The organism is Nocardia sp. NPDC060249, from assembly GCF_042728755.1.
In the GTDB taxonomy this organism is placed as follows: Bacteria; Actinomycetota; Actinomycetes; order Mycobacteriales; family Mycobacteriaceae; genus Nocardia.
On the sequence record NZ_JBHXAQ010000004.1, the window covers coordinates 154122 to 211322 of the forward strand.

Here is a 57201-nt window from a genome sequence, read left to right on the forward strand (position 1 = left end):
TCCGGCGCGTGCTGCGGTTGAAGCTGGACTCCGATACGGACCGGACGACTCATCTCGCTGGCTCCTCGATAGCTCGGGTTGGCTCCGCGACCGAGGCTACCCGGCGCCGTTGTGGGCCGCTACGATCCCAGCGACCCACTACTCGGATCGTCCGGCACGTTCCTGCCGGGATGGGATGTTGATCTACGCATGGCTACCGTGACTTTCGACCGCGCTACCCGGCTCTACGCCGGTGCCACCAAACCCGCGGTCGACGCACTCGACCTGGAGATCGCCGACGGCGAATTCCTGGTACTCGTCGGCCCCTCCGGGTGTGGCAAATCGACCTCGCTGCGCATGCTGGCCGGCCTCGAAGAGGTCAACGGCGGATGCATCCGGATCGGCGACAAGGACGTGACCAACGCCGAACCCAAGGATCGCGACATCGCGATGGTGTTCCAGAACTACGCGCTCTACCCGCACATGTCGGTCGCGGAGAACATGGGTTTCGCGCTGAAGCTGGCCAAGGTGTCCAAGGCCGAGCGCGACGAGCGGGTGCTGGAGGCAGCCAAACTCCTCGACCTCGAGCAGTACCTGGACCGCAAGCCGAAGGCGCTGTCGGGCGGGCAGCGGCAGCGCGTGGCGATGGGGCGCGCGATCGTGCGGCAGCCACGGGTGTTCCTGATGGACGAGCCGCTGTCGAACCTCGACGCGAAGCTGCGCGTGCAGACCCGCACCCAGATCGCCCAGTTGCAGCGGCGGCTCGGCACCACCACGGTCTACGTCACCCACGACCAGGTCGAGGCGATGACGATGGGCGACCGTGTCGCGGTCCTCAAGGACGGCCTGCTCCAGCAGTGCGCCTCGCCGCGCGACCTCTACCGCGACCCGGCGAACATGTTCGTCGCCGGGTTCATGGGTTCGCCCGCGATGAACCTGTTCACCCTGCCCGTCGACGACGGAGCCGTCACCATCGGTGGCTACCCGGTGCGCGTGCCGCGCGCGGTGGCCGACGCGGGTGCGGGCTCGGTGGTCCTCGGCATCCGCCCCGAACATCTCGAGGTCGGCGACGGCGGCCTCGAACTGGAAGTCGACGTCGTGGAGGAGCTGGGCTCCGACGCCTACGTCTACGGTCGCGCCCTCTCGGCGGGCACCGGCGGCCAGACCGGGGAAACGATTGTGGCGCGGGTGGATTGGCGCAACCCGCCACGCAAGGGCGATCGCCTCTGCCTGACCGTAGACCCCGAACACGTGTACTTCTTCAGCGTCGACGGCCAGCGCCTGCGCTGAGTTGACGTACTGAGCAGCTGATCACCAGGCGAGCCCGGTGATCAGCTGTTCTTGTTCTTTCGGCGCTCGGCGCGGTCGCGGAGGTAATCCTCGTTCACTCGGACAGCCATGCGTTCGAGGGGGATCTCGGTGCCATCGGAGGTTCGGAGGTCGACGCGGACCGGTTCGCCGGTTTCGGTGTCCACCCGCAGGAGCGGCGCGGGGCCGGGCTGGAGGTAGGTGTCGCCCCATTGCCAGAGGGCGACTACGGCGGGGAGTAGGTCTCGGCCCATCTGGGTGAGGGCGTATTCGTGCCGGGTGCGTTTGCCTTCTTCCTGGTAGGGGCGTTTTTCCAGGAGGCCGGCGGCGGTGAGTTTGCGGAGCTGCGCCGCGGCGGCGGCGTCGGTGATACCGACGCGGCGGGCGAAGCCGTCGAAGCGGCGGGTGCCGTAGTAGGCCTCGCGCAGGATGAGCATCGCCGAGCGGGTGCCGATGAGGTCCATGGCTCTGGCGATGGAACAGCCCGCCGTGTCCCATTTGCTGAGATCGGCCAGGGGTCCTTCCATCACGGCTGCCATGAGACACATCATAGCCAATCTGACTTGAGTCGATGATAGTTAGGATCTAGGCTGGCTATTGTCAGATAGAGCCAGCGTTGGCGAAAGAGGACTTCCATGCGAGACGCGGTCATCGTCGAAGCGGTACGCACCCCGATCGGGCGGGGCAAGCCGAACGGCGCACTTCACGACGTTCATCCTGTTGATCTCCTGGCGCACAGCCTGCGGGCGGTCGTCGAGCGCAGCGGGATCGATCCGGCACTGATCGACGATGTGATCGGCGGCATCGTCACCCAGGCCGGGGAGCAAGGGGCGAATATGACCCGGCGGGCCGCGCTGGCCGCCGGATATCCGGAATCCGTGCCCGCCACCACGGTGGATCGGCAGTGCGGCAGCAGTCAGCAGGCGATTCACTTCGCCGCACAGGGAGTTATCGCGGGGGCCTACGACATCGTGGTCGCCGCGGGCGTGGAATCGATGGGGCGAATTCCCATGGGCGCCAACCTGGTCGGCACCACCGACCTGTCGGGCGTCGCCTTCTCGCAGCGCTATCCCGAGGACCTCGTCCCACAGGGAATCAGCGCTGAACTCATCGCCGCGAAGTGGGGGCTGACGCGGACCCAGCTCGACGAATTCGCATTGAGCAGTCATGAAAAGGCCGCTCGGGCAACCAAAGACGGACTCTTCGCCGAGGAACTCGCACCGATCAACGGACTGAACACGGATGAGGGAATCCGGGTCGGCAGCACCATCGAGACCCTCGCGACACTGAAGCCCGCCTACTACGACCCCGCGATGGCGGCGCGGTTCCCGCAGATCGGGTGGGAGATCACCGCCGCCTCCGCCAGCCAGGTCAGCGACGGGAGTTCCGCGGTACTGATCATGTCCGGCGAACGCGCCGAACAGCTCGGCCTGCGGCCGCTGGCCCGCCTGCACAGCTTCTCGGTCGCGGGCGACGACCCGTTGCTGATGCTCACCGCGGTCATTCCGGCCACCGAGAAGGTGCTGCGACGAGCTGGTCTGGACATCGGCGACATCGACCTGTTCGAGATCAACGAGGCGTTCTCGCCGGTCGTACTGGCGTGGGCGAAGGAAACCGGCGTGGACATGAGCCGCGTCAACGTCAACGGCGGGGCGATCGCGCTCGGGCATCCGCTCGGCGCTTCCGGGGCGCGGTTGATGACCACGCTGGTCCACGCGATGCGGCAGCGTGGGGCGCGCTACGGGCTGCAGACCATGTGCGAAGCGGGCGGCCTGGCCAACGCCACCATCATCGAACGCCTGTGACTCCACCGGCGGCGCTCTCCTCGAGCGCCGCCGCGGATCACCGCGCGAAGTAAGATGACGGTGCCTCCGAGCCGAAGGGTCGCCCGTGTCCGAAGCGTTCGACTGGTCTGTTCCGAAGACCTACAGCCAGCCCGTCGACATGGACAATTACCTGACCATGCCGGAGGACGTCGCGCGTTCGGTCGAGATCAAAGACGGCATGATCGTCTTCTGCGAATCACCCTCGCCCAACCACAATGCGATATCGCGCGCCATCGAGCGGGCGCTCGCCGACGGCGAGGCGAAGCGGGCGAACCGTGACCCGTGTCTTCGCGTCAATCGCGATATCGACATGCTGGTATCGGAAGTCCCGTTCCATTACAAGCGGCCCGACGGCATCGTCTATCGATGCATTCGGACTCCGCGCCGCCGCTGGAAGACCAAGCCGACTGTCGGTGACACGCTCCTGGTCGTCGAGGTGGTGTCGCCGACAACGGTCACCGCCGACACGATCGACAAGTGCTCCGAGTACGCGCGATACGGAATTCAAGACTATTGGATCGTCCGCATGGCCAACGGCGACGGGCCCGCGGTGTCGATCGAAATGCTCACCCTCAATTCCGAAGGTCGCTACGTATCCAACGGATTCCGCAATCGGACCGACGATTACGCAGCCGCGATCGACACATTGGCGCCGTTCCCGGTCCTTCTCACCTGGCAGCAGCTGGACGAAGGGATCGACTGAGCGGTGGGCGCTGAGGTTTTCGTTTACGCGATTCCGTTGCGGACGCGGTTTCGGGGGATCACTGTGCGCGAGGGGATGTTGATCCGGGGGGAGTTGGGGTGGGGTGAGTTCTGTGCTTTTCCCGAATACGACGATCGGGAAGCGGCCGGGTGGCTGGCTACCGCTGTCGAACAGGTGACAGTGGGCTGGCCTGCGCCGGTGCGTGATCGGATTCCGGTGAATTGCACTGTGCCCGCGGTGGATGCCGCGCGCGCGGGCCGGATCGTTCGGGAATCCGGTTGTGCGACCGCGAAAGTGAAGGTGGCCGATCACCCGGACTCGCTGGTCGAGGATCTGGCGCGGGTGGCGGCGGTGCGCGCGGCGATCGGGGAATCGGGGGCGGTTCGGGTGGACGCGAACGCGGTGTGGGACGTGGAGACCGCCGTCCGGCAGATCGGGAAGATCGACAAGGCCGCTGGAGGGTTGGAATACGTGGAACAGCCGTGCCGGACCGTGGCGGAACTGGCCGAGGTGCGCCGGCGGGTGTCGGTGCCGATCGCGGCGGACGAGTCGATTCGCCGGGCCGAGGACCCGATGCGGGTGGCGGTGGCCGGTGCCGCCGACGTGGCGGTCCTCAAGTGCACGCCGCTGGGTGGGGTACGGCGGGCGCTGGCGGTCGCCGGGGCGGCCGGGCTGCCGACCGTCGTCTCGTCGGCGCTCGAGACCAGCGTCGGCTTGGCGGCGCAGCTGGCGTTGGCGGGCGCGCTGCCCGATCTCGAATTCGCCTGTGGGTTGGGCACTCTCGCACTGTTCGAAGGTGACCTGGTCGCACAGTCTCTGCTGCCGGTCGACGGATGGTTACCGGTCCCGGCGTCGCCGCCGGAGCCCGACCCCGCATTGCTGGACAAATACCGGCACCCCGACCCCGACCGTGTCGACTGGTGGTTGCGACGCTACGAGCGGGTCAGCGCACTGCTCGAGGAACGCTGAGCGACGAACTAACCGAACCGAACTCCGCACCCGGCGAAGGTGGTCCGGATCAGCAAAGCGGCCTCCGGACCGATCACCCCGTCGGCCAATTCGACGTAGCGGGTACAGAATTCGGGGCCATGGGGGGCGTGTTCCGGTTCGGGCGCCAGGTGGTGGGCGATTTCATGCAGGACCACCAGTTCGCGCAGGGCCCAAGCGGTGGAGCCGGTGTGTAGCGGAACGGCCAGCACAGCGGTCGTGGGCTCGTAGTGGGCTGCCGCGGCGCCACCACGGGCGCGGACACGGATCGATACAGCGGCCCGTTCCCATTGCGCACGAACCCAATTCAGCGCGAGCACCTTGTCCACATAGGTCTGCACCGATTCGACGGAGGCGAAGCGACGCTCCACCGGCAGGGTCAGCTGGGAACCGTAGACCTCCACCGTTCGATGCCCGAACTCGTCGGCACGATCGAATGCCCGGCGCACCAGCTGCTCACCGTCATAGACCTTGGCGCGCTGATTGTCGCGCCGCCGGCCCGACTCAGACTCGGACACGAACTGTTCCGGCCCGGCCGACCGCTGCGCGCGACCGCGTGATCGCTGTCCGGTGACACCGCGCGGTCATCATCCGCCGGTGAGCTTTCCGCGAGCGGCGGGAAGCTCGGGCGAGGTACCCAAGCGGGCGGTGCGGCCCGCGCGGTCGCCCGCGCGACGGGCGGCGGCGGAATGACCCGTGGAGGTTTGGGGGCCTCGCCAGGTGCCGCGCGCCTCGGAGGTGGCGGTATAGAAGTCGGTGAGCGCGACCTCCTTGTCGCGGAGAGCCAGGGCGGTGCCGGTCGATTCTGCGACGGATTCCTCGGCGACGACTTCGGCTTTCACCTCGGCAAGGCGGGCGCCGATTCGGGCGGCGAAGGCCATCTGGAAGTTCAGCCGCGCGGTCACCCCCGCCACCGGCACCTCGACGCGACGGCGAACGGTGCGGCCGAGCCGCTTCTCGGCGACGACTTTGACGACCGTGGCCTCGCGGTAGGCGCCGGATTTGATGTAGTGATCGGAGGCTCGAACCATTTGAATGAGCAGGCTCGCATAGAGCGCTTCGCAGGTGTCGATGTCGGCGGCGAAGCCGTAGGCATAGACCTGGGCGGAGGTACGGGCGACATCGCAGCGAACATCGTTGGCGCCCGCGATCGCGACGAACAGCTGAACGTAGGTGCGCAGGCCCTTTCGACCCGGTTCGCCGATCGGGATGATCCGTTGCACCGGCGCCGACCTGCGCTCGCGCGATGCCACATGCGACCGCGCCACTGCGAGATCGATCGAGGATTTCGTCGCCAGCCGTTGCGCCGCGGCGAGGAAGGCTTCGGCCTCGTGCGCATTGTCGGTGGACTCGGCTTTGCGCAGCAAACCACCGATGCGGGTGAGCATCCGATCGGGTGCTGACGGCGGTGGACTGGTCACGCACTCGAGGGTAGGGCACGGCGCCGACAGGAAACCGTAGTGGAACTGACCGGAAAGTAAGCCGATGATCAGGACGATCGGACGGGAAGACCGCGCACCATGTATGTTGCCTTGTGCACCGCACGGGTGTGCTGCTGCTCACGTCTTGACCCTGGAGTGTCTGCGATGGCTTTGAAGTTTGTCCCCAGAGCGACGATGGCTGCCGCCTCGATCGCGTTGCTCACCGCAACGTTCGCCAGCGGTTGCTCCAGTGACGACGGGGGCAACGCGCTCGACCAGAACCTGACGGGCCGCGGCCCGATCACCTACGTCGAAGGCAAGGACACCACCGAAACCGGTGTGGTCAAGCAGCTCATCGACCGCTGGAACGCCGCGCACCCGAACGAGCAGGTGACGTTCAAGGAGCAGTCGGCCGACGGCACCCAGCAGCACGACGACCTCGCCGAGCACTTCCGCGCCAAGCAGGACGGCTACGACGTCGTCGCCCTCGACGTGAAGGACACCGCCGAGTTCGCCGCGAAGGGCTGGGTCCAGCCGCTCGAGGGCAATTTCGCGATCGACACCGCGCCGCTGCTCGCGCCGACCGTGGCCAGCGCCACCTACAACGGCAAGCTGTACGCGGCCCCGAAGAACACCAACGGCGGCCTGCTGTACTACCGCAAGGACCTGGTCCCCAACCCGCCGAAGACCTGGACCGAGATGCTCGGTCAGTGCCAGGTGGCCCGGGACAACAACATCGGTTGCTACGCCGGTCAGCTCGCGCCCTACGAGGGCCTGACCGTGAACACCTCCGAGGTCATCAACGCCTTCGGCGGCAGCTTCGTCGGCGCCGACGGCAAGACCCCCACCGTGAACAGCCCGGAGTCGAAGGCGGGCCTGAAGGTCCTCGTCGACGCCTACAAGAACGGCGACATCCCCAAGGAAGCCATCACCTTCAAGGAAGGCGAGAGCGCCAGCGCGTTCGAGTCGGGCAAGCTGCTGTTCCTGCGCAACTGGCCCTACCTCTACGCCCAGGCCTCCGCCGACGGCTCCGCGGTGAAGGACAAGTTCGGCGTCGCCCCCCTGCCGGGCAACACCGGCGTCGGCGCCTCCACCCTCGGCGGCTACAACGCCGCGATCAGCGCGTTCTCCAAGAACAAGGCCACCGCCGCCGACTTCGTTCGGTACCTGATCAGCGAAGAAGCGCAGCAGATCATCGCCTCGGGCTCGCTGCCCTCGGTGCGCTCCTCGCTCTACGACGACCCGGCCCTGATCGCGAAGATGCCGTACCTGCCCACGCTGAAGGAATCCATCGCCAGCGCGGTGCCGCGTCCGGTGACCCCGTTCTATCCCGCGGTGTCGAAGGCCATCCAGGACAACGCCTATGCTGCCCTCAACGGCACGAAGTCCGTCGACGACGCGGTCGCCGGCATGCAAAAGGGCATCGAGACCGCCGGTTCGTAGCGGTACGCGCAGCGGACCCGACCAGACCGTAGGAGAGTAGTAACGGTGTCGGATCCTTCGGGAGCCAAGCAGCGCGGGCTAGCGCTGGAACTGCGACAATCCGGCAAGGCGTGGCTGTTCGTCGCGCCCGTGCTCGTCGCGCTGGCCGTGGTCATCGGATATCCGGTGGTCGAGGCGGTGTGGATGTCCTTCTCGAAGGACTCCGGCATCGACCCGGCCACCGGGATGTTCGTCGAGGGCGGCAGCGCCGGATTCAGCAACTACACGCACTGGCTGCTGCAGCAGTGCGGGTCGTTGATGGGTACGGTGTCCTGCCCCACCGGCACGCTCGGCTCGCAGTTCTGGTCGGCCGTCGGGATCACCCTGTTCTTCACCGTGATCACGGTGTCGCTGGAGGCCCTGCTCGGGCTCGGCATGGCCATGGTGATGGGCAAGACCTTCCGCGGCCGGGCCATGCTGCGCGCCGCCGTGCTGATCCCGTGGGCGATCCCCACCGCCGTCACCGCGCGGTTGTGGGAGTTCATGTTCCAGTACGACGGTGTCGTGAACCGGGTGCTCGGCACGCACATCCTGTGGACCTCCGACATGTGGGCGTCGCGGTTCGCGGTGATCGCGGCCGACGTGTGGAAGACCACGCCGTTCATGGCGCTGCTGATTCTGGCTGGGCTGCAAGTGATTCCGGCCGATGTGTACGAGGCCGCCAAGGTCGACGGCGCGTCGGCCTGGCAGCGGTTCCTGCACATCACCCTGCCGCTGCTCAAGCCCGCACTGCTGGTGGCGGTGCTGTTCCGCACCATGGACGCGCTGCGCATGTACGACCTGCCCGCGATCATGACGCTGGGCAACCCGTCGACCAACACGCTGTCGATCCTGGTGGTCGAGCAGGTGCGCCAAGGTCCCAACAGCGCCGCGGCACTGTCGGTGATCACCTTCCTGCTCGTCTTCGCGATCGCGTTCGTCCTGGTGAAGGTGCTGGGCGCCAACGCTGTTCGCACGCAGGAAGACCAGCGGAAGGCGAACTGATGAGCATGTCGATCACGAAAGAACCTGTCGCGGAGTCGAAGACGCTGCCGGTGCAGCCGGTGTCGTGGCGCAAGCGGATGGGGACGGCGCGGCTCTACCTCGGCGTCGCCATCGTGCTGGTGTGGGGCCTCGGCCCGTTCTACTGGATGGCCGTGGTGGCGTTCCGCGACCCGGCCCACACCTTCGACAGCACCCCGTGGCCCACCCACGTGACGCTGGAGAACTTCCGCAACGCCTTCGACACCAGCCGCGGCAACGACTTCGGCAAGGCGCTGCTCAACAGTGTGATCATCGGATCGGCGACCACCGCGGTCGCGCTGATCCTCGGCGTGCTCGCGGCCTACGCGCTGGCCCGGATGACCTTCGCGGGCAAGTACCTGATCTCGGGGCTGATCCTGTCGGCGTCGATGTTCCCGGCCGTGGTGCTGGTGACGCCGCTGTTCCAGCTGTTCACCGATATCGGCTGGATCGGCCAGTACCAGGCGATGATCATCCCGAACATCTCGTTCGTGCTGCCGATGACGGTCTACATCCTGGCCTCGTTCTTCGCCGAACTGCCGTGGGAGCTCGAAGAGGCCGCGCGCATCGACGGCGCGAGCAAGTTCCAGGCCTTCCGGTTGATCATGCTGCCGCTGGCCGCGCCCGCGGTGTTCACCACCGCGATCCTGGCGTTCATCGCCTCGATCAACGAGTACCTGCTGGCCCGGTTGCTCTCGGGCGACGACACCAAGCCGGTGACGGTCGCCATCGCGAGCTTCTCGGGCAACGACCCGCTGGTGCAGCCGTACGCGGCCATCATGGCAGCGGGCGTGATCGTCACCGTGCCGCTGGTGATCATGGTGCTGATTTTCCAGCGTCGCATCATCTCCGGCCTCACCGCGGGCGGCGTCAAGAGCTGACCTGCCGGGTTCTGCCGCCACCGCCGGGTAGAGTCACCTGCACCGATATCGACGTCGGTGCAGGTGAGTTCTTCTCACTCGCTCCGAAAGGAGATGGTGTGGCCTCCCAGCGCGGGCGCGGGCGTTCCGATGGGGACGTTCCGTATACCTCGATTGCCGGGTTCCGGGATCCGCTGGCGAAAGAGCAGAAGCCGGCCAAGGGCGCGGCACGACGGGCACAGGCCGCACGACTGGCCGCCACCGACGAGCCCGGCGACACCAAGGGATCCGCGCGCCGCGAACAGGCCGCCCGCCTCGGCACCGACGACCCGCCCTCGCAACGCAAGCCACGCACCAGGGGGCAGCGCATCCGGCGGTTGCTGCTCGCGCTCTTCGTGATCTTCGTGTGTGTGCCCGCGCTGCTGTTCGTCGCGGTGTACTGGAGTTCGGAGATTCCCGAACCGGCCGAGGTCGCGGTCGAACAGCCCGCGACGGTCCTCGCCGCCGACGGCACCACCGTGCTGACCAAATTCATTCCGCCACAGGGCAATCGGATTCCCATTCCGCTCACGGATGTGCCGTATCCGGTCCGCGACGCCGTGCTGGCGGCCGAAGACCGCACCTTCTATACGAACGCCGGCTATTCCACCAGCGGCTTCCTGCGTGCCGCTCGCGACAATGTGACGGGCCAGAACAACGCGGGCGGCGGCTCGACGATCACCCAGCAGTACGTGAAGAATGCCTTCCTCAGCTCCGAGCGCACCGTCACCCGCAAGATGCGGGAGCTGATCATCGCGGCCAAGATGGCGCGGCAGTGGAGCAAGGACGAGATCCTGTCCGCCTACCTCAACACCATCTACTTCGGGCGCGGGGCATACGGGATCGCGTCCGCGGCGAAGGCATATTTCGACAAGCCGGTGCCGGAGCTGACTCTCGCGGAGGGAGCCGTGCTGGCGGCGGTGATCCGCTCGCCTTCGGTGCTCGATCCGGAGAACCATTTCGATCAGTTGCGGGCGCGCTGGCAGTACGTGCTCGACGGGATGGTCGAGATGAACGTGCTCGCGCCGGGCGACCGGGACGCGACGGTGTTCCCGCCGATCATCCCGCTCGACGACATGCCCGCGGAGTCGGTCGCGCTCGGACCGGAAGGGCATATCCGCACCCAGGTGCTGCGCGAACTGCGGGCCGCGGGCCTCGACGACGCCGACATCAACACGGGCGCACTGCAGATCACCACCACTATCGACGCCGCGGCGCAGGCAGGCGCGGTCGATGCGGTGCGTGAGCGATTGTCGTGGCAGCCATCGGAGCTGCGCTCGGCGGTGGTGTCGATCGATCCGCGCAGCGGGGCCGTGCGGGCCTATTACGGCGGCGAGGACGGGACGGGGTTCGACTTCGCGCAGGCGCCGCTGCAAACCGGTTCCGCGTTCAAGGTTTTCGCGCTCGTCGCGGCGCTTCGGCAAGGCATTCCGGTGACGCGGGCGATGGACAGCTCGCCCATCACCGACCGCGGCACCGAGATCACCAACGTGGAGGGTGACTCGTGCGGACGCTGTTCGCTCGCCGAGGCGCTCAAACGCTCACTGAACACCAGCTTCTACCGGCTCACCATGACGATGGCCGACGGCCCGCGCTCGATCGCCGAGGCCGCGCACCTGGCCGGCATCCCCGAGTACATTCCCGGCGTCGAGGGCACGAGCCTGTCGGAGCCGGACGGTTACCCGCTCAACGGGATCGTGCTCGGGCAGTATCTGGTGCGCCCCCTCGACATGGCGTCGGCGTACGCGACGCTGGCCGCGTCTGGGGTCTATCACCAGCCGTACTTCGTGCAGAAGGTGAGCACCGGGGACGGGCGGGTGTTGCTCGACCGCAGCTGGGAAACCGCGACGGGTAAGCGACATTCAGAGCCGGAGCAGCGGTTCTCCGCCGAGATCGCCGACACGACCACGTCGGCGATGCTGCCGATCGCCAACTACTCCAACGGCCACGGCCTCGCCGACGGCAGGCAGTCGGCGAGCAAGACGGGAACCACCCAGCTCGGCGAGACCAAGGACAACAAGGACGCGTGGATGGTGGGGTACACGCCCTCCCTGTCCACCGCGGTGTGGGTGGGCACCGAGCAACCGCAGCCGCTGCGCAACGGTCGCGGTGGGGCGATCTGGGGTTCGGGGCTGCCCGCCGACATCTGGAAGCAGTCGATGGACGCCGCGCTGGCGGGAACGCCGGTCGAACAGTTCGACGTGCAGCCGGTACCGAACCCGCCGCTGGTGCCCTCGCCGGGCACCGGCACCGCCCCGACGCCGGGGGGCGGCTTCGACATCTTCGGTCCGCCGGCGAACTCACCGCGGCCCGCGCCGCCGCCGCTGATCATCATTCCGCCCGCACCGACGCCCGCCGTTCCCGGTGAGCTGTTCCCCGGGCTCGGCGGTGAAGGGCCGCGATAGATCACGAGTTGGCGCAGCCGGACCCGGCTACCGTGGGGACATGGCAACATCGTTGCCCAGAGCGCGAACCGCCCGACCAGGGGTCGAATGATCCCGGCGCGGAACCTGTCGGACCGATACGGGAGGATGTGCGGTCGGTACCGACATGCGACGACACTAGACATAGGGGCTACGCAGGTGGATTTCAATGTCGTTGACCGTCCCGAGACGCTGATCGCGGGCACGGTGCTTCGCAGTCCGGCGCTCGCCGTCGAGGGGCCGCGCCGCGCCAAAGTGGTCGAGGCGTGGGCGAACCTGCGGGCGAGAACGTTACCGGGGCCGGTCGCGACGGGCTATGTCGATTTCGCGCCGGAGATCAATTCCTACCTCACCCACATCGTCGGCTACGAGTGCAAAACTCTCGCCGACCTCCAGGTAGGCGATGTGCTCGGCCGGATTCCGGCGGGCCGCTACGCGCGATTCGTGGCCAGCGGCGACAACCTCGGCGACACCATCGTCGGGCTGTGGCGCCAGGTGTGGGACGCGGAGGCCGCGGGTGAATTCGTGCGTGCCTATACCGGCGATTGCGAGCAGTATCCCGACGAACGCACGGTCGAGATCTTCGTGTCGCTGATCGAGCAGAAGGACAGCTGATGGCCGTGGATTTCGAAATCGTCACCCTCGCCGACGGCTTGATCGCGGGTCTCACCGTGCCGTTGGCCGGGCGTGAGGTGACCGCGCGCGATCTCGACCTGGTGAACTTCACCTGGGATCGGTATCTGTCGCGGGAGAAGGCGGTGCCCCGCGCGGCCGCCTACATCGGTCAGAACGATCATGCGGTGGCCGTGCTCGGCTACGAGGTCGCCGAACTGGACGACATCGACGAAGGCGACGTGCTCACCCGCATCCCCGCGGGCCGCTACGCCAAGTTCGTGGTCTCGGACAAGCCCTACGATCTGCTGCGCACCGCGTGGGCGCAGGTGATCAAGGCCGAGAACGCCGGCACCATCACCCGCTCGCACACGGCCGAGCTGGAGCGCTACACCGGTCCGACCTCGGTCGAGGTGTACGTCTCCCTGGACTGAAGACGACAAGAGCCGGTGTGCACGAGGGTTCGTGCGCACCGGCTCTTGTCGTTCAGTGATTAATCGGCACCGATGATGAACGCCTCGAGCTGAGTGCGCGCCACATCGTCGGCGATCTGCTCCGGCGGGGACTTCATCAGGTAGGCCGAGGCCGGGATGACGGGTCCGCCGATGCCGCGGTCCTTGGCGATCTTCGCCGCGCGGACGGCGTCGATGATGATGCCCGCCGAGTTCGGCGAGTCCCACACCTCGAGCTTGTACTCCAGGTTCAGCGGAGCGTCACCGAAGGCGCGACCCTCGAGGCGGACGTAGGCCCACTTGCGGTCGTCGAGCCACTCCACGTAGTCCGAAGGACCGATGTGGACGTTGCGATCGTGGACCTTGCCCGCGAGCGCCCCGGTGAGGTTCGAGGTGACGGCCTGGGTCTTGGAGACCTTCTTCGACTCCAGCCGCTCACGCTCGAGCATGTTCTTGAAGTCCATGTTGCCGCCGACATTGAGCTGGTAGGTGCGATCGAGCACCACGCCGCGGTCTTCGAACAGCTTGGCCATCACGCGGTGGGTGATGGTCGCGCCGACCTGCGACTTGATGTCGTCACCGACGATCGGCACGCCGGCGTCGACGAACTTCTGCGCCCAGACCGGGTCGGAGGCGATGAAGACCGGCAGCGCGTTGACGAAGGCCACGTTCGCGTCGATCGCGCACTGCGCGTAGAACTTGTCGGCCTCTTCGGAACCGACGGGCAGGTACGAGACCAGCACGTCGACCTCGGCGTCTTTGAGCGCCTTGACCACGTCGACCGCGGGCGCCTCGGACTGCTCGATGGTCTGCGCGTAGTACTTGCCGATGCCGTCGAGGGTCGGGCCACGCAGGACCGTCACATCGGTCGGCGGCACGTCGGAGATCTTGATGGTGTTGTTCTCGCTGGCGAAGATGGCCTCGGCCAGGTCGAAACCGACCTTCTTGGCGTCGACATCGAACGCGGCCACGAACTTCACGTCACGGACGTGGTAGCTACCGAACTTGACGTGCATGAGGCCCGGAACGACCTGGTTCTCGTCGGCGTCCTTGTAGTACTGCACGCCCTGCACCAGCGACGATGCGCAGTTGCCCACACCGACGATCGCGACGCGGACTTCGCCGGATCCAACCTTGTTGACATCACTCATGGCCGCTCTTTCCCTCTTTCTGTGGTGCCGCCTTCGTCGATTGCTCCGCCGCAATCAACTCGTTGAGCCAGCGCACTTCGCGCTCGCTTGATTCCAATCCGAGCTGGTGGAGCTGCTTGGTGTAGCGATCCAGTGACCCGCTGGCCTTCTTGATCGCTTCGCGCAGCCCCTCTCGGCGCTCCTCGACCTGACGACGTCTGCCCTCCAGAATCCGCATTCTCGCCTCGGCGGGGGTGCGACTGAAGAAGGCAAGGTGAACGCCGAAGCCGTCATCGGTGTAGTTCTGCGGACCGGTGTCGGCAAGGAGTTCGGAGAACCGTTCCCGGCCGACCGGCGTGAGCCGGTAGACGCGGCGCGCACGGCGCGCTAGCGCGCCGTCCGGAAGCTCCTCGGCGATCAACCCGTCGGCCTGCATCCTGCGCAGCGTCGGGTAGAGCGAACCGTAGGAGAAGGCCCGGAACGCTCCGAGCAGGCCCGTCAACCGCTTGCGCAGCTCGTAACCGTGCATGGGCGCGTCGAGGAGCAGGCCGAGAATCGCCAATTCGAGCACTGCCGACCTCACTCCCTGACTATGACGACCTGAAAGGCCGAACAGACCTAACCGTGGATGCGACTTCCAACTATATCGGAGCGATACATCTACGCACAGTCGAATGTGACGCATGCGTCATTGCCGCAGGTCAGTGCGGCGGCGAGGGAAGGAGGTCTGCGGCGGCCCCGCACGTCAAGCACGCTCGACGCCGCCCGCGCGATCGATGTCACGTCCGGCCGTGACCGAATCGGCCGCCGCCGTCGCGCGCCCGCCGAGTAACCCCGTGCGGTGCGTCACCTCACCTGCGAAAACACCTGATTCGCTACGGGAATCGCCGGAAAGCTCAGGGGGATCGGATCAAACGATGCCGTGGGCACGCGTATCCGAACCCCGCTACTCTGGTGATCGTGCGAATTCAGCGGCAGGTGGTGGACTATGCGCTCCGGCGCAGGTCTCTGCTGGCCGATGTCTACGCGGGGCGGGTCGGCGTCGCCGAGGTGTGCGACGCGAATCCGTATCTGCTCCGGGCCGCGAAGTTCCACGGCCGGGGCAGCGAGGTGACCTGCCCGATCTGTCGGAAAGAGCAGCTGACGTTGGTTTCGTGGGTGTTCGGCGACGGGCTCGGCCAAGCGGCCGGGTCGGCGCGGACGCCCGAAGAACTGATTCGGATGGCCGAGTCGAACGAAGAATTCTCGGTGCATGTCGTCGAGGTATGTCGCTCGTGCAGCTGGAATCATCTGGTGCAGTCGTACGTGCTCGGCACGGCGCCCGCCCCCGCCCGGCGACGGACGAGTTCGCGAGCCCGGCGCTCTGCTGCCGAATGATGGCGGGTGGAGCGACGGGGCTGCCGAGTGACGGGCCGCCCGGACAAGTGATGGTGGCCACCGCGTGATGCGCCACTGTTCGGGGTGCACCCTCTCCGCGCCGGTACTCCGGCGCGGATGTCGTGTGCCCGAACCTTACAAGTTATGGAGATCTGGTCAGTGAGTTCGCCCTACGAGTCCTCCCCCCACGGCGATGATCCGCGCGGCGGCCGTCCGGCTCGGGGTGCGCAATCGGGTCTCCCCCCACAGTCGGGTGATCGGCCCGGCGGTCCCCCGCCGCGTCGGCCGATGCCGCCCGCCGGTCCGCGCCCGCAGGGCGCGCCCGGTGGTCCCGCGCAGGGCGGGCGCCCGCAGGGTGGTCCCGTGCCTGGTGGACGTGGTCCGCAGGGACCGCCGCCGAATCGTCAGCAGGGGCCGCCGCCCGGTGGGATGCCGCCGCGTCGGCCTGGTCAGCCACCACAGCGTCCCGGCGGTCCGCAGGGTGGACCGCCTCCGCAGGGTGGGCCCGGTCAGGGCAGGCCGCCGCAGGGCAGGCCCCCGCAGCCGGGTCGGGCCGCGCCGCCCGCGGCAGGCGCCACACAGAAGTTGCCGCGTCCCGGCAGCCCCGACGAGTCGACCGTGCGGGCGAATCAGCCGGGGCGGACCGTGCGCGGCGCGAACGACGACGTCGCCAGGACGGCTCGCGCGGGCGGTGCCGCCGCGGCCGCACGGGCAGGCGCCGGTCGGCGCCCCGGCGGTCCCACCTCCGGTGAACGTCGCGCCACCGCCACCGGCGGTCCCACCACCGGTGAACGTCGCGCCGCCGGTGTGGGCGGCACACCGCCGCCGACCGATCCGCGCAACCGCCGCGACGGTGGCGGGGGCGACGACGGCTCGGGTAGCGCTGGTGCGGTGAAGAAATCGCCGTGGCGGATCGTGCGCCGGACACTCTATGTCCTGATGGCCCTGGCGATCGTCGTGCCGAGCGCGGTGTTCCTGGTGGCCTACACGGCGGTGTCGGTGCCCAAGCCGGGCGACCTCGAGACCAACCAGGTGGCGACGATCTTCGCCAGCGACGGCAGCACCGAGATCAGCAAGGTGGTCCCGCCGCAGGGCAACCGCACCGAGGTCTCGATCGATCAGATCCCGCCGCACGTGCGCAACGCCGTGATCGCCGCCGAGGACCGCGACTTCTACACCAACCCCGGCTTCTCGGTCTCGGGCTTCGCCCGCGCCGCCCGCGACAACATCCTCGGCAAGGAGAGCGCCGGTGGTGGTTCCACGATCACCCAGCAGTACGTGAAGAACGCGCTGGTCGGTGACGAGCGGTCGATGACGCGCAAGATGCACGAGCTGGTGATCTCGGCCAAGATGGCGCGGCAGTGGAGCAAGGAAGACATCCTCGCCGCCTACCTGAACACCATCTACTTCGGTCGTGGCGCGTACGGCATCGACGCCGCGTCCAAGGCCTACTTCGGCAAGCCGGTGCAGGAGCTGACCGTGGCCGAGGGCGCCGTGCTGGCCGCGACCATCCAGCTGCCCTCGATGCTGGACCCGGAGAAGAACCCCGAGGGCGCCAAGACTCGCTGGAGCTACGTACTCGACGGCATGGTCGCCGAGAACAACCTGCCCGCGACGGAACGTCAGGGGATGCAGTACCCACAGGTGGTGTCGCTGGCCTCGCTCGGCGACAAGAACAACGACGAGGGCCCGTCCGGTCTGGTGAAGAACCAGGTGCTCCAGGAGCTCTCGACCGCGGGCATCAGCGAGCAGCAGCTGAACACCGAAGGCCTGCAGATCACCACCACGATCGATCAGAAGGCGCAGGACGCCGCGATCAAGGCCGCGCAGGGCAAGCTGGAGGGTGAGCCGGAGAACCTGCGCACCGCGGTGGTCTCCATCGACCCGCGCACCGGTGCGGTACGCGCCTACTACGGCGGCAGCGACGGGCAGGGCTACGACTTCGCCAATGCCGGTCTGCCGACGGGCTCCTCGTTCAAGGCGATCGGTCTGGCCGCGAATCTCGAACAGGGCGTTCCGCTCTCGCAGCTCTACGACAGCTCGCCGATCACCGTCAACGGCATCAAGATCGGCAATGTCGAGGGTGAGGGCTGCGGTATGTGCACCATCGCCGAGGCGCTCAAGCGTTCGCTGAACACCAGTTTCTACCGCATGCAGCTGGACATGCAGAACGGCCCGCAGAAGATCGCCGATATGGGCCACAAGCTCGGTATCGCCACGGAACTGCCCGGCGTCGGCCCCACGCTGACCGAGCCCGGCGGCGTCGGCCCCAACAACGGCATCGTGCTCGGCCAGTACCAGTCGCGTCCGCTCGACATGGCCTCGGCGTACGCCACCTTCGCGGCCTCGGGCGTCTACCACGCACCGCACTTCGTGCAGAAGGTCGTCACCGCCAAGGGTGAGGTGCTGCTCGATCGTGGCGAGCCCGCCGGTGAGCAGCGGATCAGCGCGGCCGTGGCCGACAACGTCACCGCGGCGATGAAGCCGATCGCGGCCTACTCGCGCAACCACAACCTGGCCGGTGGCCGCGAATCCGCCGCCAAGACCGGTACCCATCAGCTCGGCGACACCGGCAACAACCGTGACGCCTGGATGGTCGGCTACACCCCGTCGCTGTCGACCGCGGTATGGGTCGGCACCGAGCAGGGCGACCCGCTCAAGAACTACGGCGGCGGCAGCATCTACGGTTCCGGTCTGCCTTCCGACATCTGGAAGGCGACGATGGACGGCGCGCTCTCGGGGACGTCGAACGAGTCGTTCCCCAAGCCCGCCCCGATCAAGGGCCAGGCCGGTGTGCCGGAGTGGTCGGCGCCCTACACCGCGCCGTCGACCACCGTGCCCGCGATCGTGCCGCCGGTGATCGTGCCCTCGCAGGTCGAGATCCTGCCCGGCATCCGGATTCCGGTGCCCGGGGTGCAGCAGCAGCCCGCGGTACCGCAGTCGCAGACGACGCCCGAGACCGGTGCGGGCCCGCTGCCCGGCCAGCCGACGGCGAACCCGGACGGCACGCCCGCGACCCCCGGAAACGGCAACGGCGCGTCGAACAGACCGGGTAATGGCGCCAACGGCAACGACAACGAGAGCAGCGGCGCGGGAACCACACCGACCCGATCCCGGTAGCCACCGGTAGCCTCGGATGTCGTGACCGATCAGCATCTCGCGGACCAGCCGGCGTCGAGTGGTACCCGGCCGGGCCGCGAGACGGCGTACGTGGCGCCGGCCCGGCTGGCGCCCGACCTCCGCTCGATCGATGCCCGCGACCGGCCGAGCCGCAACGACTCGCTGACCGCGCAGCTGTCCACCGTGGTCGGCGGCCCGGTCGGCGACCACGCGCTGATCGGGCGGGTGCGGTTCTGGACGCCGCTGCGGGTGCTGTTCGCCTTCACCGTGATCTTCCTGGCGCTGGGCTGGTCGGCCAAGGCCGGCTGCATCCAGCAGACCGGCGACGGCGACGGCGGCCTGATGCTGGACTGGAACAACGGTCGCCAGTACGTGGCCATGTGCTACTCCGACACCGTGCCGCTCTACGGCGCCGAACGGCTCAACGAGGGCGCGTTCCCGTACAAGAAGTCCTGGACCGAATCGACGCCCGACGGCGGCACCGAGACCAGATACATGGAGTATCCGGTGCTTTCGGGCCTGTACCAGTACGCGGCGATGCAGATCGGCAATGTCTGGGATCATCTGCCGTTGCCCGATGCGATGTCGGTGGTGGTGTATTTCAACGTTGTCGCGCTCGGCCTTTCGGTCGGGTGGCTGATCACCGTGTGGGCCTCGTCGCGATTAGCGGGACGACGGGTGTGGGACGCCGCTTTGGTCGCGGTGTCGCCGTTGGTGATCGTGCACATGTTCACGAATTTCGATGCTCTCGCCACCGCTTTCGCGGCTACCGGACTGCTGGCGTGGGCGCGGCGTAAGCCGGTGCTCGCGGGCGTCCTGCTCGGATTGGGCGGGGCGGCGAAGCTGTATCCGCTGTTGTTGCTCGGGCCGATCGTGGTGCTGTGCATGCGGATCGATCCGATGCAGCGTCAGCCCGCCGCGCGGGCCGGGCTGCGGTTGCGCGACGTCGACAGTCTCGATTCCGCCCGCACCTGGTTGCGTGAAACACCGGCGAGGACGCATCTTTTCGCGTTGCGGCCACTCGGCGCGGCCACCCTGACGGTACTCGCCGCGGCGGGTACCTGGGCTGCGGTGAATCTGCCGATCGCGGCGCTGTATCCGGAAGGCTGGCGAGAGTTCTTCCGCCTCAACACCACTCGCCATGCCGACCCCGATTCGATCTACAACGTGATCACCTCGTTCACCGGCTGGGCGGGCTTCGACGGTCAGATCGGACACGGTGAACCGCCGACGATCCTGAACACGGTCTCGCTGCTGGCCTTCGTGGCCGCCTGTGCGGGCATCGCCTATCTGGCGCTCACCGCGCCACGGCGTCCCCGCCTGACCCAGCTGTGCTTCCTCGTCGTCGCGGCCTTCCTGCTGACGAACAAGGTGTGGAGCCCCCAGTACTCGCTGTGGCTGGTGCCGCTGGCGGTCCTCGCGCTGCCGCATCGACGAATCCTGCTGGCCTGGATGACCATCGACGCACTCGTCTGGGTACCGCGCATGTACTACTACCTCGGCGAGGACAACAAGGGCCTGCCCGAACAGTGGTTCACCGGCACTGTCGTCCTGCGCGACCTGGCCGTGCTCGGACTGTGCGCGCTGATCGTCTACGAGATCCTGCGCCCCCAGAACGACGTGGTCCGCCGCGACTTTGTCGACGACCCGGCGGGCGGCGTCCTCGACCGAGCCCTCGACCCACTGCTGCCCTGGCTCCCGGAATTCCTGCGGCCCCGGCAGGCCACGGTCAGCTCACGACCCGTCTCGGTGCTGAACTGACCGAGGCACGTGCGATGACGAGAACCCGAGTGGGAGTTCATCATCGGCCCCTGGTTCTACATTCGTAGGTAGCGGGCCTGGAGTTCGGGTTCGGCGGGGAGCATGTCCAAGTCGAGTTCCCAGGCGTTGCCTGTCCACGGGTCGAACAAGGGGGTGCCGGGCATCGTCGGGAGGTGCCTGCACGACTGGGCGAGGAGATCTACCGGGCCGTCGCCGAATTCGCCGCTGCCGCTGCCGACGATGACCAGAGACAGGCCGATTAGGTCGCCGCGGACCATCAGTTGGCCGAGGCGCACCACGTCGCTGCCCTGGTAACCGTGCGGGAAGTCGGCCGCGACGAGGATGCGGTGTTCGGTCGGGGGTACGGCTTGCCCGCTGTTGTAAGCGATGTCGGCGAGCTCGGCCGCGTGGGCGAGCTCGGCGAGGCGGGCGGAGATATCGCCGTGATCGGCGATCACCGGGCCCGCCAGGAGCGGAGCGAGCGGGGCAGCCAGGGTGCGCAGGCCGCCGGTGAGGTCGATCAGATCGACCTTGGTCGGCTTGTCGGGGATCGCGGCGACGAGGCGGGCCACCAGGGCGCCGATCACGCGCGAGGCCGCACCGGTGGATTCGGTATCGACCCACAGCGGCCGATTCAGTGGCACCGGAACGCAATACGGCACGCGCAGGCCGCCGCGGTCGAGCGCGTACAGCTCGCCCAGCCGGATGCCGTCGCTGCGGGCGGCGCGGGTGGTCCACGCGGGCGCGAGCCAGGACGCCAGTGCGGCGGGCATGGCGGCATCGGCTTCGGCGATCTCGAGGCCGAGCTGGTCGCTGTCGCGACGGTGGTCGGCGTCGGCGAGAGCCACCAGGTCGTCGTGGCGGCGTTGCGCTTGCGCGCGTGCCGCGTCGGCCGCGGGAGTGTTGCGGGTCGCCGGATTCGACACCGCTTCGGAGAGTTCCTGATCCAGGCGTTTGGTCGCGTAGTCGCGAGCCGAGACCAGGGCGGCGGCCGAGCGGGCGGCGTCTTCGAAGATCATCCACATGCGTTGCAGCCCGTGGTCGACCTCGAGCGGAATGCCCGATGCGGGAACGGGTCTGGCGACCGTCTCGGTGGGAGCGCTCGGCGGTGCGAGCGGTGCCGCCTGCCAGGCCTGCGCGGGGGCGGGCTCGGGCGCGGTCACACCGTGCGCGGTGAGCAGCTGAGCCGAGCCGCCGGCGTACCCCTGACCGAGCGCCCGCAACTTCCAGCCACCACCGCGCCGATACACCTCGAGGCAGATCAGCGCGCTTTCGCCCGCGCTCGGCGAGATGACGAATTCCGCGGCAGGACTACCGTTTTCGTACAGCGCGGCAGTCACCGCCGTGAGCGCGTGCCCGCCCGTGACGAACAGCAGCACAGCATGCGCGTCGGACCTGATCTGCGACAGCGTCAGATCCACCGCCGCCCCCGCGAAGCTCACGCCGGCGGCCGCGGGCCGCGACGCGCACACATGATCGTGCACGTCACGAACCCGCAGATCCTCGCCGACCACCAGTGCCCCGAGTTCGACGGTGCCGGTGGTCTGCGCGGTGAAGCGCACGGAATCAGCAGTCAGAGCAGTGTTCTGCCCCGCCTTCAGGTGAATCACGGTGTCTGCCCTGTCTTGGTTCAATTACCGCCGAGGAATCGGCCCAGCTGCGGCACCGCTTCACCGGGGTGCTTGGCATTGAAGCCCTCGCCCAGCGCCTGCATCTTCCAGTCGCCGCCGACGCGGTACACCTTCGCCATCGCCATCGCGGTGAACGGCATGCCGCCCGCGAGGGTGTAGCGGGCCAACTCGCCGTTGGTGGTGCCGTCGATCAGGCGGCTGAACGCGTTCTGCACCTGTTCGAAGGAGTGACCCTTGTACGAGGTGACGATGAACAGCAGCGTGGTGATGTGCGCCGGGATCCTGGTCAGGTCGACGAGGATCATCTCGTCGTCGCCCTCGCCCTCGCCGGTGAGGTTGTCGCCCTGGTGGCGCACCGAACCGTCCTTCGACGACAGCTGCCCGTAGTAGGCCACGTCGACGAGGTTCTGGTCGGCGAACAGGCAGACCGAGGCGTCGAGGTCGATGTCGACGGTGCGGTTGCCGAACATCCCGCGCGTGCGCACGGGATCCCAGCCGAGGCCCATCTTCACGAAGGTCAGCGCGGCGCCGCCCTCCTTGCGCAGCGTGACCCGCTGCCCCTTCTGCAGGCTGACCGGGCGATCCTTGCTCAGACTGATCTCGCCCGCGGGCTGCGGCGCACCCTGCGCGGGCGGCGGGTAACCCTGTCCGGGCGGCGGCGGGTAGCCACCACCGGGCGGCTGCTGGGCCGGGCCGGGCGGCGGCGGATAGCCACCGCCGGGCGGGGCGTAAGCGGGCGCGGCCTGCTGCGGGTAGTTGGGCGCGGACTGCGCCGGGTACGCGGGCGGGGCCTGCTGCGGCGGAGGCGGCGGGGGCGCGGCCTGCTGCGGGGCGGCCTGGGCAGGTGAATCATCCACCTGCACACCGTGGTCGGTGACCAGCGCGGCGAAACCACCGGCGTAACCCTGGCCGACCGCACGCACCTTCCAGCTGCCCTGACGGCGGTAGAGCTCGAGCGCGATCACGATCGACTCGGCGTTCAGGCCGTCGATCTGGTAGCTGAACAGCTGGTTTCCCGAAGCGTCGGAGACCAGGGCCGTGGGCGGCGCGAAGCGGCCGAAGTTGCTGGTCGCGTCGTCGAGGGTGATCACCGCGCGGATCTGATCGATGTCGGCGGGCACCGCGGACAGCGAAACAGCAAGTGAGGCGGGCTGACCCGCCGGCCCGGGGCGTAGATCGACACCCGGCCCACTTGGCTGGTTGTAGAAGACGAAATCAGCGTCGGTGCGGACCTTGCCCTGCTCGGTCACGAGCAGCGCGGACAGGTCGGCCGGTGCGGTGACCTGGAGCGAGATCACCACGTCACTGACGGCCAACGGACCGTTCTGGCCCTTGGCGAGTGTTGCAGACAAGTTAGACCCTTCGCTTGTCGTTTGGTGGGTGTTCCACGGCAGTGCTTGCCACTCTACGAGAAACCGGCCGCACGCGTCCGTGCTCTGTGGCCCGGGCGTACTTTCCCCTGATCGGTTAGGGTGACGTCGCAGTCGGAACGGGCGGTCGAACCGCCTTCGCAGAGGGGACGGGCACACACCTGTCATGGCGCAATTGTTCGAACAGTCGAAGAAGGTGATCGAGGCGCAGCTCGCGGGGACGAGTATCCGCGCGATCTCCGGCTCGATGGTGGCCTACGAGGGCAATATCCAATTCAAATCGGCCGGGTTCGGCGGCGGCGAGGGCGTGCTCAACGGCCTCAAGCGCCGCGCCACCGGCGAGAAGCTGTCACTGATGGAGTGCAACGGCAACGGGCGCGTGTTCCTGGCGGTGAACGGCCAGAACGTCACCGTGGTGAACCTGAACAACGACACGCTCCAGGTCGAGTCGCAGCAGCTGCTGGCCTTCGCGGGCAATCTGCGCACCGATGTGCGCTTCGCCGGGGTCGGCGGGATGTCGGCGGGCAGCGGGCTGTTCACCACCACGGTCAGCGGGCAGGGCCAGGTGGCGCTGCTGTCGGCCGGTGGGCCGCTGATCCACCTGGAGGTGTCGCCGCAGTATCCGCTGATCGTGGATCCCGACGCGTTCGTCGCCTCGCGCGGCAATCTCAACCAGTCGTTCATCACCGATGTCTCCTGGCGATCGATGGTCGGACAGGATGCGGGCGAGGCGTTCTCGCTGCGGTTCGACGGCCAGGGTGTCGTGCTGATCCAGCCGGCGGAACGGTAGGGACGGGCGATGTTCGAGAAGGTCAACAGCAAGGTCGTCAAGGTCAACGTCGGACAGGCGGGCGGCGTCGTCGCCCGTTCCGGCGCGATGCTGTTCTACACCGGACAGGTCGCGTTCGCGCCGCACCAGATTCCCGGCGCCGGTCAGGGCATGGGCGGCGGCGGTCTGATGCGGATGGCCGGGCAGATGATGGCCGGTGAGCACGAACGGACCATGCTGGCGCAGGGCAACGGTGAGGTCCACTACGGATTCGCCGGGCTCGAGGTGCACGTGGTGCAGATGCAGCCGGGCGCGGTGCTGCGGGCCGAGGCTTCGCGACTGCTCGCGCAGTCGGCCGGTTTGCAGGCTTCGGTGGTGTCGGTGGCCAGTTCGGGCGGTAGCGGTGGCAGCGGCGGTCTGATGGGCGCGCTGCGCGGTGCCGCGGCGGGCGTCGCGACCGGGCAGGGCATGTTCACCACCCAGCTCAGCGGACAGGGTTCGGCGGTGCTGCTCGCACACGGCGGGTTCCTGGAACTGCCGGTGGGCGGGCCCAATCCGATCGTTGTCGACCCGCAGGCGTTCGTCGCCGCGTACGGCAACGTGCAGACCGAGCTGAAGTCCGCGATGAGCTGGCGCGACGCGGTGGGACGCGGTGCGGGCGAGGCGATGCAATTGCATTGCCACGGACAGGGTGTGGTGTACGTGCAGGCCTCCGAAGAGAAGTTGTGAACCGATGAGCGAAATCCTCTCGCCGATGAATCTCGGTGCCAGCGACAACATTCCGGGCAACAGCTACGCCTACAGCATCGACCTGACCGGCCCCTGGTTCATGCGCAAGGGCGCGATGATCGCCTACTACGGGCAGATCGAGTTCCAGATGCTCACGCACGGGCTGCAGGGCGGCCTGATGCACATGGTGAGCAGCCAGTTCTCCGCGCCGCTGTTCGCGGGCGACTACGTGGTGGCGCAGGGTCACGGCAAGCTGATCATCGGCGACCGCGGTTACGACATCAATTCCTACGATCTCGAAGACGGCAACCTCACCATCCGTGGGGCGAACCTGCTGGCCTTCGAGCCGGGGCTGGCTCTGAAGCAGTCGATCGTGCCCGGGTTCCTCACGCTGATCGGGACCGGCAAGTTCCTCGCGTCCTCGAACGGTCCGGTGATGTTCGCCGAACCGCCGCTGCGCGTCGATCCCGAATCGCTGGTCGGCTGGGCCGATTGCCCGTCGCCCAGCCACCACTACGACCAGGGCTGGATCGGCAGCTTCCTCGCGGCGGGCGCGGCCAGGATGGGTGCCAACTCCGGCGAGGAACGCCAGTTCGACTTCACCGGCGCCGGCACGGTGCTGATCCAGTCGACCGAGAAGATCATGAGCGACAACGCCCTGGTGCGCACCATCGAGGGGCAGCTCCAGAGCGGCGTCACGGTGGGCGGCCTCCAGCGCATTCAGGGCGTGATCGCCCAGCAGCTGGCCGGTCAGCAGCAGCACTACTGAGCACGTCGAACCCGGGTGCCGTTGCGGCGCCCGGGTTTTCGATTGCTTACGCCGGTACCGTGGTGCGCTCTGCCGCCGCGTGGAACCACCCGAGGATCTCCTCGCCTGCGAGGATTCCCGAGGACCTGGTGATCGTGAGGTTGGGGGCGGTGAAGTTCAGCTCTTCCAGTTCGCCGTGGCGGGGGCGGATCGCGGCGTCGGCCGCCTTCAGCATCTCGGCGTCCAGTGCGCCGTCGCCTGCGGTGAACAGCGTTGCCCCGTCGGACAACTCGCCGGCTTCGGTCAGCCTGCGACGGACTTCGGCGACAGCGAGACTCTTGCAGACGGCATCGGGCATCGTGTAGATCTTGCGACCCTGCTGGGACGCCGACCAGCCGTTGGCGCGGCACCAGATGTCCCATTCGGCGAGGAAACCCGCGGGGACCAGGTCGGGGCGGACCACCAGGTAGCAGAACAGCTCGTCGGCCTCGCGGAACTTGGTGACCCAGGAATCGTCGATGCGGGAGCGTAATTCGGCGCCCACGTCGGCGAGGGTAGCGCCCGACGCGTTGACCTGGTCGTCGATGGCCACGCGCCACGCGGGGTCGGGGATCCCGTCGACCAGGATGTTGCCGCCGTTGCTGGTGATGGCGTACCGCCACGGGGCACCGGGAAGAGCGATGCGCTGGAACTGTTCGATGGTGCGAGTGGTCGTCGGGATCACCGGGGCGATGCCCGCGAGCTCGCGCAGGGCCGCGATGGCGCTGACGGTCATGTAGGAGAGCGGCTCACCCTCGTAGTACTCGACGCATTCCTTCGCGACGGCCTCGGCACCACCGAAGCCGTTGCGGGAGAAGATCATCGTGCGATCCAGATCGGTCGCGAAGAGAGACTCGGCGGTCACCGGGGTAGCTCCTTGATCAGGCCCATGCAGGAGTAGGCCAGGTCGGGGACCACTTCCACCGGGACATTGCGCGCCGCGGCGAGCAGGCGGATGTGGGCGTGCTCCGGTGCGTCTGCCTCGCGGACCAGCACCCGCCACGGTACCCGGCGCAACAGCACGCGGGTGGTCTCGCCGACGCCGGGTTTCACGTAATTGACTGTGCTGATGCCATATTCGGCGCGGACCTTCTCCACCGAGGTCCACCCGGACCAGTCCGGGGTGCGGTCGGAATCGCGGATCGCGGCGACGGCGGCGGGCACCTGCTCGCGAATCGCGCCGAAAGCCGCGGTGACGGTGTCGATCAGCTTGTTCGAGACATCGTCGGCGATCAGGTCGCGGTAGAACTTGGCGCCGTGGAACTCGCCGGGGCCGATCAGGGTGTCGTTGAGGACGGTGCGCGACACCAGACCGGACACTGTCGAGTTGAGGCAGGCCGAGGCGATGAGGAAGTCGTCACGGGTGCCGTAGGTGCGCACACAGTTGGCGGGATCGGCCAGGACGACGAGCTCGTCGTTGAAGCGGGCACCGCCGGCGGCGTGATAGTCGTCCAGGGCCGCGGTCAGCTCGTGGGTGATCGCACCCTTGCCGGTCCAGCCGTCGACGAAGACGATCGAGGACGGATCATGGTGGCGGGCGAGATAGTCCAGCGCCACCGCATCGATACCGCGATCACGCACGATCGAGACGGCGTAGTGCGGCACGGTCAGGGGTTCGCGGCCGATCCCGCTGACGAGCCAGCGGCGCATGAGCACGCCCACGGGCGTACCCGCCCTGGCCAGCGAGACCAGGACCACGTTCTCACCGCGTTCGGCGACGACGAGTTCCGCCACGGTCGCGACGGCCAGCGCCAGGCGTTCGGCGCTGTCGGCCAGCACCCGATCGAAGAGCTCGCGGTATCGGGCATCGGGCTGGAACTCCACCGGCAACGACTCGGCGTAGTGAGCCACACCGGCCTGGATGCGCCGTTCACGTTCCGTCACATCGGCTTCCAGATCCGCGTCCGAGAGATCCTTCAGCAGCCACGAAACATCCTCGGGCGCATACGAACCGAAATCGGGGCCGTGCAGGGCATCGGGGAGCGGGTCCGCCGAGCCGGTTCCCGTAGGAGATTGCCCGCGGCGAGGTGAATCCGCCCGGGTTGCGCAATCGTCGTGCGACACAGACAGTGACGCCGTCGCGGCTACCAGCTCCGCGGTCCGGCCGGTGTGCAGCGCCCGTGGATCAGCGCCGGGCAGCACCGCGACCAGGACGTCGGCACCTGATGCGGTGAGAACGTCCACCAGTCCGCCGGGGGCGACGAGCTCCGGAGTGTCGGCGGGCGGATCGATGACGACCAGCAGGACGGCGTCGGCAGCGGGCCACTGCGCGTTGTACAGATAGCGCTTGGCGCTGGGGTCCGGTTCCGGAGCGGTGAAGCGGAAGCCGCGGCGCAGTGGGTAGCCGGGTTCGTCGAGGACGTATGCGGGTGAGCGGGTAGTGGTCTGGAATCGGGTGGGGGTGCCCGCGTCGGCCAGGTCGGCGGCCAGGCGCAGGGGTAGGTACATGAGTTCCTCGTGGCCGATCACGATGACGGGGCGGCCGGCGAACTCGGATTCCAGGCGGGTGTTCACCTCCCCGGCAATGGATTTCAACGCCACGTCGAACGCGGAGCCGTCCGAGCGCAGCGTCCCGTGCCTGCCACCCTCGGGAACATCCGCGGGCCAGGACAATTCGATGCGGCCGTACGAACCGGGTCGATCCGCTACCGGATTCAGCTGCGGATCGGGCAGCGCGGTCACGGTCTCGATCAGCCCGGCGGGCAGCTCGGTACGACCGGAGGCCAGACAGACCGTGTCGATCCGCGCACCGAGTTGGGCCGCGGCGGCTTCGAATCTGGTCCGATCGGCAGGGGTGCGCATGTCGACCAGCGAGGCGAGGACGTAATGCGAACGCGGGGCGAACGCGTGCAGTGCGCGGACCGCGTCGATGGCGGTGTCGCCGGTGGAGATCTCGTCGTCGACCAGCACCAGCGGCAGATCGTTGGCGAAGATCGCGGCGGGCGCGGGCTGGAGCAGGTGGGAGGTGGCGTGCGAATGGCCCTCTTCGAAACCGGTGAGCGTGGTGGCTCGGGGCTCGTGCCTGCGGGTGGAATGCAGGTAGCACCCCGCGTCGATCCGCGCGGCCACACAGTGGCCCAAACCGGTGGCGGTCTCGGCGAATCCGAGCACGACGGCTTCCCGATCACCGAGTACCTCGCGCACGAGATCGGCCAGGCGGTTGCCCGCACCGATCACCATGCGCGGATCGGTCGGCAGGTGCTTGCCCAGCACCGTGGACACCAGCAGGTGCGCCCGACGTGGGTTGCGACGCAGCCCCGGCTGCACCAGCGCGCCGATCGAAAGCTCGCCCGTCAGCACGCTTTCGGCGGACAACGCGACCAATCCGCCGTCAGCAGGCACATTCTCGGCGGACGAAGCCGCGAGACCCTCACCCGGCGAGGAATCCTCGGCCGAGCGCGCGGCGAAGGACTCACCGTGATGCAGCTCGATCCCGAGATTCACCGTCGCCCACGGCGTTTCGACCGCACTCATTCGGCGATCATCGCTGTCAGCAAGTCCACGAAAGACACTCCCTTGTTCGCGACCCCGAACGCACGAGCCCGAACCAGCGTCTGGCGGGCCCAACTGCGGTGCGGGCGCATCTCGTTCATCTTGTTGCGGTATTCCGAGGCCGCCACGCCGCCGACATCGGCTGCCATGATGTCGAGCGCGTCGGCGTACTCCTCGTGGGTCACCACCGACAGCGCGTGGACCACGGCCACGTGCGAGGGGTGGATCACCGTTTTGCCCTGGATGCCGTTGGCGCGGTCGAGGGTGATCTCGCGCAGCAGACCGTCGAGGTCGCGGCTCACCAGGTACTGGCGGAACTTCACCGCGTCGGATTCCTCGAACGGCGCGCTGCGCAGCTGCGGCCGGAACATCCGCTCGTGATCGGCGAAGTACTCCCACACCGGCCCGGTGATGATGAAACCGGTGCCGTCGACGCGGCCGAGGTAGTTGACGATGTCAGCGATCACGTCGGCGACCACCCGCACGTCGTAGATCGTGAGGTCGCGGTCGCGGCGGATGCCGAAGGTCGAGCACATGTCGGTGGCGCCGATCCGCACCGCCAGCAGCTGCTCACGGTGGCCGGCGAGCAGTTCGACGATGCGCGAGAGCTGCTCGTCGCGGGTCTGGCGGTGCACCAGGCTCGCCGATTCGAGCACCGGCATCGCGTAGACCGGCCGACCGAGGCTGCGGTTGGCGTCGTCGAGCGCGGCCAGGTAGGCGGGCCCGCTGACGGCGTCGAACTTGGGGAAGACGAATCCGGTGAGCACGTCGGCGCCCGGTCCGAGCGCGGCGACCAGCTCGCCGACCGACGCCGCGTCGCGGACCCGGATGAACAGCATCGGGTTCGCGTCTTCGCTGCGGGCGAGCAGATCCAGGGTGTCCACCGCGTGCTGTTTGGCGGCCTCCACCTGGTGATCGGCGACGGCGTCCTCGAGGTCGATCACCATCGAGCACACCCCGCGCGCGGCCCGTCGGCGAATCGTCGCGACGAGATCGTGGCGGGTCGCGGGCACATACAGGGTCGCGCCCAGGGCGGTCGCCAGCAGCTCCCGATCGTCGTGGCCTCGGATCGGCTCCGGTTCCACCAGGAACAACTCCCGGCGGCGGGGACCCTGTAACTGCTGGAAATGGCGCAGCGGTGCCTGCTTACGCAAGCAAACTTCCGGTGCGATGGCGTAGCCCGCGGTCATTCCCCCCACCTCATCTGTCGACGCATGTCATTTCTACTTTTCGGAAGCGTGTTTTCTGATGCGCTCGACCACACCGGCGATGAACTCTGCGACGGTACCCAGCTCGGTCACATAGGCCCAATAGTCCGGATGGCGACCCGTCAGTCCAGCGGTGATGCGGTCGAGGCGCTCTGCTTGTGCATCGAGAACGGAGCCCCACTCGGCGACCAGTCCTCGGTCGACCGCGAGCATCTGCGCGTCCCGCAGCCGGAATCGTACGGTGCGCGCCTGAGCTTCGGGGTCGGTACGTACCTCACGTAACAATTCGAGGCGCCGGGTGACGGCGTCGACCAGCTGCTCGGCCTCGGCGAGGTGCGCGCGTGCGGTGGCGGTCAAATCAAGGGCGGTCTCCGGATCACGATCAGCTGCCGCGACGCGCGCGCCGACCAGCGCTTCGTCGGCGGCGTCCATGCCACGACGGCTTTCCCGCTCATTGTTGGTCAAGTCCGCCGAACTCGCAGCACTGAACTCACGCAGCAGCGCGGAGTAGGCCGGTCCGAGCGCGCCGGCGCGGTTGCCGACGGCGGAAAGGCGGGTGGTCACCGACGCGATCGCGTTCGCGGCGGCCGAGGCACGAGAAGGGGCCTGCGCCAACGCATTCGACAGTTCCGCCGTCGCCTGTTGCACAGTGCTCGCAGCCTCGCGCGCGGCCGCGACCGACGTGCCAGGATCGCTGGAAGAAGCTGTGATCAGAGCCTCATTCAGCCTCCTTACACCCGCGGAGATCGAGGGGTAATTCGTGAACCCGGACGACGCCGCGGCGGCCAGCACCTGCTCGGCCTCGGCCCGCACGTGTGTCAGCAACTGCGGCACCGACGCCCGCACGGTCGCGGCTTCGGCGAGGTCGGCGCGGTGCGCGTTGTAGAAGTCGTCGACCCCGCGCGCGGCCTCGTTCAGCTGCCCGACCAACGCGTCCGCCCTCGCCTGACCGTCCGCGACCGGGGTGCCCGCGGCCTCGGCGGCGTCGAGCTCCTCGGTGAAACTCAGATACGCGCCCGCCGCGGCATAGCACCGCGCACGCACCGGCTCCCAGACCGCGCCGATCCGGCGGTCGGGGAACACCTGCTCACTGGCCACCACGCCCGCCTCCGCCGCCGTCTGCCTGCGATCCATATCCAGAAAGGCGGCCGATGCCGCGGCCCGCGCCCCGCTGATCCACTCATGATCGGCCCCCGACCTGAACCATCCGCGTCTGCGAGGTGTCACCGGTACATCCCCTTTCCGAACCACGGCCGCGGTTCGCCCACTCACTGCCGTCGATGGTAGGAGATTCACCCCGTTAACCTGGGCTGCAGATGGTTCCTACGCAAGATCCGCGAAACCTATTACTGTCGTAGCGGTACCCGGCGATTCGGACATGCTGGGAAACGACACACCGGACTAATCGAAGGGATCCCCGCATGGGTGTCAGTCTGTCCAAGGGCGGCAACGTTTCGCTGAGCAAAGAGGCTCCGGGCTTGACCGCGGTCTCGGTCGGCCTCGGCTGGGACGTGCGCACTACCACCGGCACTGACTTCGACCTCGACGCGAGCGCCATCGCGACCGGCGCCGACAAGAAGGTCGTCTCCGACAAGCACTTCGTCTTCTTCAACAACCTGAAGTCCCCCGAGGGCGCCATCGAGCACAAGGGCGACAACACCACGGGTGAGGGCGAAGGCGACGACGAGGTCATCGACGTCGACCTCGCCAACACCCCGCCGACCATCGAGAGCATCTTCTTCCCGGTATCGATCTACGATGCCGAGACCCGCTCGCAGTCGTTCGGTCAGGTACGCAACGCCTACATCCGCGTGGTCAACAAGGCCAACGGCACCGAGCTCGCCCGCTACGACCTGTCCGAGGACGCCTCGACCGAGACCGCCATGGTCTTCGGCGAGCTGTACCGCAACGGTGCAGAATGGAAGTTCCGCGCTGTCGGTCAGGGCTACGCCTCCGGCCTGTCCGGTATCGCTCGCGACTACGGCGTCAACGTCTAGTCACCCTCGCGAACAGGGGGCTCGACATATCGGGCCCCCTGTTCGTGCGAAACAGAAAGGTCCCTCCGCGTGATAACGCGCATCTTCGGCCTGTCCATCGCCATCACGGTGGTCTCGCTGGTCGTGGCCTACCTCTACGGTGGCTTGACCGCACTCGCACTGTGCGCCATCCTCGGCATTCTCGAGGTGTCGCTGTCGTTCGACAACGCCGTCATCAACGCCACCGTCCTGGAACGGATGAGCGAGTTCTGGCAGCGGATCTTCCTGACTGTCGGCGTGCTGATCGCCGTGTTCGGTATGCGTCTGATCTTCCCGCTGGCCATCGTGTGGGTCACCGCCGGACTGAACCCGGTCCAGGCCTTCGACCTGGCGCTGAACCCGCCGGCGAACGACGCCCCGACCTTCCCCGACGGCAGCCCGAGCTACGAGACCCTGCTCACCGACGCGCACCCGCAGATCGCGGCGTTCGGTGGCATGTTCCTGGCGCTGCTGTTCCTCAACTTCATCTTCGAAGAGCGTGACATCACCTGGCTCAGCTGGTTGGAGAAGCCGCTGGCCAAGGCAGGCAAGCTCGACATGCTGTCGGTGGTCGTCGCCGGTACCGGTCTGGTCCTGGTCGCGGAGTTCCTCGCCGATTCCGAGGACCGCTCGACCGTGCTGCTCGCCGGTCTGCTCGGCATGATCGTCTACATCCTGGTCGACGGACTCGGTTCGATGTTCCACACCGAGGAGTTCGAAGAAGGACCGCAGGGTGGTCCGTCCACGCTGGTCAAGGCGACCGGTAAGGCCGCGTTCTTCCTGTTCCTCTACCTGGAAGTGCTCGACGCGTCGTTCTCCTTCGACGGTGTCATCGGCGCGTTCGCCATCACCTCCGACCCGATCATCATCGCGCTGGGCCTCGGCCTGATCGGTGCGATGTTCGTCCGGTCGATCACGGTGTACCTGGTTCGCCAGGGCACGCTGTCGGACTACGTGTACCTCGAGCACGGCGCCCACTGGGCGATCGGTGCGCTGGCGACGATCCTGCTCGTCTCGATCGGCGTGCACGTCAACGAGCTCATCACGGGCTTGATCGGCGTGGCGTTCATCGGCGCGGCGCTCGTCTCCAGCGTCCTGCGCAACCGCAAGGCCGAGCCGGACGCTGTGGAGGACGCCAAGGAGTCCGCCCCGGTCAGCTGATCTACGGCCGAAGATCCACAGCGGCGGCGAGTCCCTTCGGGGATTCGCCGCCGTTGTCGTTCACGCGGGTTGCAGCCGGCGGCCGAGCGCGGTGCTCGGTTCGACGCGTGGACCGCGCACCTTCGCCCGCAGGAACAGGAAGAACAGGGCGATCAACAGGGCGGTGCGCAACCACACACCGAACTGGACAATCCCTTCCATCACCTCGACGCCCTCGCCCTCGCCCAGCGCGGCGAAGTACCGGAACACCCCCACGCCCACCGCCGCGTCGGCCACCAGGTAGGCCGCGACCAGCGACCACGGCACCTCCAGCAACACCAGGAACGGGATTATCCACAGGGTGTACTGGGGTGAATGCACCTTGTGGAACAGCATGAAGGCGGCCAGCATCGCCGCGCTCACACCGACCCACGGATACGCCGAAGTGGGGGTCCAGCGCCGCCAGCCCAGCCACAGAGCCAACGCGAATCCGCCGAAGATCAACAGCGGCGAGGCGATCGAGACCGCGTCGTGCCAGGTCTGCGTCGTTTCCGCCGCGCGGCCGAACAGCAGCTGGTGACCCCAGTACCAGATCGAATTGGTGGTGATGTCGGCCTGACGCAGCTGCTGGAACGTGATCGAGGCACGCCAGCCCTCCACCCCGGCCAGCACGAAGGGCAGATTCACCGCCGCCACCGTGCCCATCGCGGCCAGCAGCGTCTGCGCGGCACCCGCCACGTCGAGCTCGCCGACCGGGCGACGACCGCGCGGGGCGCCCTCGGTGAGCACGAACACCGCGAGTGGCAGGACGAAGATCCCCGGATAGAGCTTGAGACAGAAACCCAGCGCGAGCAGCACCGCGGCGATTATTCCGCGGGTACGCACGGTCAGACCGGTCAGCATCGTCATCACATAGACCGCCGCCACCGCCGTGCACACCACCGGCAGTTCCCAGTTGTGGAAGGCGTAGAACACCAGCGGCGGCCCGATCGCCCACAACAGCGCCGCCGGACCCGCGAGCCTGGCCAGCATCCATGCCGTGAGCAGGGCGAACGGCGCGAGCAACAGCGCCGAGTGCCACAGGAAGTCGGCGTCGTTGTCCACCCCGATGGCGCCCGCCCACATCAGCACGCCGCTGAGCACCGGATATTCCACCGCACCACCGGTCAGCGCACCGTCTTCGGTGATCGCGCCGTCCACGTACGGGAACACGTGATTGTCGATATCGCGGCCGAGCCACAGGAATTGGATGTCGGAATAGCAGACATCCGAATCCTTGCGCTCCTCGAATACCAGACTGCGACCGGATTCATCGATCGCGCCGCCCGCGCACCGGGCCTTGTTGGCATAGGCCAGCGCGAGAGTGAGACCACACAGCAGCATCACCAGGATGCTCAACGCCGCGGCCCACGTCGTGCCGCGGCGTGCTGCGCGCTGTCGCGGGCCGACTGTGGTCATGGCGACCACAGTATGCGGCGGTGTCCCGATCGCCCGGATTCACCCGCGGCAGGCATCGATTTCGCTGGTCACCACCCGCTCATGTAGCCTTGGCGGGTTGCTGACGCAACGAACCCTCCTGCCATGGAGAGTCCATGGCCGTTTCCTAGTCCACAGGAGGTGATTGGTCCGTGCGTCAATATGAAGTAATGGTCATCCTCGACCCGAGCCTGGACGAGCGCATCGTCGGGCAGTCCCTGGATACCCTGCTCACGGTCGTCAAGACCGAGGGCGGCAACGTCGACAAGGTCGACATCTGGGGCCGCCGCCGGCTCGCCTACGAAATCGCCAAGCAGGCCGAAGGCATTTACGCGATCGTCAACCTGACCGCGACCCCGGCCACCGTGAGCGAACTCGACCGCCAGCTGGGCCTGAACGAGACGGTGCTGCGCACCAAGGTTCTGCGCAACGACAAGTAGTCCGCACCCTTCTCTATTTTTGTGTCGGAGCCTGGCCTTAGGCTCGAGCGCAAATCCCGAGATGTGGACTGCACCCCGAGCAGGAGGAACCCCATGGCAGGCGACACGGTCATTACCGTCATCGGAAACTTGACGGCAGACCCGGAGCTTCGTTTCACGCCCGCAGGTGCGGCGGTGGCAAATTTCACCGTCGCCTCGACTCCCCGTGTGTTCGATCGCAATTCGAACGAATGGAAAGACGGCGAGGCTCTGTTCCTGCGCTGCAACATCTGGCGTGAAGCAGCCGAGAACGTCGCCGAAAGTCTGACCCGAGGCGCTCGCGTCATCGTGAGTGGCCGGCTCAAGCAGCGCTCCTACGAAACCCGCGAGGGTGAGAAGCGCACTGTGGTCGAGCTCGAGGTCGACGAAGTCGGTCCCTCGTTGCGTTACGCGACGGCGAAGGTCTCCAAGGCCGGTCGCGGTGGCGGAGGCGGCGGTGGCGGCTTCAGTGGTGGTTCCGGCAATGCCGGTGGTGGATCTAGCGCAGGCGGCTACAACGCCAACAACGGCGGCGGACGTCCGGCCGGCGGCAGCAATGCCGGTGGCGACGACGATCCGTGGGGTAGCGCGCCCGCGGCCGGCTCCTTCGGGGGCGGCGGCCGCATGGATGACGAACCGCCGTTCTGATCGAACGGCACTCATAGTACGGAGAGAAAACCATGCCTAAAGCGCCCGCGCGCGAAAAGGTACTGAAGAAGAAGGCCTGTGCTTTCTGCAAGGAAGCAAAGTCCGGAATCGTCAATATCGATTACAAGGACACCACGCTGCTGCGTAAGTACGTCAGCGATCGCGGCAAGATCCGCGCTCGCCGCGTCACCGGCAACTGCGTGCAGCACCAGCGTGACATCGCTGTCGCCGTCAAGAACTCGCGTGAGGTGGCTCTGCTTCCTTACGTGTCGACCGCTCGCTGAGAAAGGGAGTCACACAGATGAAGCTCATCCTCACCGCTGATGTCGACAACCTCGGCGCCCCCGGCGACCTCGTCGAGGTCAAGGACGGCTACGGCCGTAACTTCCTGCTGCCCCGCGGTCTGGCCATCCCGGCCACCCGTGGCGCCCAGAAGCAGGTCGACGGTATCCGTCGCGCCCAGGACGCCCGCAAGGTGCGCGACCTGGATCACGCCAACGAGCTGAAGCAGGCCATCGAGGGCCTCGCCGCGGTGTCGCTGGCCGTGAAGACCGCCGACAGCGGCAAGCTGTTCGGTTCGGTCACCACCTCCGACGTGGCTTCGGCCATCAAGGCGGCCGGTGGCCCCGTGGTCGACAAGCGCAGCATCGAGCTGCCGAAGTCGCACATCAAGGCGACCGGCAAGCACGGCATCGTGGTGCACCTGCACCCCGATGTGGCCGCGAAGTTCAACCTCGAGGTTGCTGCGAACTGAGTTCGCCGGAAACCACCCCTGTGCATGCACAGGGGTGGTTTCTGCTTGCCTTTTTCAGGCTGATTTTGCGATAACTGATCGGTAGCCGATGTCGTGGCCGGTACGAGTGGTGTTGCGTGGCTCACGGTCGGTAATCGCTTGACCTCCGGTTATTCACCCTGTGGATGACCGCGGAAACCGACCGGCAGATTTGTGACTCCGGTCATAGCCTGCACCATCGCTGTTAACCCAACACGCCCGGCTGTTCACCTCGACCGACACGCCGGAACTTCTTTCATCCACAGGGACGAAGTTGGACAAACCGGGTTCTAGCAGGGCGTTTTTCCGTACTGACCTGGGTTTTCCCCATGTTTTCCACAGGCGCTGCACAACAACGGGTGAACTACCCCCAAGTTATCCACAGTTGTGTGCACATGTCGGGTTGGCGAGTCCCGAAAACGTCGCCTAGGTTCGTCGCATCGCCCTGCGCGCGGCCCCGGAAATCACGCAGGCAACCGATTGCTGACATCCGTGTCGGTGTCCGGGAGTACAACGAGAACATCGATGTGAAACCCCGGTTCTGCGGGCAGAGAGGACTCCCCTGGTGACAACCACCGGTGACCGCGCGCAAACCGAGTTCACGCCTGAACCTCCCGGCGAGGACTTCGGTCGTCAGCCTCCGCACGATATGGCCGCTGAACAGTCCGTTCTCGGTGGCATGCTGCTGAGCAAGGACGCCATCGCCGATGTGGTGGAGGTGCTGCGCCCCGGCGACTTCTACCGCCCCGCGCACCAGGCGATCTACGACACCATCCTCGACCTCTACGGCCGCGGCGAACCCGCCGACCCCGTCACCGTCTCGGCGGGCCTCGACCGCCGCGGCGAACTCAAGCGCATCGGCGGCCCGCCCTACCTGGTCACCCTCACCCAGACCGTCCCCACCGCGGCCAACGCCGGCTTCTACGCCGAGATCGTCGCCGAAAAGGCCATCCTGCGCCGCCTCGTCGAAGCGGGCACCCGCATCGTCCAGTTCGGCTACGCCGGCGCCGACGGCCAGGACGTCGCCGAGGTGGTCGACCGCGCCCAGGCCGAAATCTACGAAGTCACCGAACGCCGCACCACCGAGGACTTCACCCCGCTGGAGGAACTCCTCCAGCCCACCATGGACGAAATCGACTCCATCGCCTCCCGAGGCGGCATCTCCCTCGGCGTCCCCACCGGCTTCACCGAACTCGACGAACTCACCAACGGTCTTCACCCAGGTCAGATGATTATCGTCGCCGCCAGACCTGGCGTCGGCAAATCGACTCTTGGTATGGATTTCATGCGGAGTTGCTCGATCAAGCACGGTATGGCCAGCGTCATTTTCTCGCTGGAAATGAGCCGGACCGAGATCGTGATGCGGCTGCTTTCCGCCGAGGCGAAGATCAAGCTCGGTGATATGCGGTCCGGGCGGATGAGCGATGACGACTGGACCAAGCTGGCTCGGCGGATGAGCGAGATCAGTGAGGCGCCGCTGTTCGTCGATGATTCGCCGAACTTGACCATGATGGAGATTCGCGCCAAGGCGCGCCGGCTCAAACAGCGCCATGATCTGAAACTCGTTGTGGTGGACTACCTGCAGCTGATGAGCTCGGGCAAGAAGGTCGAATCACGTCAGCAGGAAGTCTCGGAATTCTCGCGACACCTCAAGCTGCTCGCCAAGGAACTCGAAGTTCCCGTGATCGCGATCTCCCAGCTGAACCGTGGTCCGGAACAGCGAACCGACAAGCGACCCATGGTCTCCGACCTTCGCGAATCGGGCTCGCTCGAACAGGACGCCGACATGGTCATCCTGTTGCACCGCCCCGACGCGATCGAACGCGACGACCCCCGCGGCGGCGAGGCCGACCTCATCGTCGGCAAACACCGTAACGGTCCCACCGCCACGATCACCGTCGCCCACCAGCTGCACCTCAGCCGTTTCGTCGATATGGCCCGCGGCTGACCGAGAGTGGGATCACTGCGCCGACGGCACCAGGGTGTTCTGCCGGGCGGCGGTCCACCACTGCTCGTCCTGCTTGATCAGTACATACAGCGCGACCATCGCCGGTTCGGTGTCGATCAGGGTGCCGTCGGCGGTGGTGGCGCGGGCTGTCTTGTGGGCGATGGCCACATCCGGGCGCAAGAAGGTCACGTCGACGACGTCGTATCGGACGAATTCGTCCTTCAGGAATCCGGCCAGCCCGCGCCGGTTCGAGTCGAGCAGCGCGTCGCGTCCGCTGATCAGCATGCCCACGGCGTTGCCGACCACCGCGTTCGCGGTGAACTGTGCGGTCATGAGTTCCGCGTCGTTGGTGTTGTACGCGGTCTGCGTATCGGCGATGATCCGGCGAATCGCGGCGATGTCGGCGGTGTGGTCCACGGTGTCGTCCGCGACGACCGGGGGCTGAATCATGTTCGTGCTCATGAGAGTCACTCTTGACCCTCAACAGTGGTTCAGGTCAAGGAAGCCATGAACGAGTTCACCGCGGCTGAGACACAACGCACTTCGGGCGTCCGGCCGATACGCTCGGGGTCGGCGGAGCGGACAGAGATCGGAATCAGGGTGGGGATGAAGGCGGGGATGCTGATCAATCCGATGGTGTTCGTGTACTGGGCGGCGTCGGTGGTGGCAGCCGCGCTGTACTGCTCCGCGGCGATGCGCGCGGCGGACTTCGTCGCTTCCTGGTGGAACGAATCCGTCGCGACGGTCTTCGGGTTGTTCGGTGGGCTGATGTTCACGCTCCTCACGTGGCCGTTCGTGCTCATGGTGGGGTGGTGGGGGCGGCGGGCGTATCTGCGGAAGGTCGCTACGCCGGTCAATGCGACGGTGATCGAGTCAGGGCATCGGGTGACGCGCACGAGCAACAGTCCGTTCGCGACTCATCGGGTGCGTCTGAAGGTGACGTTCACGCATCCGAGCACCGGGGTCGAGTGCTGGGTGAAGAAGGAATTCGCGATGGCCGAGTTCCGGCGATCCACCGCGAAAGCACTGCTGCACCGATTCCCGGAAGGCGCCACGCTGCCGATGCTGGTCCGTGGACGCGCGGCGGGATTCGATCTGGCACTGCGCCCGCAATGGGTCGACCTCTGGTGAACGCGGAAGTCGACCTCCCCGCGAATCGGTGAGGTGCGGCGGATGATGGGTCGATGGCTGACCAGATTCTGCAGGTGGAGTGGAAGTCCGCTCCGGAAGATCATGACTATCCCGCTGCCGCCGACTATCTCGAGCTGCTGGGCGACACAGCGACGGTCGACGCGATCGTCGCCGAGCTCAGGGCCGCGCCGGTGGTCGTCAAGAAGGCGAAGGACATTCTGCGAGCGTCCCAGCTCCAAGCCCTCACCCCGGACAACCCGCATGTGCGCAAAGACCTGCTCAAGGTGAACGAGGGAAAGAAACTCTCGCCGATCCTGCTGGTGCGGGGCGACTGCCGCGCGAATGTGCCGATGCTGATCGCCGACGGTTATCACCGCGTGTGCGCGCTGTACTGGGCCGACGAGAACGTCGAGATCCCCGCCAAGATCGCCGCGATGCCATGACGTTCGCAACCCTGGCGCTGGTGGTGGCGCTCGGGTTGATCGGGCCACTGCTCGCCCTGCCGAGACAGCTGTACCTGCCGGTGCTGCTCGGCGAACTCGTCGCGGGAATCATCTTCGGCACCACCGGTCTTCGCATCCTCGACCCCACCGATCCGATCTTCGTCTTCCTCGCCGACATGGGCTTCGCGCTGGTGATGTTCGCCGCCGGAACCCATGTACCGGTGCGCGATCCACGGGTCCGTACCGCGCTCGGTACCGGTGTGGCGCGTGCCGTGCTGGTGGGCGTGGTCGCGGCGGTGGCGGGCTGGGCGGTGGCGCAGGCGTTCGGCGTGGGGCACGCGGCGGTCTACGCGGTGCTGATGGCGTCGTCGTCCGCGGCGATGGCGTTGCCGATCATCGACTCGATGCGGTTGAGTGGGCCGCCGGTGCTCGCGCTCACCGCCCAGGTGGCCATCGCCGACACCGCCTGCATCGTCGCGCTGCCGCTGGTGATCGATCCGGCGAACGCTGTACGAGCCGCGATCGGCGCGGTGGTGGTGGCGCTGTGCGCGACCGTGATGTTCTTCGTCCTGCGCTATCTCCAGAAGACGGGTGCGCAGCGTCAGGTGCACGAGGTGTCCGAGGACCGGAAGTTCACGCTGGAACTGCGGGTGAGTCTGGTCCTGGTGTTCGCGCTGTGCGGGGTGGCCAGCGCGATGCACGTGTCGATCATGCTCGGTGGGTTCGCCGCGGGGCTGGCGGTGGCCGGGGTCGGCGAACCTCGTCGGGTGGCCAAGCAGGTGTTCGCGATCAGCGATGGGCTGCTCGCTCCGCTGTTCTTCGTCTGGCTCGGCGCCCGGCTCGATCTCCGCGAGTTCGGGGAGCATCCGCGGTTCATCCTGCTCGGGTTGGTACTCGGCCTCGGGGCGGTCGGCGTGCACTGTGCGGCGCGGCTGCTCGGCCAGCCGGTCGCCTACGGCACACTCGCCGCGGCACAGATCGGGGTGCCGGTCGCGGCGGTGACCGTCGGCAGCCAGCTGGGGGTGCTCGTGCCCGGTGAGGGCTCGGCGATCATGCTGGCGGCGCTGTGCACCATCGCGGCGGCGACGGTGGCGGCCGGACGGCTCGCGGCGAAGGCACCCACAACGCCGATCAGTCCATGAGCCGGTCATGGACAACGAAGCGTGCGCGGCATCGGCGCCCCGGCTGCTGGGACCGGCCGCGCAGGAGGCGCGGGGGGTCTCGTTCCGGCTGCCGGCCGAAGAGTGGGAGGCCGGATCCGCGCTCACCGACGCCATTCGCCGGACCTTCTCGGTGAGAGCAATCGCGCATGACCCAGGAAATGGGGGCAGGGGTTCCCGTTTGCGTCAGTAACGATCTTGCTGGTGGGCGCGACATTGTTCGTGACATGCGGCCCGTCGGGGGGCCTGCCCACCTGTAGGTCATTCGAACGGGATCACATATGAATCTGCGTGAGTTTCTTGCGAAACATCGCCTTGCTTCGGCTGTCGCCGCGCCTGCGGCGTTGGGAGTCGCGGCGATCGTCGCCGCGTCGTTCGCGGTGACGTCGCAGCCGGCCTCACCGAGCTACGAGCTGACGACGTCGGTGACCGAGTGCCGCGAGATGGTGACCATCTCGGTGGCCGGACGCAACGACACCCCGGTCGAGGGCACGACGGCGATGCTGCTCGACGCCAACGGGAATCCGCTGCCCGCCGCGCTGTCGGGCGACCACAGCAGTGTGTGGGTGGATCCGGTGGTGAACGCCCCGCGCGATGATGTGGCCGAGGGTGACTACGCGGCGGTGTACATCGCCTATCCCGCCGATCTGGCGAGCTATGAGGACGCGGTCAACCGCGGGGTGGAGAACACTCAGCAGGTGATGCGCGAGATCTCGGCGGCCTGCCCGGACACCAAGTTCTCGATCGTCGGCTACAGCGAGGGCGCCGATGTGGTGCGCCGCGTGGCCGAGGGCATCGGCAACGACGACCCCGCCGACGGGTACGCGACGGTGAACCCGGACGACGTGCTCGGCGTGGTGATGTTCGCCGATCCGGGCCGCAAGGCCGGCGACGGCACCTTCCTCGGCGCGGACGACCCGTTCGCGCGCCCCGACAACTTCGACCAGAAGTACCAGGACGGCAAGAAGCCGATCTCGGGCCAGGGCGTCACCACGGGCGCTGATTTCGGCGCGCTCAACGGCAAGATCGCCTCCTTCTGCTCCGAGGGCGACCTCACCTGCGCGGCACCGGACAACATCTCGCTGCTGCAGCTGGCCGCCAATGTGGGCCGTCAGATCAATATCGACGAACTGCAGCGCGCCGACCTGGAGCGCAACGGCATCACCGCGATCACCCCGGCGATTGGCCAGGACATGGCGTTCACGCTGGGCCGGATCGCGATGGCCGCGTTCTCCGATATCGGGTCGAACCCGAACTGGATGGCCAGCGACGAGACCTTCCTCGATGTGCTGCTGAAGGTGTCGGACCCGGATTACAAGCCGGGGCAGAGCACCGCGCCCGCCAAGGCCGACGTGATCGCCGGTGAGCAGCTCTCGCCGCTGGCGTACCTGCCGCAGAAGATCTTCAACGAGATCGTCGGACTGATCGTGACGAACCAGAACACGATCCCGGTGGTGATGAACGATCCGTACCAGCTGACTCTCGGCCCGAACGGCACCGGTCACCACTTCGACTACTGGCGGGACTCCGACGCCGCGAACGGCAAGCCGCTGACCTCGGCGGAGTACGCGGCAGCCTGGCTGACGCACCTGGCCAAGCAGGCGCAGGCGGGCGAGACCATCGACACCAAGGCCGCACCGGACGACGCCTCGGTGACCGCCGCGCTGGCGGCCCCGACGAAGCCCGCGACGACCACCACCGCACCGACCAGCACGTCCAAGACTTCCGCGAAGTCGACGACGAGCAGCCCCAAGCCGACCACCACGGCCAAGACGGGCACCAGCACCACGGCCCCGTCCACGACCGTGGCCCCGTCGACGACCACACCGCCGGCGACCACTCCGGAACCGGCGACCAACCAGGCGGCCGCCCCCGCCCCGACGACCACCGTGGCCCCCACCACGACGGTCGCCCCGACCACGACGGTGGCGCCCACCACAACGGTCGAGCCGACCACCACCGTTGCCCCGACAACCACCCCGTCGGCCAACTAGTCACGAACCACGAAATCCCCGGTGCGCGGCGTTATCCGCTGCGCACCGGGGATTTTCGTTTGTCCAGCACTCGAGAAGGCACTCGTCGACACGGCGCAGATCCCGAAACTCGCTCCCCTGGCCGGTTTTCCGCCCCGGGTTCCGGCGCCGAGCTGACACGCGACATCGATACCAACGCGCCGATCATGGTGACTGTTGCGGGCACCGGTGCAATGATCGCTGGGTGACTCAGTGGCTCCCCCTCCTCGGCTCGCTCCCCGTCGCCGGCGCAGTTCTGGTCGGCGTCATCGCCAACAACCGAACCCACCGTGAAGGAATCGCGGCCGCCGACGAGCGCGGCAGGCAGGCACTCGACGCCGCGCAGCGCAATGTCGAACTGTCGAACATGGTGGGCGACCAGCGCGATCACGAGGCGTGGCGCCGCGAGGCGGTGCTCGCCGCGGTCGCCTCGATCCTGGAGATGTCGGCCTCGGTGCGCGCCGATCTGACCACCTGCGGTGAATGGGATCTGGTCACCACCGACGAGATCGACAACGTCAGCGCGCAGATCCACAAGGTGATCTGGGATCGCCCCGGCGGCACGCTGACTCGTCTTCGGGTGGTGGCGCATCGCCGGATTCCCAACAAGTGCGAAGACCTGCTGCGCACCCTCACCGCTGCCCAGCACATCACGATGCAGCGGCTGAAGCTGCACATCGACGTGGAGGCGACCGTCGAAGAGCTGGAGCAGATGGCGTCGCTATGGCAGAAGGCGATGCGTCATGCCGCCGAACAGGAACGAGCGCTGGTCGAGACGACGCGCATCGAGCTCGGTATCGAGATCGCCTCGAAAGGTGGCGGGGCGGACCCGGTTCCGGCGCCGCAGCCGGTGGTCGCCGAAACCCCTTCGGACGAAGTCGGAGTCGAGGAAGTCACCGCCGAACAGCCCACCGAGCCCCGGCCGCCGGCCGAGCCCCAGCCGCCGACCGAGCCCGAGCAGTCGACCGAGCCGCAACAGCCCACCGAGGCACCGCAGCTCATCGAGGCACGGCCCACGAATGAGGCACCGCAGGAAGACGATCCGCGCGACGCCGTCGACCCGCTCGAAGCTCAGACCGTCAAAGTCTGATTCGAACAAGAAACGGGCCGCGCCAGGTGGTGTCGCGGCCCGCTTTCGCGGAGCTCTACTCATCCGCGGGCCGCCGCGTTCACTCAGCTCGAGCATCCAGTACGCTTCCGCGAACTGAACATCCGGTGAACACCATGGAGTTCGCGATGGTCCGCGCGTTCAGCTGACGCGACCCCGGACGGACGGGTAACTTGGATATACGGCACGCAGGGGTGCCGAACCCGACAGCGTGGTCGATCGTCTGAAGACTTTGTACCGATCCACTCTCGTCAGGGGGCGATCTTTCATGGATCTCATCGCGCCGTTGGATGCGCTGTTTCTACTCGCGGAATCTCGTGAGCACCCGATGCACGTCGGCTCACTGCAATTGTTCGAACCGCCCGAGGACGCCGGGCCCGACTATCTGCGCGAGTTCCGCGCAGCCTTGCTGGCCGACAAGACCGTCCGGCCCACGTTCAGCAAGCGGCCCGCCACCTGGCTGGGCGCACCGCAGATGGCGTGGACCCAGGACGACGAGGTCGACCTGGACTATCACGTGCAGCGCAGCGCGCTGCCCGGGCCGGGCCATCTCGACCAGCTGCTCGCCCACGCGTCGACCTTGCACAGCGCCCTGCTCGACCGGCACCGCCCGATGTGGGAGCTGCACTTCGTCGAGGGCCTGGCCGACGGGCGCTTCGCGCTCTACTCCAAGATGCATCACGCACTGGTGGACGGCGTCTCGGCCCAGCGCCTCATGCGCCGCACGCTGACCACCGACCCGTTCGCGACCGAGCTGATGCGGCCGTGGAACCTGCCGCGCAAGCTCGGCCCGCCTCGTCCCGGCAAATCCCGGCTCGGCGGCCTGATCGATACCGTCACCTCGGCGCGCTCGTCGACCACCGCGTTGATGAAGGCGACCCGCACCGGTCTGGTGCAGCAGCAGCTCACCCTGCCGTTCGAGGCGCCGCGCACGCTGTTCAACGTGCCGATCGGCGGTGCCCGCAAATGCGCGGTGCGCAGCTGGTCGATGGATCGGGTCAAGCAGGTGAAGAAGGCGACCGGGGCCACCGTGAACGATGTGGTGCTGGCGATGTCGGCGGGTGCGTTGCGGGCCTACCTGCTGGAGCGCGACGCCTTGCCGGACAAGCCGATGATCGCGATGGTGCCGATGTCGTTGCGCGACGAAGACGACGTCGACACCCAGGGCGTGAAAATCGCGGCGCTGCTGTGCAATCTGGGCACCGATATCGCGGACCCGCTGGAACGGCTGCGGGTGGTGAGCGAGTCCACGCGTCGCAACAAGGAGGTGTACCACTCGCTCACCCCAGCGCAGACGCTGGCGATGGCGGGGGTGATGTTGAGTCCGATGGCGGCGATGCTGCTGCCCGGGTTCGCCTCGGTGGCGACGCCGCCGTTCAACATCGTCATCTCGAATGTGCCCGGTGCGCGCGAGTCGCTGTACTGGAACGGTTCGCGCCTGGACGCCACCTACCCGCTGTCGATCCCGCTCGATGGGCAGGCGGTGAACATCACGCTCACCTCCAGCGGTGACAACCTCGATTTCGGTCTGGTCGGCTGCCGCCGCACGCTGCCCGACCTGCATCGACTGCTCGATCACCTCGAGGATTCACTGGCCGCGCTGGAGGATGCCGCGCTGTAGAAATTAACCGTTCTCGACCAAATTAGAACGTGTTACAGTTCGGTATGCGTACCGAATTCTGCGAACAGCTCGGCATCGAGTTCCCCATCTTCGCCTTCACCCACTGCCGCGACGTCGTGGCGGCCGTGAGCAACGCGGGCGGATTGGGGGTACTCGGCGCGGTCGGCTTCACCGCCGAACAGCTCGAGGTGGAGCTGGCCTGGCTCGACGAGCACGTCACCGGGATCTACGGCGTCGACCTGGTGATTCCGTCGAAATACGAGGGCAAGGGCGTCGACGGCCTCTCCCCCGAACAGCTGGAAAAACAGCTGGCGCAGATGGTTCCGCAGGGCCATCGCGACTTCGCCCAGCAGATCCTCACCGATCACAACGTGCCCGCGCTGCCCGACGGTGAGCACCACAACGAGCTGCTCGGCTGGACCGCGACCACCGCGGGACCGCAGGTCGACGTCATCCTGAACCACCCCAAGGCCAAGCTCGTGGCCAACGCCCTCGGCACCCCGCCCGACGACGTGGTCAAGCGCATCCAGGACTCCGGCCGGGTGATCGGCGCGCTGTGCGGTTCGGTCAAGCACGCGATGAACCACAAGGCCGCCGGCCTCGACTTCGTGGTGTGCCAGGGCACCGAGGGCGGCGGGCACTGCGGCGAGGTGTCCTCGCTGGTGCTGTGGCCGCAGGTGATCGACGCGATCGGCGATGTGCCGGTGCTGGCCGCCGGTGGCATCGGCAACGGCGCGCAGGTCGCGGCGGCGCTGGCCATGGGCGCGGCGGGCGCGTGGACCGGGTCGCTGTGGCTCACCGTCGAGGAGGCCAATGTGCCGCCCGCCCAGATGGACACCTACCTCGAGGCGACCAGCCACGACACCATCCGTTCGCGTTCCTGGACCGGCAAGCCGTGCCGCATGCTGCGCAACGACTGGACCGACGCCTGGGAGTCCACCGAGACCCCCGACCCGCTGCCGATGCCGCTGCAGATGATGGTGGCCCTCGACGGCGTCAAGCGCGGGCACCGCTACCCCGAGGCCGCCAAGGACGTGAACTTCAACCCGGTCGGCCAGGTGGTCGGCATGATGAACAAGGTCGAACGCAGCGCCGACGTGGTCAACCGCCTCGTCGAGGAGTACGTCACCGCCTATGACCGCCTCACCCGGCTCAACGGCTGAGCTGGGTCGTCCCCGAAGATCGGTGCCCGGCCGATAACTGTCGGCCGCGCCCGATCCCCGCACTCCAGAACCTCCGACGCACCTCCACCGCACCGCGCCTGCCCTACACTCGGCATATCTCACCAGCGATGCGGGGCGGTGCGCCTCCCCGCAGCATTGCCCAACGGTTGCGGACGGCGGTGACATGGCTTCGGAGGAGTACGCGAGCAAGACCTGGAAGGTGGCCAGGACCCGAGTCACCCAGGCCATCGCCAGGATCCGCGAGGAATACGCGAAGGCCGCGCCGCGACCCACCGAGCACGAACCCGTCGACCCGCCCGTACCCGCCGATCTGCTGAATCTGCTGTGCCGCATCGGGGTGGCGCTGGTCGGCGCCGGCGAGACCTCCGCACGGGTGCAGGTCATCCTCGACAAGCTGTCGCGGCGCTACGGCACCGGCAATATCCATTTCATGGTGTTGCCCACCGCGGTCTTCGTCCGGGTACGCACCGACGAAAGCTCCGCGATCGACATGCTCGACGCCCGCGTCGGCACCCTGCCGCTCGACCAGATCGACGGCCTCTATCGGCTGATCGACCAGATCGAGCAGGACGCGCCGCCGCCGAGCCGGGCATCGAGGGATCTCGACGAGATCCTGACGCAGAAACCCGGCAGCCCACCGTGGCTGATCCTGCTCGGGCAGGTCGTGCTGACCGTCGGCATCGGCATGATGCTCAACCCGGGCGCGCGGGCACTGGTCGGCTATGTGGTGCTCGGCCTGGTCGTCGGCGTGCTGACCCAGCTCGCCGATCGGGTGCGGCTGCTGTCGATGGCGTTGCCGGTGGTCGCGTCGGCGGTGGTCGCGGTGCTCGCGTACGGGTTTCCCGGCGCGCTCGCCGGTGGGCAGCCCCAACAATTGCTGATTCCCGCCGTCGCGACGCTGCTACCCGGTGCGATGCTCACCAACGGCACGATCGAGTTGGCGACCGGATCGATGGTGGCCGGTGCCAGCCGGGTCGTCTACGGCATCAACATGCTGTTCCTGCTCGCGCTGGGTTCCTACGTGGGGATCAGCGTGCTCGGCCCGCTGTCGGATCCGCCGGTGAGCAGTGCCCAATTGGGGTGGTGGGCACCGATCCTCGGGGTGCTGCTGATCGGGTACGGGCATTCGTGGCGGTCGAGCGCGCCGCAGAACACGGTGGGCTGGCTGCTGCTCGTCCTCTACGTCACCTACGCGGCGCAGGTCCTCGGCAAGCACGTGTCCGGACCGCTGACCGGCACGTTTCTCGGCGGGCTCGTCGCCGTGAACGCCGCGTATCTGATCCAGAGCCGCAAGCACGCGCCACCGACCCAGGTGGCGTTCCTGCCCGCGTTCTGGATGCTGGTGCCCGGCGGGATCAGCCTCACCGGGATCTCCGACCTCGTCACGCATTCGCTGTCGGGGGTGTCGACCGGTGGGCTGGAGGTGCTGGTCTCGGCGCTGCTCTCGGTGATGTCGATCGCGCTGGGCGTGATGGTCGGCTCGGGTCTGGCCACCGCGCACACTCCGCGCGTCAGCACGATCATCGACACGGTGGTGCCACACCATCTGCCGTGGGCGCACACCCCTCGGACGACGAAGAAACCCGACTCAGACAGCTAGCACGCTGGTTCAGACGGCCGAGCTCAGTGGCACGGTGTGGACCGCAGGCTCGCCGACGAGTTGACCGAAACGGGCGATCACCTTCTCGTGATACAGCGCGAACAGATCCCCGAACAGCGCGAGTTGCGCCTCGCTCGGCGCGGATTCGGCATCCCACACCGCGAGCAACGCGCGCCAGACGAGCACGTGCAGATCGGGCGCGACGGCGAAATAGGCAGCGACCGCCTCTGGCACCTCGACGACCATATCGGCGATCGAATTCAGCACCGCGCGTTGCATACTCATCTCGAGCACGCCGAGTAACTTGCGCACCAGCGCGATCTCGGCGGCGATGATGAGCGCGTGGTCGGGCACGGGCTGGCGCGCCATCGCCTCCAGCTCGTCGACGGCGGCGGCGAGCTCGGCCGGATCGAGCACCTTCTCCCCCGCGGTGTAGGCGAGCAACGCCTCGCCCACGATGCCGCGTTCGACCTCGACGATGTCGGTGAACATCTCGGCGGCGACCGCGGGCGCGGTGATCGAGAACCGGAACAGGTGCCGGTAGACGTCCATGCCACCCTCGACGCGGACATCGCGGATGGTGAAGCCCTTCCCTCGCCTGGCCTCGACGAATCCGTAGGACTCGAGGCGGCCGAGGATGAGCTGGGCGGTGGCGCGGTTCATGCCGAACTCGTCGGCGACCTGGCGCACCGACGGCATCAGATCGCCGGGCCGGTACTCGCCGGTGGCTACGCGGCGCGCCAACTCATCGGCGACGTCGGCGACCACCGTCCGGGATCCCATCGAAAAACACCTCTCGGTCATGATCCGGCTACGTCCCAGACAGTTTAGGCGCTCTGTCTTCGGAGCGCTGGCGCGCTCGGGTCGCGGCCCTTCGGGCCCCGATTCTTCCCTCCCTACGGGCACTCCTTCGTCGCACCCTTCGGTCAGTCCAGAATCGGGCGGGCCGCGAAAACGAGACATTCAGCGATCGCATCGCTATCGATGGGACGACAGGCCTGCGATCAGCGGGCTTTCCTGTTGGCGTGCCGTTCAGCTGGATCAGACAGCGATGTGCGGCACCGTGATTGAGTACGCAGGCAATGGGGCAGCTAAACATTTTGGGAACAATCAGATCATGTCCTTTTTGTCGAGCCACCGCATGACCGGCCAGCCGAGACCGACGGGGATCCAGCAGGTCAGCACGCGATAGAGCAGCACGGCGGGGACCGCGATCTCCGCCGGGACGCCGAAGGCCGCGAGACCACCGATCAGCGCCGCCTCGACCGCGCCGACGCCACCGGGTGTCGGCGCGGCCGAGGCCAGGGTGCCACCGATCATGGTGACGATGGTGACGGCCACAAAATCCGTGCCGCCGCCGAAGGCTTCGACGCTCGTCCACAGGGCCAGCGCCTGGCCGAGCGTGATCGCGCCGCAGCCGCCGACGATGACCACGAAACGCTTCGGGTCCTTGGCCAGGTCGGCGAGTTCGCCGAGCACTTCCTTGACCTGCGGTCGCACCGAGTGATTCACCCAGCGACGCAGCGTGGGCACGAACATGAACGCCCCGATCAGCCCCACGCCGACGCCCGCGATCAGATACAGCACGGTCGCGTCGGGCACGATGTGGGCCAGATTGGTCGACGTGCCCGCCACCACGCTGAACACCACGAGCAGCACCAGGTGGGTGAGCACCTGCATCGACTGCTGCATCGCCACCGCGGCGGTCGCGCGCAGGGTCGTCATGCCCGCCTTCTGCAAGAACCGCACGCTCAGCGCCAACCCGCCGACGCCCGCGGGGGTGGTCGTCGCCACGAAGGTGTTGGCCAGCTGCTCCACGAGCAGATAGCGCATCTTGACCAGCCCGTCCGCACAGGCGCCGAGCGCGGCGGCGGCGCCGACATAGGTCAGCCCCGACACCGCCAGACCCGCGAGCGCCCACCACCAGTTGAGCGTGCGCAGCTGACTGAAGAACGTCGGCACCTGGCTGAAGAACGGATAGGCCACATAGACCAGCGCGACCAGCAGGACGAGCTGGATGATCTGGTTGCGGGAGAAGCGCGTGATCTGTTCGGACTGGATGCGGTCGTGGCCGGTCTGCCTGCGCACCTCCTCGCGGGCGGTGGCCATCACTTTGGTCCACTGCGGCACCGACTTGCGGATGCCGATCGACATCGACGATTTCGTCACGCGCCGGGCCGCGTAGGCGACCTTGTCCTCGCCGAGCGCCTCGATCGCCGCCGAGACGGCCTCGTGTTTGCCGTAGAGCGAGGTGGTGGTCACCAGCAGCTGGGCGATGTCGGTCTGGCGTTGCGCCTCGGCCGCGCCGAATTCGGCGGACGAGAAACCACCGAACAGGGTGTCGCCCTGGCTGACTCGCACGAAGTCGGGTTGCAGATCGCCGAGGCTGATCTGGTTCTCGTGCAGCCGCAGTAGCGACCGCCATACCCCGGGCAGCACCTGCGCGGACAAGGTCGCGATCTGGGTGCCGCGGGGCATGGTGTGCGCGTACAGCATCCAGCCGCGACTCAGGCCGGCGACCGCCACCTGATGGCTGTCGGCCATCCCGAGGTCACCGATCGCGATGCCGAGCAGCGCCCGATGTTCCACCGCCCGGTGCATCGATCCGTGCAGCGGCGCGGTCTCGCTGGAGCGGAACGTGATCCAGCGCCAAACCTGGCGGATCGCGCCGAAGCTGCGCTGGTTCTTGCCGTACAGCTCGACCATGATCTCGTCTTCGGGCCCGTCGACCTCGGTGGCGAGCAGCAGCGGTCCGCGCCCGGCCGGTCGATCGACCCGGAAGGCTTTCACGACGTGACCGCGCGCCGCGAGCACCCGGACCGCGCCGTCGAGCGGCACCTCGAGCGCGGGCGTGCCGACCACCCAGACGATCACCGCGCCGACCAGCCAACCGACCACGAGGCCGAGCATCGCCCGCGCGGGCACCACCGAGCTGACCACCAGGTGGATCGGCGCGAACATCAACAGCAGAAACCACATCCAGCGTCGCGGGCGCACCGGCAGCCACGGGCTCGACACGGTGAGCATCGCCGCGAGCATCGCGATCCAGCGTGGATCGTCGAGGAATTGGGAGAGGAAGGTGTCGAAGCGGTCCGGAACCGGCAGGTGCCATTTCGGTGTGGAGATGCCCGCGCCGGTGATCGACAGGGCGAGCACCGCGAGCAGGCCCGCCGCCCCGTACCCGAACAGCAGCTTCCACTGCCTGCGCACCACGAGTTCGATGAAGATGGCGAACGGCAGCGCCAGGATGAGCATTCCGTAGATCAGGTAGACCATGGTCGCCTGGTCCTGGCTGAGGAAGTCCACGATCTTGGCGACCGAGCGTTCCAGCGCCAGCCACTCCGGCCGGGTGATGAGCGAGCCCGCGATCACCACGGCGACGCCGAGTCCCGCCAGCACCACCCGGACGATGTCGCTGGTACGGCGGATCATCGGCTGCAGGAGTTTCCCCGTGACCGGGATCTCCCGACCGTCGACTCGCATGAGCCGCACGATACACACCGACACGCCGCAGACCCGCCGTGACATCACGCAACCGGCGCGGTCGCTCCCGCGTGCCGTGTCGCCGATCACAGGCCGTCACAAACACTGGCGTTACCCCGTCCAGGAAGTAGGGAAACACCCACTCAGCCGGAAGGAACGATCATGCAGGTTCTGCTCGCAGGTGCCACCGGCGCCATCGGCCGCCCTCTGCTCCGCGCGTTGACCGCGAACGGGCATACGGTGTCGGCGCTCGTCCGGAATCCCGGTGCGCATCCGCTCGTGCGCGAGCTGGGCGCCACCCCCGTCACCGCGGACGTGCTCGACCGCGACGGCCTGCTGCGTGCCGTCGACGGCCTGCGCGCCGATGCCGTCATCCATCAGGCCACCGCCCTGCGCGATGCGAAGGTGCAGCGCCGGATTCCGGCCGACGATCCGACCGGGCTGCTGCGTACGGTCGGCACCGCAAACCTGCTCGACGCCGCGGCGGTGGTGGGCGCCGGCCGGTTCGTCGCCCAGTCGCTGATCCTCGGCTACGGGTACCACGACCACGGTGACCGGCTGATCACCGAGCGCGATCAGTTCGGGGTGTACGACGGTGGGGTGGCCGACGAGGTGGTTCGCGCGTGCGTGGCCGGCGAGAGCCAGGTCTTCGACGCGCCCGGTATCGATGGAATCGCGTTGCGCTACGGGCTCTTCTACGGTCCCGGCGCGTTCAGTGATCTGTTCGCGGACATGATGCGCAAGCACCGCCCGGTCGGCCCGCTGGGTTCCGGCGGGGTCAACACCTGGGTCCATGTCGACGACGCGGCCGACGCGACCGTCGCCGCGCTCGAGCGCGGCGCACCCGGTCGCGCCTACAACATCGCCGATGACCACCCGATCACCTGGCGGGAGTTCTTCGCCGAGGTCGCCCGGACTCAACGCACCCCACGCCCGATCCGGCTGCCCGCCTGGATGATCCGATCGGCCGTCCCCTATATCGGCGCCCTCATGTCCGACACCTCGATGCGGATCTCGAGTCGGCTGGCCCATGACGAATTGGGTTGGCGTCCGAAGTACGCCGATGTCGGCGCCGGTCTCGCGGGCTGATCTCCCGGCCGGCAGCAGGCCGATACCTCAGGGTGCGGTTCGGGCGGTGACGGCGGCGTGGTCGTGGCCGGGGATCACTTCGATCTCGGCGGGAAGCGCGTGCAGGCGGTGGATGGTCTCGAACGCGCGGTCGCGGTCGGCGTCGAGGAGTTCGCCGAGCAGCGGCGCTTTTTCGCGCAGGCGGTCGATCTGCAGAGTGCTCCAGACCGCGTCGCCCGCGAGCAGGACGCGGGAGCCGTCGTCGACCGCGAGCAGGATGCCGACGCTGCCGGGGGTGTGCCCCGCCAGGTCGACGATCAGCACGGATCCGTCGCCGAACAGGTCGTGACTGCGGGCGAAGGTCAGCACCGGCGGGCCGTCGAGTTCGTAGAGATCGAACGCGCGGCCGCGCAGAGGTCCACGAGCGACACCGAGCGGGGCGTGCGAACCGGTCATGGCCCAGCTGTATTCGACGGCGGGCACCCGGATCGGGACCAGGCCGGGTAGCTCGTACAGCCCGGCGACGTGGTCCCAGTGCAGATGGGTCGGCAGCACGAAGTCGATGTCGTTGCCGGTGAGGTCGTGGGCCGCCAGTACCTCGCTCAGTCCGCGCACCGGGCTGTCGGGGGCGACCAGCAGCGGCACCGGGAAGGGCAGCTCGGGCAGCACCCGCTGGTGCACGCCCGCGCAGATCGCCGGGTCGACCAGGAAGGTGGCGTCCGGGTGCCGGATCAGGAACGTCGACATGGTCAGCCGCGTCGACCGCAGGGTCCGCACACCCTCGGCCACGATCGTCGTCGGCGCGGACAGCTCCGCCTGCGTGAGCGCGGTCAGACCGACGGTGTTGCGCGCGGGCGGAACAGCGGCGCACTCCAGTCCGTCGAGAAATCCGGTATCGGCGCCGCGTGGCCAGAGCAGCCGCGGCCCGGTGGTGGCGACAGCGATACAGCAGGCGAGAACAGTCGATAACATCGTCGTGCGCTCACCCATACGTGCCACCGTAGGCGATCGCCCACACCTCGACCACCAGACCAGGTCGAGCCGCCGCAGTTCATCGCTAACGCCCGATTACATCCAGTGCCTAGTCGGTGCGGCCCATCAGCCGATCTGTTTCGCGCCGTTCACGTTTCGTCGGCCTGCCCGCACCACGCTCGCGCTGCGGCAGCGTGGCGAGGACTTCCTTGGGGGGTGGCGGGGGGCTGCGATCGATCAGGCACTGGGCGGCGACGGGCGGGCCGACTCGCTTATGAATGATCCGCTCGACCACGACGATGCGCTCGAGGCCGGCGTGGCGGATCCTGATCTCGTCACCGGGGCGGATGGTCAGTGCCGGTTTCGCGGTAACCCCATTGACGCGCACATGCCCGGCGCGACAGGCTTCTGCCGCGGCCGAGCGTGTTTTGAACAAGCGCACAGACCAGGTCCACGCGTCGACGCGGGCCTGGGTCTCGGAGTGCTGGGGGGTCACCCCTTAGACGATACGGCGAGCCGTGACGACGTCGTCTGCGCTGAGGTGGGTGTAAGACACCGGGGTGCCCGACTGCACGGCGTTGAGGAGCTGACCATTGCCCGCGTAGATACCGACGTGGCCACCACCGTTGGTGATGACGATGTCACCGGCCTGCAGGTTGTCGAACGAGACGGGAGCGCCGACGTGCGACTGCTCGAAGCTGGTGCGCGGCAGTTCGACACCGGCTTGGCGGTATGCCCACTGCACGAGGCCGGAGCAGTCGAAGCTCTGCGGGCCTGCGGCACCCCAGTTGTACTGGGCGCCCAGCTTGCCACGGGCGGCGTCGAGGGCGATGTTGCCCGCGGACTGCTGCTGCGGCGCGGAGAACGGGTTGTCGAAGTTCACGCTCGGGAGCTGCGGTGCGGCCTGGCCCTGCGGGGCGACCATCGCCTGGAGCTGCTTCTCGACCTGCTGTGCCGGCTGCTCGAGCTCTGGCGGCAGATCGAAGTTACCGAGACCGGGAATGTTGATCGTGGCGGCCTGCGAAATCGCGGGCATCGCACCGGTTGTAGCGGCCACCGCGCCCATGACGAGGGCACCCTTGACGGAATTCGGCAGTCGAGAATCCCGCTGCAAGCTGTGTTTACCCACCGAGACGAGTCTCCGATCTTGCTACTCTCCCGCCGCTCGGTCGCGAATCGCTCGGCGACAACGACTTTCGGCGGTGACCCAGTGGCGCCGCTTCTCTGACGAACCGACAGACTCCACTAAGTCACGAGAAGATTACGGCCTGTGATGAGCGCTGTCCAGCGAAGCACGCAAGTTGTTTTCCTGCGACCGGAAAAGCCCAGAACAGGGGCCACGGCACCGGCGTGTCGGCGCGGGTAACGATTTCATCGTCCGCGTGACGTGAGGCGTTACCGAGCGCGCAACGCGCGCTCGAGCTCGTCGATGCGCGTTCGGGCGTCGGCCAGGTCCACCTCGAGCCTGCCGAGCATGATCAGCAGCGGCCCGATCGCCAGGTCGGCGACCACCTGTGGGTCCGGGTCGTCATAGCCCGCGCCGATCGTTGCCAGCAGGCCGCGCCGGATCGTGTCGGCCAAATGCGCGCCCTGGGGCAGCGGCCAGCTCGCGACGATCTCAGCGGTGGTCCGAGGTTCGGAGGACATCGGGCTCCATTTCCGTGTGAGCAGCAATCTCGGTTTCGCTAGCAGTATCTAGGACACAGCCCAGAGTTACCGAGATTCTCCCGTGCACACGCGCTACGGTTATCCGGCATGGACCCCGTGCGCAATCCGTATGCACCCGGCGCCGGCCAGCGTCCGCCGGAATTGGCCGGGCGCGACAAACAACTCGCGGCGTTCGACATCGTGCTCGAGCGCATCGCCCGCGGTCGGCCGGAACGCAGCGTGATGCTCACCGGCTTGCGCGGCGTCGGGAAGACCGTGCTGCTCAACCAGCTTCGCTCGGCCGCCATCTCGCGCGGCTGGGGCACCGGCAAGATCGAGGCGAGGCCCGACCAGGACCTGCGCAGGCCGCTGTCCTCGGCGCTGCACATGGCGGTGCGCGCGATCGCGATGTCGGCCCGCAATGCCGAACAGGTCGACGATTTCCTCGGCATTCTCAAGGCCTTCGCGTTGCGCGCCACCGCGGACAAGGGCATGCGCGAGCGCTGGCAGCCCGGTATCGACGTGCCCGCGGTGACCGGCCGCGCCGACTCGGGCGATATCGAGATCGATCTGATCGAACTGTTCAAAGAGGCCGCGGCCCTCGCCTCCGACATCGGTGTCGGCATTGCCATCTTCATCGACGAAATGCAAGACCTCGGTCCCGCCGACGTGTCCGCGATCTGCGGCGCCTGCCACGAACTGAGCCAGGACGGCGCCCCGCTGATCGTGGTCGGCGCGGGCCTGCCCCATCTCCCCGCGGTGCTCTCGGCCTCGAAAAGCTACTCGGAGCGATTGTTCAGCTACCACCGTATCGATCGCCTCGACCGCGAATCAGCCGACCTCGCGC

Annotated in this window: 53 protein-coding genes (2 of these 53 running past the window's edge); 33 read left to right on the top strand and 20 right to left on the bottom strand. The window is 67.5% G+C overall.

Annotated elements, in window-relative coordinates; all coding sequences use genetic code 11:
* Nucleotides 1–53, bottom strand: partial view of an LLM class F420-dependent oxidoreductase gene (locus ACFWFP_RS17685; RefSeq protein ID WP_379296263.1) — the 5' portion only. Its footprint begins 742 nt before the window's first position; 53 of the gene's 795 nt are visible here — the first part of the coding sequence; it begins with the start codon at nt 51–53; its stop codon lies beyond the left edge, outside the window.
* 136 nt (nt 54–189) lie between these two features.
* Here ACFWFP_RS17685 and ACFWFP_RS17690 point away from each other — a divergent pair, with 136 nt between their 5' ends.
* Nucleotides 190–1269, top strand: coding sequence for an ABC transporter ATP-binding protein (locus ACFWFP_RS17690; protein WP_379296265.1), 1080 nt, complete (start codon nt 190–192; stop codon nt 1267–1269).
* Nucleotides 1270–1310: 41 nt separating this feature from the next.
* Here the strand turns inward: ACFWFP_RS17690 and ACFWFP_RS17695 are convergent, their stop codons facing one another.
* The gene (locus ACFWFP_RS17695) at nt 1311–1826 is read right to left on the bottom strand and encodes a winged helix-turn-helix transcriptional regulator (RefSeq protein ID WP_379296267.1); all 516 of its coding nucleotides are present in this window, start codon (nt 1824–1826) and stop codon (nt 1311–1313) included.
* A gap of 96 nt (nt 1827–1922) precedes the next feature.
* On the opposite strand from ACFWFP_RS17695, the gene ACFWFP_RS17700 reads away from it, so the two are divergent.
* The 3 genes from ACFWFP_RS17700 to ACFWFP_RS17710 all read left to right on the top strand — a co-directional run bounded on the left by ACFWFP_RS17700 (nt 1923) and on the right by ACFWFP_RS17710 (nt 4785).
* Nucleotides 1923–3092 (top strand): thiolase family protein, encoded by a 1170-nt coding sequence (locus ACFWFP_RS17700; protein ID WP_379296269.1) that lies wholly within the window; start codon nt 1923–1925, stop codon nt 3090–3092.
* An 85-nt stretch (nt 3093–3177) separates the two neighbouring features.
* Nucleotides 3178–3816, top strand: a complete 639-nt coding sequence (locus tag ACFWFP_RS17705; protein WP_379296271.1) for a Uma2 family endonuclease — start codon at nt 3178–3180, stop codon at nt 3814–3816.
* Nucleotides 3817–3819: 3 nt separating this feature from the next.
* Nucleotides 3820–4785 carry an o-succinylbenzoate synthase gene (locus tag ACFWFP_RS17710; protein ID WP_379296273.1) on the top strand — a complete coding sequence of 322 codons (966 nt, stop codon included), beginning with the start codon at nt 3820–3822 and terminating at the stop codon, nt 4783–4785.
* An 8-nt stretch (nt 4786–4793) separates the two neighbouring features.
* On the opposite strand, the gene ACFWFP_RS17715 is transcribed toward ACFWFP_RS17710, so the two are convergent.
* On the bottom strand, nt 4794–5321 hold the full coding sequence (locus ACFWFP_RS17715; RefSeq protein ID WP_379296275.1) for a TIGR04338 family metallohydrolase: 528 nt from the start codon (nt 5319–5321) through the stop codon (nt 4794–4796).
* 69 nt (nt 5322–5390) lie between these two features.
* Entirely contained in the window at nt 5391–6191 is an 801-nt protein-coding gene (locus tag ACFWFP_RS17720; protein WP_379296798.1) for a DUF2786 domain-containing protein, read from the bottom strand.
* 198 nt (nt 6192–6389) lie between these two features.
* Between ACFWFP_RS17720 and ACFWFP_RS17725 the strand changes: the two genes are divergently transcribed.
* From ACFWFP_RS17725 to ACFWFP_RS17750, 6 genes are all read left to right on the top strand, one after another.
* A complete protein-coding gene (locus ACFWFP_RS17725; RefSeq protein WP_378916099.1) occupies nt 6390–7667 on the top strand; it encodes an ABC transporter substrate-binding protein in 1278 nt (425 codons plus the stop codon).
* Nucleotides 7668–7712: 45 nt separating this feature from the next.
* Nucleotides 7713–8690, top strand: a complete 978-nt coding sequence (locus ACFWFP_RS17730) for a carbohydrate ABC transporter permease (RefSeq protein ID WP_379296277.1) — start codon at nt 7713–7715, stop codon at nt 8688–8690.
* A gap of 77 nt (nt 8691–8767) precedes the next feature.
* A complete protein-coding gene (locus tag ACFWFP_RS17735) occupies nt 8768–9589 on the top strand; it encodes a carbohydrate ABC transporter permease (protein WP_379296800.1) in 822 nt (273 codons plus the stop codon).
* A 98-nt stretch (nt 9590–9687) separates the two neighbouring features.
* Nucleotides 9688–12012, top strand: coding sequence for a transglycosylase domain-containing protein (locus tag ACFWFP_RS17740; RefSeq protein WP_379296279.1), 2325 nt, complete (start codon nt 9688–9690; stop codon nt 12010–12012).
* A gap of 177 nt (nt 12013–12189) precedes the next feature.
* Complete coding sequence (locus tag ACFWFP_RS17745) at nt 12190–12645, top strand: GyrI-like domain-containing protein (RefSeq protein ID WP_379296281.1); 456 nt, start codon at nt 12190–12192, stop codon at nt 12643–12645.
* Nucleotides 12645–13076: a GyrI-like domain-containing protein gene (locus ACFWFP_RS17750; RefSeq protein WP_379296283.1), complete on the top strand. Its 432-nt coding sequence runs from the start codon at nt 12645–12647 to the stop codon at nt 13074–13076. Before ACFWFP_RS17745 ends, ACFWFP_RS17750 begins: the two co-directional genes overlap by 1 nt.
* Before the next feature lie 59 nt (nt 13077–13135).
* Here ACFWFP_RS17750 and ACFWFP_RS17755 read toward each other — a convergent pair whose 3' ends face one another.
* A complete protein-coding gene (locus tag ACFWFP_RS17755) occupies nt 13136–14245 on the bottom strand; it encodes an inositol-3-phosphate synthase (protein ID WP_379296285.1) in 1110 nt (369 codons plus the stop codon).
* Entirely contained in the window at nt 14238–14795 is a 558-nt protein-coding gene (locus ACFWFP_RS17760) for a PadR family transcriptional regulator (protein ID WP_056823890.1), read from the bottom strand. The genes ACFWFP_RS17755 and ACFWFP_RS17760 overlap by 8 nt, the downstream gene beginning before the upstream one ends.
* Nucleotides 14796–15184: 389 nt before the next feature.
* Between ACFWFP_RS17760 and ACFWFP_RS17765 the strand changes: the two genes are divergently transcribed.
* The 3 genes from ACFWFP_RS17765 to ACFWFP_RS17775 all read left to right on the top strand — a co-directional run bounded on the left by ACFWFP_RS17765 (nt 15185) and on the right by ACFWFP_RS17775 (nt 20482).
* Entirely contained in the window at nt 15185–15601 is a 417-nt protein-coding gene (locus tag ACFWFP_RS17765; protein ID WP_357139042.1) for a DUF5318 domain-containing protein, read from the top strand.
* A gap of 939 nt (nt 15602–16540) precedes the next feature.
* Nucleotides 16541–18721 carry a transglycosylase domain-containing protein gene (locus ACFWFP_RS17770; RefSeq protein ID WP_379296802.1) on the top strand — a complete coding sequence of 727 codons (2181 nt, stop codon included), beginning with the start codon at nt 16541–16543 and terminating at the stop codon, nt 18719–18721.
* Between the two features lie 21 nt (nt 18722–18742).
* Nucleotides 18743–20482 carry a glycosyltransferase family 87 protein gene (locus ACFWFP_RS17775; RefSeq protein WP_379296287.1) on the top strand — a complete coding sequence of 580 codons (1740 nt, stop codon included), beginning with the start codon at nt 18743–18745 and terminating at the stop codon, nt 20480–20482.
* Between the two features lie 56 nt (nt 20483–20538).
* On the opposite strand, the gene ACFWFP_RS17780 is transcribed toward ACFWFP_RS17775, so the two are convergent.
* Nucleotides 20539–22092, bottom strand: a complete 1554-nt coding sequence (locus tag ACFWFP_RS17780; RefSeq protein ID WP_379296289.1) for a TerD family protein — start codon at nt 22090–22092, stop codon at nt 20539–20541.
* Nucleotides 22093–22112: 20 nt separating this feature from the next.
* Nucleotides 22113–23465 carry a TerD family protein gene (locus ACFWFP_RS17785; RefSeq protein ID WP_379296291.1) on the bottom strand — a complete coding sequence of 451 codons (1353 nt, stop codon included), beginning with the start codon at nt 23463–23465 and terminating at the stop codon, nt 22113–22115.
* A gap of 184 nt (nt 23466–23649) precedes the next feature.
* Between ACFWFP_RS17785 and ACFWFP_RS17790 the strand changes: the two genes are divergently transcribed.
* Genes ACFWFP_RS17790 through ACFWFP_RS17800 form a run of 3 tightly spaced genes read left to right on the top strand, consistent with a single transcriptional unit; the run spans nt 23650 to nt 25750 of the window.
* A complete protein-coding gene (locus tag ACFWFP_RS17790) occupies nt 23650–24273 on the top strand; it encodes an AIM24 family protein (protein ID WP_379296293.1) in 624 nt (207 codons plus the stop codon).
* A 9-nt stretch (nt 24274–24282) separates the two neighbouring features.
* Nucleotides 24283–24981, top strand: coding sequence for an AIM24 family protein (locus ACFWFP_RS17795; RefSeq protein WP_379296295.1), 699 nt, complete (start codon nt 24283–24285; stop codon nt 24979–24981).
* Between the two features lie 4 nt (nt 24982–24985).
* Nucleotides 24986–25750: an AIM24 family protein gene (locus ACFWFP_RS17800; RefSeq protein WP_357373774.1), complete on the top strand. Its 765-nt coding sequence runs from the start codon at nt 24986–24988 to the stop codon at nt 25748–25750.
* Between the two features lie 46 nt (nt 25751–25796).
* On the opposite strand, the gene ACFWFP_RS17805 is transcribed toward ACFWFP_RS17800, so the two are convergent.
* From ACFWFP_RS17805 to ACFWFP_RS17820, 4 genes are read right to left on the bottom strand one after another with little or no spacing between them, the layout of a single operon-like run.
* On the bottom strand, nt 25797–26591 hold the full coding sequence (locus ACFWFP_RS17805; protein WP_379296804.1) for an HAD family hydrolase: 795 nt from the start codon (nt 26589–26591) through the stop codon (nt 25797–25799).
* Nucleotides 26592–26629: 38 nt separating this feature from the next.
* Entirely contained in the window at nt 26630–29242 is a 2613-nt protein-coding gene (locus tag ACFWFP_RS17810) for a phosphoribosyltransferase (protein WP_379296297.1), read from the bottom strand.
* The gene (locus ACFWFP_RS17815) at nt 29239–30450 is read right to left on the bottom strand and encodes an HpcH/HpaI aldolase/citrate lyase family protein (RefSeq protein WP_379296299.1); all 1212 of its coding nucleotides are present in this window, start codon (nt 30448–30450) and stop codon (nt 29239–29241) included. Before ACFWFP_RS17815 ends, ACFWFP_RS17810 begins: the two co-directional genes overlap by 4 nt.
* A 33-nt stretch (nt 30451–30483) precedes the next feature.
* Nucleotides 30484–31602 carry a hypothetical protein gene (locus ACFWFP_RS17820; protein WP_379296301.1) on the bottom strand — a complete coding sequence of 373 codons (1119 nt, stop codon included), beginning with the start codon at nt 31600–31602 and terminating at the stop codon, nt 30484–30486.
* Between the two features lie 287 nt (nt 31603–31889).
* Between ACFWFP_RS17820 and ACFWFP_RS17825 the strand changes: the two genes are divergently transcribed.
* Nucleotides 31890–32465: a TerD family protein gene (locus ACFWFP_RS17825; RefSeq protein WP_062990541.1), complete on the top strand. Its 576-nt coding sequence runs from the start codon at nt 31890–31892 to the stop codon at nt 32463–32465.
* A 69-nt stretch (nt 32466–32534) separates the two neighbouring features.
* Complete coding sequence (locus ACFWFP_RS17830) at nt 32535–33644, top strand: DUF475 domain-containing protein (protein ID WP_379296303.1); 1110 nt, start codon at nt 32535–32537, stop codon at nt 33642–33644.
* 60 nt (nt 33645–33704) lie between these two features.
* Here ACFWFP_RS17830 and ACFWFP_RS17835 read toward each other — a convergent pair whose 3' ends face one another.
* On the bottom strand, nt 33705–35081 hold the full coding sequence (locus ACFWFP_RS17835; protein ID WP_379296305.1) for a hypothetical protein: 1377 nt from the start codon (nt 35079–35081) through the stop codon (nt 33705–33707).
* 170 nt (nt 35082–35251) lie between these two features.
* Between ACFWFP_RS17835 and rpsF the strand changes: the two genes are divergently transcribed.
* From rpsF to dnaB, 5 genes are all read left to right on the top strand, one after another.
* Nucleotides 35252–35539 (top strand): 30S ribosomal protein S6, encoded by a 288-nt coding sequence (gene rpsF / locus ACFWFP_RS17840; RefSeq protein WP_056823926.1) that lies wholly within the window; start codon nt 35252–35254, stop codon nt 35537–35539.
* 93 nt (nt 35540–35632) lie between these two features.
* Nucleotides 35633–36205, top strand: coding sequence for a single-stranded DNA-binding protein (locus ACFWFP_RS17845; RefSeq protein ID WP_379296307.1), 573 nt, complete (start codon nt 35633–35635; stop codon nt 36203–36205).
* A gap of 32 nt (nt 36206–36237) precedes the next feature.
* On the top strand, nt 36238–36489 hold the full coding sequence (rpsR, locus tag ACFWFP_RS17850; RefSeq protein WP_056823934.1) for a 30S ribosomal protein S18: 252 nt from the start codon (nt 36238–36240) through the stop codon (nt 36487–36489).
* Between the two features lie 17 nt (nt 36490–36506).
* Nucleotides 36507–36959: a 50S ribosomal protein L9 gene (gene rplI / locus ACFWFP_RS17855; protein WP_379296309.1), complete on the top strand. Its 453-nt coding sequence runs from the start codon at nt 36507–36509 to the stop codon at nt 36957–36959.
* A gap of 583 nt (nt 36960–37542) precedes the next feature.
* The gene (gene dnaB, locus ACFWFP_RS17860; RefSeq protein ID WP_174551121.1) at nt 37543–38925 is read left to right on the top strand and encodes a replicative DNA helicase; all 1383 of its coding nucleotides are present in this window, start codon (nt 37543–37545) and stop codon (nt 38923–38925) included.
* A gap of 12 nt (nt 38926–38937) precedes the next feature.
* Here dnaB and ACFWFP_RS17865 read toward each other — a convergent pair whose 3' ends face one another.
* Entirely contained in the window at nt 38938–39387 is a 450-nt protein-coding gene (locus ACFWFP_RS17865) for an SgcJ/EcaC family oxidoreductase (RefSeq protein WP_379296311.1), read from the bottom strand.
* A gap of 156 nt (nt 39388–39543) precedes the next feature.
* On the opposite strand from ACFWFP_RS17865, the gene ACFWFP_RS17870 reads away from it, so the two are divergent.
* The 8 genes from ACFWFP_RS17870 to ACFWFP_RS17905 all read left to right on the top strand — a co-directional run bounded on the left by ACFWFP_RS17870 (nt 39544) and on the right by ACFWFP_RS17905 (nt 49184).
* On the top strand, nt 39544–40056 hold the full coding sequence (locus ACFWFP_RS17870) for a hypothetical protein (RefSeq protein WP_379296313.1): 513 nt from the start codon (nt 39544–39546) through the stop codon (nt 40054–40056).
* 65 nt (nt 40057–40121) lie between these two features.
* Nucleotides 40122–40499, top strand: a complete 378-nt coding sequence (locus tag ACFWFP_RS17875; protein ID WP_379296806.1) for a hypothetical protein — start codon at nt 40122–40124, stop codon at nt 40497–40499.
* Nucleotides 40496–41641, top strand: a complete 1146-nt coding sequence (locus tag ACFWFP_RS17880) for a cation:proton antiporter (protein ID WP_379296315.1) — start codon at nt 40496–40498, stop codon at nt 41639–41641. The genes ACFWFP_RS17875 and ACFWFP_RS17880 overlap by 4 nt, the downstream gene beginning before the upstream one ends.
* Nucleotides 41642–41940: 299 nt before the next feature.
* Nucleotides 41941–43653: a cutinase family protein gene (locus ACFWFP_RS17885; protein ID WP_379296317.1), complete on the top strand. Its 1713-nt coding sequence runs from the start codon at nt 41941–41943 to the stop codon at nt 43651–43653.
* Nucleotides 43654–43876: 223 nt separating this feature from the next.
* A complete protein-coding gene (locus ACFWFP_RS17890; protein WP_379296319.1) occupies nt 43877–44761 on the top strand; it encodes a hypothetical protein in 885 nt (294 codons plus the stop codon).
* Nucleotides 44762–45047: 286 nt separating this feature from the next.
* Nucleotides 45048–46400: a wax ester/triacylglycerol synthase family O-acyltransferase gene (locus ACFWFP_RS17895; RefSeq protein WP_379296321.1), complete on the top strand. Its 1353-nt coding sequence runs from the start codon at nt 45048–45050 to the stop codon at nt 46398–46400.
* A 44-nt stretch (nt 46401–46444) separates the two neighbouring features.
* Complete coding sequence (locus ACFWFP_RS17900; protein ID WP_056823967.1) at nt 46445–47563, top strand: nitronate monooxygenase family protein; 1119 nt, start codon at nt 46445–46447, stop codon at nt 47561–47563.
* Between the two features lie 184 nt (nt 47564–47747).
* The gene (locus ACFWFP_RS17905; protein ID WP_379296323.1) at nt 47748–49184 is read left to right on the top strand and encodes a threonine/serine exporter ThrE family protein; all 1437 of its coding nucleotides are present in this window, start codon (nt 47748–47750) and stop codon (nt 49182–49184) included.
* 9 nt (nt 49185–49193) lie between these two features.
* Here ACFWFP_RS17905 and ACFWFP_RS17910 read toward each other — a convergent pair whose 3' ends face one another.
* Both ACFWFP_RS17910 and ACFWFP_RS17915 read right to left on the bottom strand, forming a co-directional pair.
* On the bottom strand, nt 49194–49967 hold the full coding sequence (locus tag ACFWFP_RS17910) for a GntR family transcriptional regulator (protein ID WP_379296325.1): 774 nt from the start codon (nt 49965–49967) through the stop codon (nt 49194–49196).
* Between the two features lie 327 nt (nt 49968–50294).
* Nucleotides 50295–52667 (bottom strand): lysylphosphatidylglycerol synthase domain-containing protein, encoded by a 2373-nt coding sequence (locus tag ACFWFP_RS17915; protein ID WP_379296327.1) that lies wholly within the window; start codon nt 52665–52667, stop codon nt 50295–50297.
* Nucleotides 52668–52829: 162 nt separating this feature from the next.
* Here ACFWFP_RS17915 and ACFWFP_RS17920 point away from each other — a divergent pair, with 162 nt between their 5' ends.
* Entirely contained in the window at nt 52830–53756 is a 927-nt protein-coding gene (locus ACFWFP_RS17920) for an NAD-dependent epimerase/dehydratase family protein (RefSeq protein ID WP_379296329.1), read from the top strand.
* A 27-nt stretch (nt 53757–53783) separates the two neighbouring features.
* Here ACFWFP_RS17920 and ACFWFP_RS17925 read toward each other — a convergent pair whose 3' ends face one another.
* From ACFWFP_RS17925 to ACFWFP_RS17940, 4 genes are all read right to left on the bottom strand, one after another.
* Entirely contained in the window at nt 53784–54707 is a 924-nt protein-coding gene (locus ACFWFP_RS17925; protein ID WP_379296331.1) for an MBL fold metallo-hydrolase, read from the bottom strand.
* A 109-nt stretch (nt 54708–54816) separates the two neighbouring features.
* Complete coding sequence (locus ACFWFP_RS17930; RefSeq protein WP_379296333.1) at nt 54817–55203, bottom strand: RNA-binding S4 domain-containing protein; 387 nt, start codon at nt 55201–55203, stop codon at nt 54817–54819.
* A gap of 3 nt (nt 55204–55206) precedes the next feature.
* A complete protein-coding gene (locus ACFWFP_RS17935) occupies nt 55207–55773 on the bottom strand; it encodes a C40 family peptidase (protein ID WP_379296808.1) in 567 nt (188 codons plus the stop codon).
* A gap of 329 nt (nt 55774–56102) precedes the next feature.
* A complete protein-coding gene (locus ACFWFP_RS17940; RefSeq protein ID WP_379296335.1) occupies nt 56103–56354 on the bottom strand; it encodes a hypothetical protein in 252 nt (83 codons plus the stop codon).
* A 108-nt stretch (nt 56355–56462) separates the two neighbouring features.
* Between ACFWFP_RS17940 and ACFWFP_RS17945 the strand changes: the two genes are divergently transcribed.
* On the top strand, nt 56463–57201 hold the 5' portion of the coding sequence (locus tag ACFWFP_RS17945) for an AAA family ATPase (protein WP_379296337.1). Its footprint extends 443 nt past the window's final position; only the first 739 of its 1182 coding nucleotides appear in the window; its start codon is at nt 56463–56465; its stop codon lies off the right edge, out of view.

Excerpts from the sequence above, each read along its gene's own strand:
- ACFWFP_RS17690 (WP_379296265.1), top strand. The coding sequence starts at position 190 with ATGGCTACCGTGACTTTCGACCGCGCTACCCGGCTCTACGCCGGTGCC.
- ACFWFP_RS17810 (WP_379296297.1), bottom strand. The coding sequence starts at position 29,242 with ATGAGTGCGGTCGAAACGCCGTGGGCGACGGTGAATCTCGGGATCGAG.
- ACFWFP_RS17920 (WP_379296329.1), top strand. The coding sequence starts at position 52,830 with ATGCAGGTTCTGCTCGCAGGTGCCACCGGCGCCATCGGCCGCCCTCTG.
- ACFWFP_RS17770 (WP_379296802.1), top strand. The coding sequence starts at position 16,541 with ATGGCCCTGGCGATCGTCGTGCCGAGCGCGGTGTTCCTGGTGGCCTAC.
- ACFWFP_RS17815 (WP_379296299.1), bottom strand. The coding sequence starts at position 30,450 with ATGACCGCGGGCTACGCCATCGCACCGGAAGTTTGCTTGCGTAAGCAG.
- rpsR (WP_056823934.1), top strand. The coding sequence starts at position 36,238 with ATGCCTAAAGCGCCCGCGCGCGAAAAGGTACTGAAGAAGAAGGCCTGT.
- ACFWFP_RS17725 (WP_378916099.1), top strand. The coding sequence starts at position 6,390 with ATGGCTTTGAAGTTTGTCCCCAGAGCGACGATGGCTGCCGCCTCGATC.
- ACFWFP_RS17910 (WP_379296325.1), bottom strand. The coding sequence starts at position 49,967 with ATGGGATCCCGGACGGTGGTCGCCGACGTCGCCGATGAGTTGGCGCGC.
- ACFWFP_RS17720 (WP_379296798.1), bottom strand. The coding sequence starts at position 6,191 with ATGCTCACCCGCATCGGTGGTTTGCTGCGCAAAGCCGAGTCCACCGAC.
- ACFWFP_RS17935 (WP_379296808.1), bottom strand. The coding sequence starts at position 55,773 with ATGGGCGCGGTGGCCGCTACAACCGGTGCGATGCCCGCGATTTCGCAG.
- ACFWFP_RS17940 (WP_379296335.1), bottom strand. The coding sequence starts at position 56,354 with ATGTCCTCCGAACCTCGGACCACCGCTGAGATCGTCGCGAGCTGGCCG.
- ACFWFP_RS17835 (WP_379296305.1), bottom strand. The coding sequence starts at position 35,081 with ATGACCACAGTCGGCCCGCGACAGCGCGCAGCACGCCGCGGCACGACG.
- ACFWFP_RS17820 (WP_379296301.1), bottom strand. The coding sequence starts at position 31,602 with ATGGATCGCAGGCAGACGGCGGCGGAGGCGGGCGTGGTGGCCAGTGAG.
- ACFWFP_RS17905 (WP_379296323.1), top strand. The coding sequence starts at position 47,748 with ATGGCTTCGGAGGAGTACGCGAGCAAGACCTGGAAGGTGGCCAGGACC.
- ACFWFP_RS17735 (WP_379296800.1), top strand. The coding sequence starts at position 8,768 with ATGGGGACGGCGCGGCTCTACCTCGGCGTCGCCATCGTGCTGGTGTGG.
- ACFWFP_RS17755 (WP_379296285.1), bottom strand. The coding sequence starts at position 14,245 with ATGAGTGATGTCAACAAGGTTGGATCCGGCGAAGTCCGCGTCGCGATC.
- ACFWFP_RS17805 (WP_379296804.1), bottom strand. The coding sequence starts at position 26,591 with ATGATCTTCTCCCGCAACGGCTTCGGTGGTGCCGAGGCCGTCGCGAAG.
- ACFWFP_RS17885 (WP_379296317.1), top strand. The coding sequence starts at position 41,941 with ATGAATCTGCGTGAGTTTCTTGCGAAACATCGCCTTGCTTCGGCTGTC.
- ACFWFP_RS17880 (WP_379296315.1), top strand. The coding sequence starts at position 40,496 with ATGACGTTCGCAACCCTGGCGCTGGTGGTGGCGCTCGGGTTGATCGGG.
- ACFWFP_RS17900 (WP_056823967.1), top strand. The coding sequence starts at position 46,445 with ATGCGTACCGAATTCTGCGAACAGCTCGGCATCGAGTTCCCCATCTTC.
- ACFWFP_RS17695 (WP_379296267.1), bottom strand. The coding sequence starts at position 1,826 with ATGGCAGCCGTGATGGAAGGACCCCTGGCCGATCTCAGCAAATGGGAC.
- ACFWFP_RS17795 (WP_379296295.1), top strand. The coding sequence starts at position 24,283 with ATGTTCGAGAAGGTCAACAGCAAGGTCGTCAAGGTCAACGTCGGACAG.
- ACFWFP_RS17825 (WP_062990541.1), top strand. The coding sequence starts at position 31,890 with ATGGGTGTCAGTCTGTCCAAGGGCGGCAACGTTTCGCTGAGCAAAGAG.
- rplI (WP_379296309.1), top strand. The coding sequence starts at position 36,507 with ATGAAGCTCATCCTCACCGCTGATGTCGACAACCTCGGCGCCCCCGGC.
- ACFWFP_RS17925 (WP_379296331.1), bottom strand. The coding sequence starts at position 54,707 with ATGTTATCGACTGTTCTCGCCTGCTGTATCGCTGTCGCCACCACCGGG.
- ACFWFP_RS17845 (WP_379296307.1), top strand. The coding sequence starts at position 35,633 with ATGGCAGGCGACACGGTCATTACCGTCATCGGAAACTTGACGGCAGAC.
- ACFWFP_RS17700 (WP_379296269.1), top strand. The coding sequence starts at position 1,923 with ATGCGAGACGCGGTCATCGTCGAAGCGGTACGCACCCCGATCGGGCGG.
- ACFWFP_RS17865 (WP_379296311.1), bottom strand. The coding sequence starts at position 39,387 with ATGAGCACGAACATGATTCAGCCCCCGGTCGTCGCGGACGACACCGTG.
- ACFWFP_RS17800 (WP_357373774.1), top strand. The coding sequence starts at position 24,986 with ATGAGCGAAATCCTCTCGCCGATGAATCTCGGTGCCAGCGACAACATT.
- ACFWFP_RS17750 (WP_379296283.1), top strand. The coding sequence starts at position 12,645 with ATGGCCGTGGATTTCGAAATCGTCACCCTCGCCGACGGCTTGATCGCG.
- ACFWFP_RS17895 (WP_379296321.1), top strand. The coding sequence starts at position 45,048 with ATGGATCTCATCGCGCCGTTGGATGCGCTGTTTCTACTCGCGGAATCT.
- ACFWFP_RS17915 (WP_379296327.1), bottom strand. The coding sequence starts at position 52,667 with ATGCGAGTCGACGGTCGGGAGATCCCGGTCACGGGGAAACTCCTGCAG.
- ACFWFP_RS17870 (WP_379296313.1), top strand. The coding sequence starts at position 39,544 with ATGCTGATCAATCCGATGGTGTTCGTGTACTGGGCGGCGTCGGTGGTG.
- ACFWFP_RS17790 (WP_379296293.1), top strand. The coding sequence starts at position 23,650 with ATGGCGCAATTGTTCGAACAGTCGAAGAAGGTGATCGAGGCGCAGCTC.